This window comes from Campylobacter sp. CFSAN093246 (assembly GCF_012889415.1).
Taxonomy (GTDB): Bacteria; Campylobacterota; Campylobacteria; order Campylobacterales; family Campylobacteraceae; genus Campylobacter_D; species Campylobacter_D jejuni.
On record NZ_CP040613.1, the window covers coordinates 1 to 57,671 of the forward strand.

General features: G+C 31.9%; 36 protein-coding genes, 2 tRNA genes, 3 rRNA genes and 2 pseudogenes (1 of these 43 running past the window's edge). 25 read left to right on the plus strand and 18 right to left on the minus strand.

Annotated features, from left to right (window positions below):
* The 3 genes from dnaA (at nucleotide 1) to gyrB (ending at nucleotide 4,888) form a co-directional block, all read left to right on the plus strand.
* Complete coding sequence (gene dnaA / locus FBE87_RS00005; RefSeq protein ID WP_002858822.1) at nucleotides 1-1,323, plus strand: chromosomal replication initiator protein DnaA; 1,323 nt, start codon at nucleotides 1-3, stop codon at nucleotides 1,321-1,323.
* Nucleotides 1,324-1,482: 159 nt separating this feature from the next.
* Entirely contained in the window at nucleotides 1,483-2,550 is a 1,068-nt protein-coding gene (gene dnaN, locus FBE87_RS00010; protein ID WP_002855594.1) for a DNA polymerase III subunit beta, read from the plus strand.
* 28 nt (nucleotides 2,551-2,578) lie between these two features.
* Entirely contained in the window at nucleotides 2,579-4,888 is a 2,310-nt protein-coding gene (gene gyrB, locus FBE87_RS00015) for a DNA topoisomerase (ATP-hydrolyzing) subunit B (RefSeq protein WP_002868257.1), read from the plus strand.
* A gap of 25 nt (nucleotides 4,889-4,913) precedes the next feature.
* Here gyrB and FBE87_RS00020 read toward each other — a convergent pair whose 3' ends face one another.
* Both FBE87_RS00020 and FBE87_RS00025 read right to left on the minus strand, forming a co-directional pair.
* Nucleotides 4,914-5,255 (minus strand): monoheme cytochrome C, encoded by a 342-nt coding sequence (locus FBE87_RS00020; RefSeq protein WP_002868256.1) that lies wholly within the window; start codon nucleotides 5,253-5,255, stop codon nucleotides 4,914-4,916.
* A 2-nt stretch (nucleotides 5,256-5,257) separates the two neighbouring features.
* Nucleotides 5,258-6,496 (minus strand): sulfite oxidase, encoded by a 1,239-nt coding sequence (locus FBE87_RS00025; RefSeq protein ID WP_002868255.1) that lies wholly within the window; start codon nucleotides 6,494-6,496, stop codon nucleotides 5,258-5,260.
* 204 nt (nucleotides 6,497-6,700) lie between these two features.
* On the opposite strand from FBE87_RS00025, the gene FBE87_RS00030 reads away from it, so the two are divergent.
* From FBE87_RS00030 to FBE87_RS00045, 4 genes are all read left to right on the plus strand, one after another.
* Nucleotides 6,701-8,008 (plus strand): Na+/H+ antiporter family protein, encoded by a 1,308-nt coding sequence (locus FBE87_RS00030; protein WP_079254422.1) that lies wholly within the window; start codon nucleotides 6,701-6,703, stop codon nucleotides 8,006-8,008.
* 133 nt (nucleotides 8,009-8,141) lie between these two features.
* Entirely contained in the window at nucleotides 8,142-12,632 is a 4,491-nt protein-coding gene (gene gltB, locus FBE87_RS00035) for a glutamate synthase large subunit (protein ID WP_002868313.1), read from the plus strand.
* Nucleotides 12,633-12,641: 9 nt separating this feature from the next.
* Nucleotides 12,642-14,393 (plus strand): DUF262 domain-containing protein, encoded by a 1,752-nt coding sequence (locus FBE87_RS00040; RefSeq protein ID WP_002853121.1) that lies wholly within the window; start codon nucleotides 12,642-12,644, stop codon nucleotides 14,391-14,393.
* Between the two features lie 2 nt (nucleotides 14,394-14,395).
* Nucleotides 14,396-15,841, plus strand: coding sequence for a glutamate synthase subunit beta (locus FBE87_RS00045; RefSeq protein ID WP_002868314.1), 1,446 nt, complete (start codon nucleotides 14,396-14,398; stop codon nucleotides 15,839-15,841).
* Here the strand turns inward: FBE87_RS00045 and FBE87_RS00050 are convergent, their stop codons facing one another.
* The 3 genes from FBE87_RS00050 to FBE87_RS00060 all read right to left on the minus strand — a co-directional run bounded on the left by FBE87_RS00050 (nucleotide 15,842) and on the right by FBE87_RS00060 (nucleotide 17,401).
* Nucleotides 15,842-16,417, minus strand: a complete 576-nt coding sequence (locus FBE87_RS00050) for a ribonuclease HII (protein ID WP_002853153.1) — start codon at nucleotides 16,415-16,417, stop codon at nucleotides 15,842-15,844.
* Between the two features lie 32 nt (nucleotides 16,418-16,449).
* On the minus strand, nucleotides 16,450-16,689 hold the full coding sequence (locus FBE87_RS00055) for a ComEA family DNA-binding protein (protein ID WP_002853093.1): 240 nt from the start codon (nucleotides 16,687-16,689) through the stop codon (nucleotides 16,450-16,452).
* 64 nt (nucleotides 16,690-16,753) lie between these two features.
* A complete protein-coding gene (locus tag FBE87_RS00060; RefSeq protein WP_002853081.1) occupies nucleotides 16,754-17,401 on the minus strand; it encodes a ferritin family protein in 648 nt (215 codons plus the stop codon).
* Nucleotides 17,402-17,560: 159 nt separating this feature from the next.
* Here FBE87_RS00060 and ilvD point away from each other — a divergent pair, with 159 nt between their 5' ends.
* Nucleotides 17,561-19,237 (plus strand): dihydroxy-acid dehydratase, encoded by a 1,677-nt coding sequence (ilvD, locus tag FBE87_RS00065; protein ID WP_168977201.1) that lies wholly within the window; start codon nucleotides 17,561-17,563, stop codon nucleotides 19,235-19,237.
* A gap of 11 nt (nucleotides 19,238-19,248) precedes the next feature.
* Here ilvD and FBE87_RS00070 read toward each other — a convergent pair whose 3' ends face one another.
* Together FBE87_RS00070 and FBE87_RS00075 are read right to left on the minus strand one after the other, a co-directional pair.
* Nucleotides 19,249-19,773: a YagU family protein gene (locus FBE87_RS00070; RefSeq protein ID WP_002853079.1), complete on the minus strand. Its 525-nt coding sequence runs from the start codon at nucleotides 19,771-19,773 to the stop codon at nucleotides 19,249-19,251.
* Between the two features lie 91 nt (nucleotides 19,774-19,864).
* The gene (locus FBE87_RS00075) at nucleotides 19,865-21,091 is read right to left on the minus strand and encodes an HD domain-containing protein (RefSeq protein WP_002853125.1); all 1,227 of its coding nucleotides are present in this window, start codon (nucleotides 21,089-21,091) and stop codon (nucleotides 19,865-19,867) included.
* 76 nt (nucleotides 21,092-21,167) lie between these two features.
* Between FBE87_RS00075 and queC the strand changes: the two genes are divergently transcribed.
* Nucleotides 21,168-21,842: a 7-cyano-7-deazaguanine synthase QueC gene (queC, locus tag FBE87_RS00080; RefSeq protein ID WP_002779268.1), complete on the plus strand. Its 675-nt coding sequence runs from the start codon at nucleotides 21,168-21,170 to the stop codon at nucleotides 21,840-21,842.
* 20 nt (nucleotides 21,843-21,862) lie between these two features.
* Here the strand turns inward: queC and dsbI are convergent, their stop codons facing one another.
* The 6 genes from dsbI to FBE87_RS00110 all read right to left on the minus strand — a co-directional run bounded on the left by dsbI (nucleotide 21,863) and on the right by FBE87_RS00110 (nucleotide 28,313).
* Nucleotides 21,863-23,389 carry a disulfide bond formation protein DsbI gene (gene dsbI, locus FBE87_RS00085; RefSeq protein ID WP_168977202.1) on the minus strand — a complete coding sequence of 509 codons (1,527 nt, stop codon included), beginning with the start codon at nucleotides 23,387-23,389 and terminating at the stop codon, nucleotides 21,863-21,865.
* A gap of 11 nt (nucleotides 23,390-23,400) precedes the next feature.
* Nucleotides 23,401-23,568 (minus strand): disulfide bond formation protein Dba, encoded by a 168-nt coding sequence (gene dba / locus FBE87_RS00090; RefSeq protein WP_002779270.1) that lies wholly within the window; start codon nucleotides 23,566-23,568, stop codon nucleotides 23,401-23,403.
* Between the two features lie 105 nt (nucleotides 23,569-23,673).
* Complete coding sequence (locus FBE87_RS00095) at nucleotides 23,674-25,452, minus strand: methyl-accepting chemotaxis protein (RefSeq protein WP_002865311.1); 1,779 nt, start codon at nucleotides 25,450-25,452, stop codon at nucleotides 23,674-23,676.
* Nucleotides 25,442-26,356 (minus strand): cytochrome-c peroxidase, encoded by a 915-nt coding sequence (locus FBE87_RS00100; protein ID WP_002868317.1) that lies wholly within the window; start codon nucleotides 26,354-26,356, stop codon nucleotides 25,442-25,444. Before FBE87_RS00100 ends, FBE87_RS00095 begins: the two co-directional genes overlap by 11 nt.
* 63 nt (nucleotides 26,357-26,419) lie before the next feature.
* Nucleotides 26,420-27,298 carry a fumarylacetoacetate hydrolase family protein gene (locus tag FBE87_RS00105; RefSeq protein ID WP_002857697.1) on the minus strand — a complete coding sequence of 293 codons (879 nt, stop codon included), beginning with the start codon at nucleotides 27,296-27,298 and terminating at the stop codon, nucleotides 26,420-26,422.
* Nucleotides 27,299-27,410: 112 nt separating this feature from the next.
* Nucleotides 27,411-28,313: an RluA family pseudouridine synthase gene (locus FBE87_RS00110; RefSeq protein WP_002867497.1), complete on the minus strand. Its 903-nt coding sequence runs from the start codon at nucleotides 28,311-28,313 to the stop codon at nucleotides 27,411-27,413.
* Between the two features lie 77 nt (nucleotides 28,314-28,390).
* Here FBE87_RS00110 and purB point away from each other — a divergent pair, with 77 nt between their 5' ends.
* Both purB and FBE87_RS00120 read left to right on the plus strand, forming a co-directional pair.
* A complete protein-coding gene (gene purB, locus FBE87_RS00115) occupies nucleotides 28,391-29,719 on the plus strand; it encodes an adenylosuccinate lyase (protein WP_002858787.1) in 1,329 nt (442 codons plus the stop codon).
* Nucleotides 29,720-29,734: 15 nt separating this feature from the next.
* The gene (locus tag FBE87_RS00120; RefSeq protein WP_002867496.1) at nucleotides 29,735-32,104 is read left to right on the plus strand and encodes a ribonucleoside-diphosphate reductase subunit alpha; all 2,370 of its coding nucleotides are present in this window, start codon (nucleotides 29,735-29,737) and stop codon (nucleotides 32,102-32,104) included.
* A gap of 38 nt (nucleotides 32,105-32,142) precedes the next feature.
* Here FBE87_RS00120 and FBE87_RS00125 read toward each other — a convergent pair whose 3' ends face one another.
* Together FBE87_RS00125 and thyX are read right to left on the minus strand one after the other, a co-directional pair.
* Nucleotides 32,143-33,528, minus strand: coding sequence for a cation:dicarboxylase symporter family transporter (locus FBE87_RS00125; protein WP_002874640.1), 1,386 nt, complete (start codon nucleotides 33,526-33,528; stop codon nucleotides 32,143-32,145).
* A gap of 119 nt (nucleotides 33,529-33,647) precedes the next feature.
* Nucleotides 33,648-34,271: an FAD-dependent thymidylate synthase gene (gene thyX / locus FBE87_RS00130; RefSeq protein WP_002853111.1), complete on the minus strand. Its 624-nt coding sequence runs from the start codon at nucleotides 34,269-34,271 to the stop codon at nucleotides 33,648-33,650.
* A gap of 119 nt (nucleotides 34,272-34,390) precedes the next feature.
* Here thyX and FBE87_RS00135 point away from each other — a divergent pair, with 119 nt between their 5' ends.
* From FBE87_RS00135 to FBE87_RS00190, 13 genes and pseudogenes are all read left to right on the plus strand, one after another.
* On the plus strand, nucleotides 34,391-36,022 hold the full coding sequence (locus FBE87_RS00135) for a CTP synthase (RefSeq protein WP_002855601.1): 1,632 nt from the start codon (nucleotides 34,391-34,393) through the stop codon (nucleotides 36,020-36,022).
* Nucleotides 36,009-37,580 carry a single-stranded-DNA-specific exonuclease RecJ gene (gene recJ, locus FBE87_RS00140; RefSeq protein WP_002855578.1) on the plus strand — a complete coding sequence of 524 codons (1,572 nt, stop codon included), beginning with the start codon at nucleotides 36,009-36,011 and terminating at the stop codon, nucleotides 37,578-37,580. Before FBE87_RS00135 ends, recJ begins: the two co-directional genes overlap by 14 nt.
* A gap of 83 nt (nucleotides 37,581-37,663) precedes the next feature.
* Nucleotides 37,664-38,671, plus strand: a complete 1,008-nt coding sequence (locus tag FBE87_RS00145) for a type II asparaginase (RefSeq protein ID WP_255005614.1) — start codon at nucleotides 37,664-37,666, stop codon at nucleotides 38,669-38,671.
* A gap of 588 nt (nucleotides 38,672-39,259) precedes the next feature.
* Nucleotides 39,260-40,772: ribosomal RNA gene (locus FBE87_RS00150) — 16S ribosomal RNA — on the plus strand.
* A gap of 102 nt (nucleotides 40,773-40,874) precedes the next feature.
* Nucleotides 40,875-40,950: transfer RNA gene (locus tag FBE87_RS00155), tRNA-Ala, on the plus strand.
* An 8-nt stretch (nucleotides 40,951-40,958) separates the two neighbouring features.
* A tRNA-Ile gene (locus FBE87_RS00160) sits at nucleotides 40,959-41,035 on the plus strand.
* A 536-nt stretch (nucleotides 41,036-41,571) separates the two neighbouring features.
* A 23S ribosomal RNA gene (locus FBE87_RS00165) occupies nucleotides 41,572-44,627 on the plus strand.
* Between the two features lie 254 nt (nucleotides 44,628-44,881).
* Nucleotides 44,882-44,998, plus strand: a 5S ribosomal RNA gene (rrf, locus tag FBE87_RS00170).
* Together the 16S, 23S and 5S rRNA genes with 2 tRNA genes alongside form the textbook arrangement of a ribosomal RNA operon.
* A gap of 105 nt (nucleotides 44,999-45,103) precedes the next feature.
* Nucleotides 45,104-46,499, plus strand: a pseudogene (locus FBE87_RS00175) (PD-(D/E)XK nuclease family protein).
* A gap of 60 nt (nucleotides 46,500-46,559) precedes the next feature.
* A pseudogene (locus tag FBE87_RS00180) lies at nucleotides 46,560-50,310 on the plus strand (TaqI-like C-terminal specificity domain-containing protein).
* A gap of 2 nt (nucleotides 50,311-50,312) precedes the next feature.
* A complete protein-coding gene (locus FBE87_RS00185; RefSeq protein WP_070316001.1) occupies nucleotides 50,313-52,067 on the plus strand; it encodes an ATP-binding protein in 1,755 nt (584 codons plus the stop codon).
* A gap of 67 nt (nucleotides 52,068-52,134) precedes the next feature.
* Complete coding sequence (locus FBE87_RS09140; RefSeq protein ID WP_237912820.1) at nucleotides 52,135-52,320, plus strand: hypothetical protein; 186 nt, start codon at nucleotides 52,135-52,137, stop codon at nucleotides 52,318-52,320.
* A 254-nt stretch (nucleotides 52,321-52,574) separates the two neighbouring features.
* Nucleotides 52,575-54,254 (plus strand): pentapeptide repeat-containing protein, encoded by a 1,680-nt coding sequence (locus tag FBE87_RS00190; protein ID WP_336370499.1) that lies wholly within the window; start codon nucleotides 52,575-52,577, stop codon nucleotides 54,252-54,254.
* A 29-nt stretch (nucleotides 54,255-54,283) separates the two neighbouring features.
* Here the strand turns inward: FBE87_RS00190 and FBE87_RS00195 are convergent, their stop codons facing one another.
* Together FBE87_RS00195 and FBE87_RS00200 are read right to left on the minus strand one after the other, a co-directional pair.
* Complete coding sequence (locus FBE87_RS00195) at nucleotides 54,284-54,985, minus strand: SIMPL domain-containing protein (protein WP_070316003.1); 702 nt, start codon at nucleotides 54,983-54,985, stop codon at nucleotides 54,284-54,286.
* Nucleotides 54,982-56,184 (minus strand): multidrug effflux MFS transporter, encoded by a 1,203-nt coding sequence (locus FBE87_RS00200; RefSeq protein WP_100626306.1) that lies wholly within the window; start codon nucleotides 56,182-56,184, stop codon nucleotides 54,982-54,984. The genes FBE87_RS00195 and FBE87_RS00200 overlap by 4 nt, the downstream gene beginning before the upstream one ends.
* 102 nt (nucleotides 56,185-56,286) lie before the next feature.
* On the opposite strand from FBE87_RS00200, the gene FBE87_RS00205 reads away from it, so the two are divergent.
* Nucleotides 56,287-57,636: a DUF2130 domain-containing protein gene (locus FBE87_RS00205; protein ID WP_002864688.1), complete on the plus strand. Its 1,350-nt coding sequence runs from the start codon at nucleotides 56,287-56,289 to the stop codon at nucleotides 57,634-57,636.
* Nucleotides 57,637-57,659: 23 nt separating this feature from the next.
* On the opposite strand, the gene FBE87_RS00210 is transcribed toward FBE87_RS00205, so the two are convergent.
* A protein-coding gene (locus FBE87_RS00210) for a c-type cytochrome (protein WP_002859743.1) crosses the window boundary here: on the minus strand, nucleotides 57,660-57,671 show its end. The gene runs 1,032 nt beyond the window's last position; the window shows 12 of its 1,044 coding nt (coding positions 1,033-1,044); the start codon falls outside the window, past its right edge; its stop codon occupies nucleotides 57,660-57,662.

Below are 57,671 nucleotides of genomic sequence, written 5' to 3' on the forward strand. Positions count from 1 at the left end.
ATGAATCCAAGCCAAATACTTGAAAATTTAAAAAAAGAATTAAGTGAAAACGAATACGAAAACTATTTATCAAATTTAAAATTCAACGAAAAACAAAGCAAAGCAGATCTTTTAGTTTTTAATGCTCCAAATGAACTCATGGCTAAATTCATACAAACAAAATACGGCAAAAAAATCGCGCATTTTTATGAAGTGCAAAGCGGAAATAAAGCCATCATAAATATACAAGCACAAAGTGCTAAACAAAGCAACAAAAGCACAAAAATCGACATAGCTCATATAAAAGCACAAAGCACGATTTTAAATCCTTCTTTTACTTTTGAAAGTTTTGTTGTAGGGGATTCTAACAAATACGCTTATGGAGCATGTAAAGCCATAGCACATAAAGACAAACTTGGAAAACTTTATAATCCAATCTTTGTTTATGGACCTACAGGACTTGGAAAAACACATTTACTTCAAGCAGTTGGAAATGCAAGCTTAGAAATGGGAAAAAAAGTTATTTACGCTACCAGTGAAAATTTCATCAACGATTTTACTTCAAATTTAAAAAATGGTTCTTTAGATAAATTTCATGAAAAGTATAGAAACTGCGATGTTTTACTTATAGATGATGTACAGTTTTTAGGAAAAACCGATAAAATTCAAGAAGAATTTTTCTTTATATTTAATGAAATCAAAAATAACGATGGACAAATCATCATGACTTCAGACAATCCACCCAACATGCTAAAAGGTATAACCGAACGCTTAAAAAGTCGTTTTGCACATGGGATCATAGCTGATATAACTCCACCTCAACTAGATACAAAAATAGCCATCATAAGAAAAAAATGTGAATTTAACGATATCAATCTTTCTAATGATATTATAAACTATATCGCTACTTCTTTAGGGGATAATATAAGAGAAATCGAAGGTATCATCATAAGTTTAAATGCTTATGCAACCATACTAGGACAAGAAATCACACTCGAACTTGCCAAAAGTGTGATGAAAGATCATATCAAAGAAAAGAAAGAAAATATCACTATAGATGACATTTTATCTTTGGTATGTAAAGAATTTAACATCAAACCAAGCGATGTGAAATCCAATAAAAAAACTCAAAATATAGTCACAGCAAGACGCATTGTGATTTACCTAGCTAGGGCACTTACGGCTTTGACTATGCCACAACTTGCGAATTATTTTGAAATGAAAGATCATACAGCTATTTCACATAATGTTAAAAAAATCACAGAAATGATAGAAAATGATGCTTCTTTAAAAGCAAAAATCGAAGAACTTAAAAACAAAATTCTTGTTAAAAGTCAAAGTTAAGTGAAAGGATGTGAAAAATAAATTCTAGAGTGTGAAAAAAAGAAATTAAGCAAAGTATGATAAAATACAAATTTGATTATTTTGCTTTGAAAAATTTCACAATTTCAACAAGCTTATTATTACAACGAATTTAAAATTAAAATAAACCAAGGAGAAAAAATGAAGTTAAGTATCAATAAAAATACTTTAGAATCTGCAGTGATTTTATGTAATGCTTATGTAGAAAAAAAAGACTCAAGCACCATTACTTCTCATCTTTTTTTTCATGCTGATGAAGATAAACTTCTTATTAGAGCTAGTGATTATGAAATAGGTATCAACTATAAGATAAAAAAAATCCGCGTAGAATCAAGTGGTTTTGCTACTGCAAATGCAAAAAGTATTGCAGATGTTATTAAAAGCTTAAACAATGAAGAAGTTGTTTTAGAAACCATTGATAATTTTTTATTTATAAGACAAAAAAGCACAAAATACAAACTTCCTATGTTTAATCATGAAGATTTTCCAAATTTTCCAAATACAGAAGGAAAAAACCAATTTGACATTGATTCAAGTGACTTAAGTCGTTCTCTTAAAAAGATATTACCAAGTATTGATACAAACAACCCAAAATACTCCTTAAATGGTGCATTTTTAGATATAAAAACAGATAAAATTAACTTCGTAGGAACTGATACAAAACGCCTTGCAATCTATACTTTAGAAAAAGCAAATAATCAAGAATTTAGTTTTAGTATCCCTAAAAAAGCTATTATGGAAATGCAAAAACTTTTCTATGAAAAAATAGAAATTTTTTATGATCAAAATATGCTTATCGCTAAAAATGAAAATTTTGAATTCTTTACAAAACTTATCAATGATAAATTTCCAGATTATGAAAAAGTTATACCAAAAACTTTCAAACAAGAACTCAGTTTTTCAACTGAAGATTTTATAGATAGTCTTAAAAAAATCAGCGTTGTAACTGAAAAAATGAAACTTCATTTTAACAAAGATAAAATCATCTTTGAAGGTATAAGTTTAGACAATATGGAAGCAAAAACAGAACTTGAAATTCAAACAGGAGTAAGTGAAGAATTTAATCTTACTATAAAAATCAAATATTTACTTGATTTTTTAACTTCTATAGAAGAAGAAAAATTCACTTTAAGTGTAAATGAACCTAATTCAGCATTTATAGTCAAATCCCAAGGACTATCAATGATTATCATGCCTATGATTTTGTAATAAAACAAGTAAAAGATAAAGGAAAAATATGCAAGAAAATTACGGTGCGAGTAATATTAAAGTCCTAAAAGGCCTAGAAGCTGTTAGAAAACGCCCAGGTATGTATATAGGAGATACAAACATAGGCGGACTTCATCATATGATTTATGAAGTTGTGGATAATTCTATCGATGAAGCTATGGCAGGACATTGTGATACTATAGATGTAGAAATCACTACTGAAGGAAGCTGTATAGTTAGTGATAATGGTCGTGGTATTCCTGTTGATATGCACCCAACTGAAAATATGCCAACTTTAACTGTTGTTTTAACTGTCCTACATGCAGGGGGAAAATTCGATAAAGATACTTATAAAGTTTCAGGCGGTTTGCATGGTGTTGGGGTTTCGGTTGTAAATGCACTTTCTAAAAAACTTGTAGCTACAGTTGAAAGAAATGGAGAAATTTATCGTCAAGAATTTTCAGAAGGTCAAGTTATCAGTGAATTTGGTGTGATAGGAAAAAGTAAAAAAACAGGAACAACTATAGAATTTTGGCCTGATGATCAAATTTTTGAAGTGACTGAATTTGATTATGAAATTTTGGCTAAAAGATTTCGTGAACTTGCATACTTAAATCCAAAAATCACTATAAATTTTAAAGATAACCGCGTAGGCAAACATGAAAGTTTTCACTTTGAAGGTGGAATTTCTCAGTTTGTTACAGACTTAAATAAAAAAGAAGCTTTAACTAAAGCAATTTTCTTTAGCGTAGATGAAGAAGATGTGAATGTTGAAGTAGCTTTGCTTTACAATGATACTTATAGTGAAAATTTACTCTCTTTTGTAAATAATATCAAAACTCCAGATGGTGGAACACACGAAGCTGGTTTTAGAATGGGTTTAACTCGTGTGATAAGTAACTATATAGAAGCAAATGCAAGTGCTAGAGAAAAGGATAATAAAATCACGGGTGATGATGTGCGTGAAGGTTTGATCGCTATTGTGAGTGTAAAGGTGCCTGAACCACAATTTGAAGGACAAACCAAAGGAAAACTTGGTTCAACTTATGTGCGTCCTATAGTTTCAAAAGCAAGTTTTGAGTATTTGACTAAATATTTTGAAGAAAATCCTATCGAAGCTAAAGCTATAATGAATAAAGCTTTAATGGCAGCTAGAGGAAGAGAAGCAGCGAAAAAAGCTAGAGAATTAACGCGCAAAAAAGAAAGTTTAAGCGTAGGAACTTTACCAGGGAAATTGGCTGATTGTCAAAGTAAAGATCCAAGTGAAAGTGAAATTTATCTTGTGGAAGGGGATTCTGCAGGAGGTTCTGCAAAACAAGGTAGAGAAAGATCTTTCCAAGCTATACTGCCTTTGCGTGGTAAAATTTTAAATGTTGAAAAAGCAAGATTAGATAAAATTTTAAAATCTGAGCAAATTCAAAATATGATTACCGCTTTTGGCTGTGGTATAGGTGAAGATTTTGATCTTTCAAAACTTAGATATCATAAAATCATCATCATGACAGATGCGGATGTTGATGGATCACATATACAAACCTTGCTTTTAACTTTCTTCTTCCGTTTTATGAATGAACTTGTGACAAATGGACATATTTATTTAGCACAACCACCTTTATATCTTTATAAAAAAGCTAAAAAGCAAATTTATTTAAAAGATGAAAAAGCTTTGAGCGAATACCTGATAGAAACAGGAATAGAAGGTTTAAACTATGAAGGTATAGGAATGAATGATTTAAAAGATTATTTAAAAATCGTCGCAGCTTATCGTGCGATTTTAAAAGATCTTGAAAAGCGTTTTAATGTGATTTCTGTGATACGCTATATGATAGAAAATTCAAATTTAGTTAAAGCAAATAATGAAGAATTATTTAGTGTAATCAAACAATTTTTAGAAACACAAGGACACAATATCTTAAATCATTATATCAATGAAAATGAAATTCGAGCTTTCGTTCAAACTCAAAATGGCTTAGAAGAACTTGTGATCAATGAAGAACTTTTCACTCATCCACTATATGAAGAAGCAAGTTATATTTTTGATAAGATTAAAGATAGAGGCTTGGAATTTGATAAAGATATTTTAGAAGTTCTTGAAGATGTTGAAACCAATGCTAAAAAAGGTGCTACTATACAACGCTATAAAGGTTTAGGGGAAATGAATCCTGAGCAACTTTGGGAAACCACAATGGATCCAAGCGTAAGAAGACTTTTAAAAATCACTATTGAAGATGCACAAAGTGCAAATGATACCTTTAATCTCTTTATGGGTGATGAGGTTGAACCAAGACGCGATTATATCCAAGCACACGCTAAAGATGTAAAGCATTTGGATGTGTAAATTTATCATTGAAGAAATGATTTCTTCAATGAGTTTTGTTTTGTAAGAGTATAGCTAGAGGAATTCTTCTTCTTGTATCGTATTTTTCTCCATAATATTTTTCAAGATAATTTAAAATTTTTTCTTCATCTTCAGGTTCTATTTCCCAAAGTCCTTCACTATCTTGCATCCATCTTATAGCTGCTAACCAAGCTTTTCTACTTGCATGCATATTGGTAATGAGATTGGATCCATGACAAGCTAAACAATTTGCTTCCACTAAAGGTGAATCAGGATCGATAATCAATCCTGTATCAGGGTTAATTTCAAGATTTTGAGCCCAACTTGCACTTAAAAACAATGCTAAGATCAATATAGTTTTTTTCATACTTAAACTCCATAAACATTAACTCTATGGCATGCATTATTGATATATCCTCCTGGATTCCACTGTGCTAAAACCATAGGTTGACTGTTACCTTGACTATCGATAGCTCTTGCCCAAATTTCATAATATCCTTTTGTTGGTATTGATATTTGAGCACTCCATTTTTGCCATGCTAATCTATTTAATGGTTTTTCTACCTTTGCTTTAGCCCATGTTACCCCATAATCATTGCTTACATAAACTTCACTAACTTCAAGTTCTCCAGCCCAAGCTTTACCTCTAACTTCAAATTTTTTATTTGCTTTTATTTCAGAACCATTTTTGATATTAGTAATTACAGATCTTATAGGCATTGATTCTATGATTTTCATCTCGCCTTTATAGTTAAAATCTCCTGGTTTTACCGGATTTACAGGAACTTTATAAGAACCTTCCATTTTTTCACCATCATGAATTTTATTTCTTACTGAAATTTTATAAAGCCATTTACCGCTTGTACTTGCAGGGTAACCACCACAAACAAGTCTAAGTGGATAGCCATTGACTAAAGGAATATCTTTGCCTTCATAAGCCCAAGCTATTAGAGTTTCATCTTGTAAAGCTTTAGAAATAGGAACTCCTCTACTAATAGGTGAAGTTTCTTCACCATTTAATTTTGTATCTATGCCATAATATCCGATATAAACCGCATCATTTTTGATACCACAATCTTTTAAAATATCTTTTAAACGCACTCCTGTCCATCTACCGCAAGCTACTGCACCATAACCCCATTGAGTTCCTTTTGTGCTAGGTATAACTTCGGATCTACCATTTCCACCGCATTCAACTGTTAAGGCATAAGTATAGGTTTTAAATTTCTTTTTTAAATCTTCTATGGTGTAAGATTTTTTATTGATAATGCTTTCTCCATCGATTTCTAAAGTCCAACCTTTATGAAGTCTTTCTTTTATCGTTTCTAGGCTTGGTGGTAAGCCATTATTTCTAACAAAGAAATTTTCAGGTTTAGTAAAATCAGAATCAAGAGCATAAATTTCAGTTTCTGCTGTTAATGGTTTTTCACCATGATAGATAAGATCTTTTTTACCTTCTATTTTAAAATCAGGCAATTCTTTTGCCAAAGCCTTACTTCCTAAAAAATTCTCAAAAGAAAAATTTGACAATACACTAATGCCAAATAAACCAAATCCTATATTTTTTAGAAAGTCTCTACGATTTTCTTTTTGATCGTTCTGTTTCATTGAAATATCCTTAAATATTTATATAATCTTTTATTTTATTATAAATTTTAAAAATTTAAATAATTAATATAATTAATTATTTAAATTAAAAAAATTAATTATTTTTATAATTTTACATATTAAAATAAAATCATCATATGTTCGAGTTTTATTACATTTTAACTAAGTTTTTTCTACAATTAAATTTTTAAAATTATTTAAGGAATGATTTTGACTTTACTTACTAATCCTATCATTATCAGTGTTGTTTTGATGACTTTACTTTGTTTGTTTCGTTTTAATGTGCTTTTGAGTCTTTTGATCTCAGCTCTTATTGCAGGTGTATTTTCTCATCTTGAACTCGTAGATACTATGAATATACTTATAAGCGGAATGAAAGAAAATTTAAAAACAGCTCTTAGCTATATACTTTTAGGGGCCATTGCCGCAGCGATTTCAAAGACAAATTTAACTGCATATTTGATTAAGATAGTAAGTCATTTTATATCTCATAAAAAATATTTATTGCTTTTGTCTATAGCTTTGATTTCTTGTTTTTCTCAAAATTTAATTCCTATTCATGTAGCTTTTATACCTTTGTTGATTCCACCTCTTTTAAGTCTTTTTAATAAACTTAAAATCGATCGTAGAGCGGTTGCTTGTGCTTTAACTTTTGGACTTACTACGCCTTATATGGTTTTGCCAGTAGGCTTTGGACTTACTTTTCAAGATCTTTTAAAAGATAATTTAAATGCAAATAATGTAAGTGCATCTTTAAATGATGTTACAAATACTATGTATTTCGCTGCTATTTGTATGATAGCAGGACTTTTTCTAGCGCTTTTTGTGTTTTATCGTAAGTCAAGAGAGTATCAAGAAGTAGAAATTGCTAAAGTGGATTTAGAAAATCTTGAAATGACGCGTAAAGAATGGGGTGTTTTAGCTGGGCTTGTTTTAACTTTAATTTTGCAAATTTTGACTATGAATTTACCTTTATCAGGGCTTTTGGGTTTTGTTTTAATGGTTATTTTGGGTGGAGTTGAATTTTCAAAAGTCAATGAAGTTTTTGATGATGGGCTTAAAATGATGGGTTTTATAGCTTTTGTTATCCTTGTTGCTGCAGGATATGGAGAAGTTTTAAAAGAAAGTGGATCAGTAGTAGATCTTGTAAATTCAGTCGTTCCTTGGATGGAGCAAAGTAAATTTTTAGCAGTATTTTTCATGCTTTTAATAGGACTTATCATCACTATGGGTATAGGTACTTCTTTTGGAACTATACCTATCATAGCTACGCTTTTTTGTCCTATTTGTTTGGAACTTGGTTTTAGTACAGCACTTATTATATTTATCTTAGGAGTAGCAGGAGCTTTAGGAGATGCAGGAAGTCCAGCCAGTGAAACAACCATGGGAACTACTGTAGGATTAAATGCTGATAAACAACACGATCACATTAAAGATACTTGCATACCAACTTTTATTTTTTATAATGGTCCATTATTGATTTTGGGTAGTATTATCGCCATGTTTTTATAATTTTTGCAAATCTATCAAAATATTTTTTAATTTATTTATTTTTAAGATAAAAATTATATCGATTTTAAAAAAATGTATGCTATAATCCTTATAAAGCTAACAAAATTTAAATCAGTCTTATAAGGAGAGCAAAATGGATTTAGAAAATATCCTAGAAAATAATCAAAGCATAGGTTTATATCACCCAAAGAACGAACACGATGCCTGTGGTATCGCTGCAGTTGCTAATATACGCGGTATTGCTTCTTATAAGGTTATTTGTGATGCTTTAGAAATTTTGATGAATCTTGAACACCGAGGTGGTGCAGGAGCTGAAGAAAATTCAGGTGATGGGGCGGGGATTTTAATCCAAATTCCACATGATTTTTTTAAAACTCAAGAATTGGGTTTTGAACTTCCTAAAAAGGGTGATTATGCTGTAGCACAGATGTTTTTATCACCCAATACTGATGCAAAAGAAGAAGCAAAAGAAATATTTTTACAAGGTTTAAAGGATAAAAAACTTGAATTTTTAGGTTTTAGAAAAGTGCCTTTTAATCCTAGCGATATAGGTGCAAGTGCTTTAAAAGCTATGCCTTATTTTTTACAAGCCTTTGTGAAAAAACCAAGTAAAATAAGTGCAGGACTTGAGTTTGAAAGAGTGCTTTATAGTACGCGTCGACTTATAGAAAAAAGAGCTATTAATGTGCCAAAATTTTATTTTTCAAGTTTTTCTTCACGCACCATAGTTTATAAAGGAATGCTTCTTTCAACTCAATTGAGCGATTTTTATCTTGATTTTAAAGATGTCAATATGAAATCAGCCATCGCTTTGGTGCATTCTCGCTTTTCGACTAATACCTTCCCAAGTTGGGAAAGAGCCCATCCAAACCGTTATATGGTGCATAATGGAGAGATTAATACCATACGCGGAAATGTTGATAGCATAAGAGCTAGAGAAGGCTTGATGCAAAGTGAGTATTTTGAAAATTTAGATGAAATTTTTCCTATCATAGCTAAGCCTAGCAGTGATTCTGCAATGTTTGATAATACTTTAGAATTTTTAGCTCTAAATGGTCGTACTTTAGAAGAAGCTTTTATGATGATGGTGCCAGAACCTTGGCATAAAAATGAAAATATGGAAAGCAAAAAGCGTGCTTTTTATGAATATCATTCTTTATTGATGGAGCCTTGGGATGGGCCTGCTGCTATAGTTTTTACTGATGGAGTGATTATGGGGGCGAGTTTGGATAGAAATGGTTTTCGTCCTTCAAGGTATTATCTTACAAAAGATGATATGCTCATACTTTCAAGTGAAACAGGGGCTTTAAAACTTGATGAAAAAAATATCAAAGCCAAAAAACGCTTAGAACCTGGAAAACTTTTACTCGTTGATACAGCAAGAGGTAGGGTTATAGCTGATAATGAAATCAAAGAGCATTATGCTAATGCTAAGCCTTATAAAAAATGGCTTAAAAATTTAGTTGAACTTGAAAAACAAAAAAGCGGAGTTTATAAACATCAGTTTTTAAAAGAAGATGAGGTTTTAAAACTCCAAAAAGCTTTTGGTTGGAGTTATGATGAGCTTAAAATGAGTGTGGCTGCTATGGCTCAAAATGGTAAAGAAGCTATAGCAGCTATGGGTGTAGATACTCCTTTGGCTATACTTTCTAAAACTTATCAACCTTTGTATAATTATTTTAAACAACTTTTTGCACAAGTAACTAATCCTCCTCTTGATGCCATAAGAGAAGAGATCGTTACTTCTACAAGGATTTATCTAGGAAGCGAAGGCAATTTATTAAAACCCGATGAAAACAATGCAAAACGCGTAAAAATAGCTTTGCCTGTGATAAGCAATGAAGAACTTTTTGAAGTTAAGGCTTTAAATAAATTTCAAGTTAAAGAATTTTCTATACTTTATGATTATTCTAAAAAAACTTTAGAAAAGGCTTTAGATGAACTTTGCGTTAAGATAGAAGATGAGGTTAAAAAAGGTGTTTCTATTATCATTTTAAGCGATAAAGGAGTGGATGAAAAAAACGCTTATATCCCTGCTTTGCTTGCTGTTTCTGGAGTGCATAATCATCTAGTAAGAAAAAATTTAAGAACACATACAAGTCTTATCATCGAAAGTGGTGAACCTAGAGAAATTCATCATTTTGCATGTCTTTTAGGTTATGGTGCGACTGTTATTAATCCTTATTTGGTTTATGAGAGTATACAAAAACTCATTGCCAATAAAGATTTAAATTTAAGTTATGAAAAGGCGGTAGAAAATTTCATCAAGGCAAGTTCAAGTGGTATAGTCAAAATTGCTTCTAAAATGGGGGTTTCTACCTTGCAAAGTTATAATGGCTCTGCACTTTTTGAATGTCTGGGCTTAAGCTCTAAGGTGATTGATAAATACTTCACTTCTACAACTTCACGCATTGAAGGTATGGATTTAGAAGATTTTGAAAAAGAACTCATTGCTTTACACAAACATGCTTTTAACGATACACATAAGGCTTTAGATTCTAAAGGAATTCATGGTTTTAGAAGTGCTAAAGAAGAACATTTAATCGATCCGCTTGTGATTTTTAATCTTCAGCAAGCCTGTCGCAACAAAGACTATAAAAGCTTTAAAAAATACTCGGCTTTAGTAGATGAAAAACAAGTTAATTTGCGTTCTTTGATGGAATTTGATTTTAGTGAAGCTATCAGTATAGATAAGGTTGAAAGTGTAGAAAGTATAGTTAAACGCTTTAGAACAGGGGCGATGAGTTATGGTTCTATTTCTAAAGAAGCACACGAGTGTTTAGCACAGGCTATGAATAAAATAGGTGCTAAATCAAATTCAGGTGAAGGTGGTGAGGATGAAGAACGCTATGAAATCAAAGAGGGTGTGGATAAAAACTCAGCCATTAAGCAAGTAGCAAGTGGGCGTTTTGGCGTGGATTTAAACTACTTAAGTCATGCAAAAGAAATTCAAATCAAAGTCGCTCAAGGTGCAAAACCAGGTGAGGGCGGACAATTAATGGGCTTTAAAGTCTATCCTTGGATAGCTAAGGCTAGACATTCTACTGCAGGTGTGACGCTTATTTCCCCACCTCCTCATCATGATATTTATTCTATTGAGGATTTGGCTCAACTCATTTATGATTTAAAACATGCGAACAAAGACGCTAAAATTTCAGTAAAACTTGTAAGCGAAAATGGCATAGGAACGGTTGCTGCAGGTGTGGCTAAGGCAGGCGCGAATTTAATCCTTGTTTCAGGTTATGATGGAGGTACGGGTGCAAGTCCTAGAACTTCTATACCGCATGCTGGAATTCCTTGGGAGTTAGGCTTAGCTGAAACGCATCAAACTTTGATCTTAAATAAGCTTAGAGATAGGGTAAGATTAGAAACTGATGGAAAGCTTATGAATGGGCGTGATTTAGCCATAGCAGCACTTTTAGGAGCTGAAGAATTTGGTTTTGCAACCGCTCCTTTGATTGTTTTAGGTTGTACAATGATGAGAGTTTGTCATCTAAATACCTGTCCTTTTGGTATAGCCACTCAAGATACAGAACTTAGAGATCGTTTCAAAGGCAAAGTAGATGATGTGATTAATTTCATGTATTTTATAGCTGAGGAGCTTAGAGAATATATGGCAAGGCTTGGTTTTGAACGCCTAGATGATATGATAGGTCGCGTGGATAAACTCCGCCAAAAAAGTGTGCAAGGTAAAGCAGGAAAGCTAAATTTAGATAAAATTTTAAAATCCTTGCCTACTTATAATAGAACCGCTGTGCATTTTAAAGATTATAAAGACAATAAACTTGAAAAAACGATTGATTATAGAATTTTACTACCACTTTGTAAAAATGCTGTGGAGAAAAAAGAGCCTATCAAACTTTCTTTAGAAGTAGGAAATCAAAGTCGTACTTTTGCAACTATGCTTTCAAGTGAAATTTTAAAAACTTATGGAAAAGATGCTTTAGATGAAGATAGTATCCATATCAAAGCTATAGGCAATGCAGGCAATAGCTTTGGAGCGTTTTTGTTAAAGGGTATTAAACTTGAGATTATAGGCGATAGCAATGATTATTTAGGCAAGGGTTTAAGTGGTGGTAAAATCATAGCAAAAATTTCAAATGAAGCCACTTTTTCACCTGAAGAAAATATCATCGCAGGAAATGCTTGTTTATACGGAGCTACAAAAGGTGAAGTGTATTTAGATGGTATAGCAGGGGAAAGATTTTGTGTAAGAAATTCAGGGGCTTTGGCTGTGGTTTTAGGAACAGGCGTGCATGGTTGTGAATATATGACAGGTGGACAAGTTGTAGTTCTTGGAGATGTGGGTGCGAATTTCGCTGCTGGTATGAGTGGGGGCGTTGTTTATATCTTTGGAAGACACAATGAAGCTCATGTAAATACCGAGCTTGTGGATATTAAAGATCTTAATGCTAAGGATGAAAAAGAATTAAAAGCTGTGATAGAAAAACATATCACTTATACAGATTCTAAAAAGGCTAAAGATATTTTAGAAAAATTCGATAAAAAAGACTTTTTTAAAGTCATGCCAAGAGATTATGAAAAGATGTTAAAAATGCTTGATCTTTGTAAAAATGAAAAAGATCCAAATTTAGCAGCATTTTTGAAAATCACACAAAAATAAGGAGTAAAAATGGCAGGATTTCAATCACCAATAACAATTAATGAAGCAATGCAAAGAATAAAAAACAATGAATATTTACTTCCAGCATTTCAAAGAGAGTATGTTTGGGAGCCTTGGCAGATAGAAGAATTATTTGATTCACTAATACGAGGATATCCTATAAGTTCTATGCTTTTTTGGAAAGTAAAAGATGAAAGCAAGACAGCTTGGAAATTTTATAGATTTTTAGAATATTATCGTGAATCGTATCATACGCATAATGATTATTTTAACACCTCAAACCATAAAGATTTTTATGCGATTTTAGATGGACAACAAAGATTAACTTCGCTTTATTTTGCTTTGTTTGGAAATTATGATATTCACAGATCATATAATAAATGGGAGAACAATGATAGATATTTTAAAATTTGTCATTTTTATTTTAATCTCACTCAAAGCAAGAAACCAGAAAATGAAAATATTGAATATGAATTTTTATGGCTTGATAAATTAGAAACAAAAGAACAAAATATTTATATTGATAAATATCAGCAAAAATGGTTTAAGTGTCAGTATTTATATCAATATGATTCAGGAAGAGTAAGAAAAATAGCAAAAGAATTTAATTTAAACGAAAATGAAGAAGATAGATTAGATCTATTGCATCAAAAGATATTTGATAAGAATTTAATTAATTTCTATTTAGAAGAAGAACAAGATCCAGATAAAGCGGTTAATATTTTTATTAGAATTAATTCAAATGGTGAGCCTCTTGATTATTCTGATATTTTATTTAGTATTGCTATTGCAAATTGGAATAAAATTGATGCAAGAACAGAAATAAATAATCTTGTAGATAAAATTAATGAAAATTTCGATATCTCTAAAGATTTAATCCTTAAAGGATTTTTATATTTATTCCATAACAATATTAAATTTCAAATCAATAGTTTTGATAAAAATTTTATAGAATCCATAGAAGCTAAATGGGAAGGCATAAAAAATGCTTTTATTGAAACATTTAGATTGCTTAGAAGTTTTGGATTTGAAGCAAAAACACTTTCATCAAATAATGCTATTTTACCCATTTTATATTTTATTTATCATAAAAATTTGACAAATAATATAGTAGATTCTGTCAAGTGTAATGAAAATAGAGCTATAATAAAAAAATGGTTGTTAAGGGCAATTATTTTAAAGCCTTTTGGTGGAAGTAGTGATACGGTATTGTCTAACATGCGTAAAGCTTTTATTAAAGATTTTAAGCAAAATAGTGGCTTTTTTGATAGAGAAATAGAATTATTTCCATTGGAAGAAATTGAAAAAGAGGCAAAATATATACAAACAATAGATGAAGAATATTTAGAAAATAATGTCATAGAATGCCGTAAAAATAGTCCTGAAGCGTTTGCTGTGTTATCTTTACTTTATCCAAATTTAGATTATAAAAATAATAATTTTCATAAAGATCATTTGCATCCAGAGTCCGCATATAAAGAATATGAAAAACTTTATAAAGCTACAGATAATTGTATTTCTTTTAATATTTATGATTCTTTACCAAATTTACAAATGCTTGATGCAAATGAAAATGAATCTAAAAATAACAAACCTTTAAAGCAATGGGTAAATGAAAAATGTAATGGAAATAGAAAGGAATTTTTAGGAAAACACTTAATTCCTGATGTTGATTTATCTTTGGAAAATTTTAATAATTTTATAGAAGAAAGAAAAAAAATTATTATAGACAAGCTAAAAAGTATATTAAATAAGGAGTAAAAATGGGAAATGCAAGAGGTTTTTTAGACTTTAAAAGAATGGATTTTAAAAAAATTGCTCCTAAGGAAAGGGTTTTAAATTTCAAAGAATTTACTATACCTTTGGATAAAAAAGAACAAGAAGTTCAAGGTGGACGATGTATGGATTGTGGGGTAGCTTTTTGTCATACGGGTGTGATGAGCGAAGGAAAAGATGTGGGCTGTCCTTTAAACAATCTCATTCCTGAATGGAACGATCTTGTTTATCGTTCTTTATGGAAAGAAGCTTATGAAAGACTTGATCTTACCAATCCTTTTCCTGAATTTACCGGTCGTGTTTGCCCTGCTCCTTGTGAGGATTCTTGTGTGTGTGCGATAAATGGTGTTAGTGTGAGCATAAAAAATAATGAATTATCCATTATAGAAAATGCTTTTAAGGAAAATTTAGTAAGAGTAAATAAACCTAAGCAATACAATGGCAAAAAAATCGCTGTCATAGGAAGTGGGCCTGCTGGGCTTGCTTGTGCCAATACTTTAAATTCACTAGGTTATAAAGTAAGTGTTTTTGAAAGAAGCGATAAAATAGGCGGACTTTTGATGTATGGCATCCCTGATATGAAGCTTGATAAAAGTATAGTTCAAAGACGGGTGGATTTGCTTAAAAAAAGTGGGATTGAATTTAAAGTGAATGAAAATATAGACAGCAAAGATAAGGTTTCAAAACTTCTAAAAGAATTTGATGCTTTGGTGCTTTGTACAGGAGCAAGTAAGCCTATAGATCTTGATATAGAAGGTAGAAAGCTAAAAGGGGTTGAATTTGCCCTTGATTTTTTAACGCAAAATACCAAAACTTTGTTAAAAACAGGCAAGGGTGCAGATATGGCCAAAGGTAAAAATGTCTTGGTTATAGGAAGCGGGGATACAAGTGTGGATTGTATCGCTGTAGCGACAAGACAAGGGGCTAAATCTATAGTGCGTTTTGAAAGAAGTCCAAAAAGACCTTTGCAAAGAAGCCAAAACAATCCTTGGCCTTTAAAAGCTGACATTTTTACTACTGATTATGGTTTAGAAGAAGCCATTGCTGTATATGGCAAAGATCCTAGGGAATATCAAAAAATGACAAAGAAATTTTTAGGAAAAACTCATGTAGAAGGTGTTGAAGCAAATGATTTAAAACGCGAGTTTAAAGAAGGCAAAGCTATAAATGTCGAAATTTCAAATTCTAAAAAAACTTATAAAGCGGATTTAGTGCTTTTAGCTATGGGTTTTAGCGGGTGCGAAGAAGCTATCTCTAAAAATTTTGGAGTGAAATTAGATGAGAAAAACAACATAAGCACAGAAAATTTCCAAACCACTCATAAAAAAATCTTTGCTTGTGGAGATGCTAGAAAAGGACAATCTTTAGTTGTTTGGGCTATAAAAGATGGTATAGAATGTGCTTTGAGTTTGCATCAAAATTTAGCAAAATAATCATAAAAGTTTAAAACTTTTTCGGTGGAGTTTGCAAATTCCAAATTTAGCTATAAATTCTTTATGAGCTTTTGTGCCATAGGCTTTGTTTTTTTCAAATTCATAACAAGGAAAGTCTTTAGCTAAGAAATTCATCACTCTATCTTTACTAACTTTTGCGAGTATGCTAGCTGCACTTACTTGCAAAATGCTAGTGTCGGCTTTGATTTGTGTTTTTATCCCGTTTATACCTAGGTTGGTGTTTCCATCATATAAGAAGTTATTTTCTGTTTTAAAATGCTTTTTTATAAGTTTTAAGCCTTTTTTTAAACAAGTGCTTAAGCCTAGTGCGTCGATTTGTTCTGAAGAAAAAGCAAGTATGAGATAGTTTGAATTTTTGATGATGATTTCATAAAGTTCTTCGCGTTTTTTTTCGCTTAGTTTTTTAGAATCACACAACCCATCAAGTTGTTTGTTCAGTTTGCAAGCTGCCATCATCATAGGACCTGCTAAAGCACCGCGTCCTGCTTCATCAATACCGATTAAATTTATATCAAATTCGTTTAAAAGTTCTTTTGTGTCAAATAAAGTTTTCAAATTTTTCTAAAAAGAAGGGCAAAAATGCCCTTTTATTCTATTGTGATATCATTTTTGATTTTTTCAAAAAGCTTATCACCTATGCCTTTAACTTTTTTAAGATCATCAATACTTGTAAAATTTGCTTCTTTGCGGTATTCTAAAATCGCTTTAGCTTTAGCTTCGCCAATACCATTTAAACTTTTTAATTCTTTTAGTGTTGCAGTGTTGATATTTACAGCACCAAAGAGAAAAGCCGTTAAAGCAAAAAATAAAAATAGTAATTTTTTCATTTTCTTATCCTTTTATTAAAAAATAATTATAATATTATCCTAAAAAGGATAAGAATTTCTTAACTTAACCCAAAAATTCGCGTTTAAAATACTCTTTTGGTGCTTTACATAAAGGACAGGCTGCTGGAGCTTTTTTGCCACGATGTATATGTCCGCATACTTCACAAACCCATAATTCTTCTACTTCACTATTAAAAAATTCTTCTTCTTCGAGCATTTTTTTAAGCGCTAGATATTCTCTTTCGTGTTCGATTTCTACTTTACCAATAGCTGTAAATAATCTCGCTATAGCCTTTTTGCCTTCATCTTCAGCGATTTTTGCAAAATTTGGATACATAGTTGTGTGCTCATAGTTTTCACCTTCTGCAGCAGTTACTAGGTTTTTTGTAGTTACTTCTAAAGGTTTGCCATCAACGATTTCATGATAAGCTTTAAATTCTGCTCTTGCATGCCATTTTTCATTTTCAGCCGCTTCTCTAAAATGTCTAGCAACCGCATGCCAACCTTCTTCTTCAGCTACATCAGCAAATAAATCGTATTTGTTTCTTGCCATAGATTCGCCTGCAAAAGCTTTCATTAAATTTACTGCAGTTAAATCTGTAGTGATACATTTCATTTCTTCACCACAACAACTAAGCTTACCGCCACCTACATTTTGAACTTCTACTTCATTGCCACATTTTTGGCATTTATAGGTTTCATATTGTCTCATTTTGACTCCTTTTTTGATTATCAAAAAGTATTGTATTATAAAAAAATATTTTTGTCAATTAATAATTTTTATCATTTATGAAAATGTATATCAAAATAAATTTCACAAAAATTAAGCTTTGCTAAATATAATTTTAAAAAATTATTATCAGGAGTTACAATGAGAAGCGATGCGATAAAAAAAGGACATTTAAGAGCACCTAATCGTTCTTTACTTCGTGCTTGTGGTTTGAAAGATGAAGATTTTGACAAACCTTTTATAGGTGTAGCAAATAGCTATATAGATATAATCCCAGGGCATTATTTTTTAAATGATTATGCTAAAATCATTAAAGATGAGATACGCAAAAATGGTTGCGTACCTTTTGAGTTTAATACCATAGGCGTAGATGATGGTATAGCTATGGGACATGAAGGTATGCTTTATTCTTTACCAAGTCGTGAACTTATCGCAAATTCTATTGAAACGGTGATGAATGCTCATCAACTTGATGCTTTAATCTGTATTCCAAACTGCGATAAAATTACTCCTGGTATGTTAATGGGAGCTTTAAGGGTCAATGTTCCAACCATTTTTGTAAGTGGTGGGCCTATGGCTTCAGGAGTAACCAAAAAAGGAGAAAAGATCAGCCTTAGCTCTGTTTTTGAAGCTGTAGGGGCTTATGAATCCAAAAAAATTAGTGAAGAAGAATTTAAAGATATAGAATGTTCAGCCTGTCCAAGTGGTGGATCTTGTTCGGGAATGTTTACAGCAAATTCTATGAATACCTTATGCGAAGCTATGGGTATAGCACTAGAAGGCAATGGAACCATTTTAGCTTTAAGTAAAGAAAGAGAAGAGCTTTTAAGAAAAGCAGCGCGTCGTATTTGTGAAATCGCCCTAGATGAACGTTTTAAAATTCGTAATATCATCACTCAAAAAGCTGTGCGTAATGCTATGGTAGTAGATATGGCAATGGGTGGAAGTAGCAATACAGTTTTACACATGCTTGCCATTTCGCGTGAAGCAGGGGTAGCACTAGATATTAAAGATTTAAATTTCATCTCAAGCAAAGTTGCACACATAGCAAAAATAGCCCCATCGCTAAATAGTGTTTATATGGATGATATCCACAAAGCAGGCGGTGTGAGTGCAGTTATGGCTGAAATTTCAAACAGACAAGGACATATTTTAGAACTTGATGCACTGACCATTACAGGAGAAAGTCTCAAAGAACGCTTAAAAAATGCCAAAATCAAAGATGAAAATATCATTCGTAAAGTAGATAATGCTTACTCAAAAGTAGGTGGGCTTGCCATTTTGTTTGGAAATTTAGCCAAGCAAGGTTGCGTTATAAAAACCGCAGGAATAATCGGAGAAAGAAAATTTAAAGGCAAAGCTGTTTGTTTTAACTCTCAAGATGAAGCTATAAAAGGCATTATTAAAGGCAAGGTGCAAAAAGGAAATGTTTGTGTAATACGCTATGAAGGTCCAAAAGGGGGTCCTGGTATGCAAGAAATGTTAAGTCCTACTTCACTTTTAATGGGTATGGGTTTAGGTGCTGATGTAGCTTTAATCACCGATGGTCGTTTTAGTGGGGCTACAAGGGGTTTAAGCGTCGGTCATATTTCCCCTGAAGCAGCTGAAGGTGGTCTTATAGGACTTTTAAAAGATGGAGATGAAATAGAAATTGATGTAGATGCTTATACTATCCATGCAAATGTAAGTGAAGAAGAAATTGCTAAACGTAAAAAAGAATTTGCATTGCCTCAAAAAGAGGTGTCTTCAAGATGGCTTAGAATGTATCAAAAACTTGTTAGCAATGCTAGTAAAGGTGCGGTTTTAGATATGGAATGAAAGGCTTCCTTTCATTCTTCTATTTCTTTGGTTATACGATTTCTTATATCTCTACGAACTATTTCCATGCCCCACAGCCAAACAATATGGCCAAAAATTTCAGACAGGTGTTCATCAAAAGGAATTTCAGAAAGTGGTGGAACTTCTGCAATTAAAGGCATTATAATAACATGGGCAAAAAGATAAACAAAAAATCCAAAAACTGCACCTTGCCACATAGTAATACGGTGCCATTTTTCCGCTATCATACAATAAGCCACTCCAAAAATAATAGAAAAACCGACATGTACTATAAAAATTGACAAAGGCATTTGCATACCTGAAAACATATAAGTCCAATCAGTAGGTAAGCCTAGTTGTTCTAGAAAAATTTTAGGTGGAGTAACACGTTCTAAAGCATCTGCTGGCCAAAAAACATTGGGATTTCTTGGAGGAAAAGGTACTTCCCAACCCCATTTAACAATAGCTCCGAAAATACCCGCTAATATACCTATAAAAAAGGCTAAAGTATAGCGCTTTTGAAAGTATTTTTTCATAATAACTCCTTTATGTTTTATACAAAATAAAATTTGAATTTATAATATTTTTATTTAAAACATATTGAAAATAGGAGTATAAAAATCTTATTTAAATTTTAAAATATTCTCTTAAACTTTCGCAAATTTCAAAAAAATTCACCCCATCTATAGTAGGATTTTCTTTAAAAAACTCATGCATTCCTAAAAAACCACTTTCAAGTTCTTTAGACTTTACACCATAACTTATACTAAGTCCTGCTTCTATATAAGCAGCAATTTTATCGCAGTATTTAAGCGCCTTACCATCTATAGCACCAAATTCATTTTCATTAAAAGAGCTTAAACTTCCGCTGCAAAGCTCGATTTTAGCATTTTTATAAGTGCGATTTTCAAACTCATTTTTTACAAAATTTGACTCACCGTTTCTACCTTCTCTAATGCCTAAAATATAAGAAAACTCAGCCCTTAAACCCTCAGGTACAAAGGGTAAAATTCTTTCATTAATAAGTTTCATTTCATAATCATTTATGATATCATGAAGTCCATCAATGCCGTATTTTACAGGGCTGATAATATCACGTGTTAAAGACTCTGGCAAATCATGAAACAAAGCACAATAAAAATTATTCTCAAGTCTTTTATCGCAAGCCTTGATTTTTAGTGAGTAAAAATATCCTAAAATCGCCACCACAAGCATATGTCCTAAAACCGCGGTTTCTGGTATGCGTGGAGTTTGAGCCCAACGTTTTTGAAAGCGAAGTCTTCCGCTAAGATCAATAATTTTGGCTATTTTTTGATTTAAAGCGATTTTTCTAGCTCCTATAAGCTCATAGTAATCTTCTAATTCTTCTTCAACTTTGTTTTTAATCTCATCAATATCATTTAAAAAAGCTGAGGTTTGATAAACTATGTTAAATTCCCATCTTGTAGCAAAATATGAAGCTGCTTTTAAGATAAGTCTTTCTTTAGCATAAGCATTACCATTTAAATACGCTTCAAAACGCTTTAGAAATTCCCCATCTTCTATATCTTCTATCATAGGTTCGATTTTGCTTAAAACCCAAGCATTAACTTCAGCTTTTTTTTGACGCACGATTTCATGATACACATCAGGGCGTATATCAGTTACCACAACACGACTTAAAAACTCAAAAATTCCCCCTTCTATAATCACTCTCATATCCACATCTTTTTCCATTTTAGCGATAAAATATGCGATGATGAATTTATGAGCTTGTTTGTCAAGTTCAACCAAATTTGCCATTCTTGGATAATCATTCCAACGACTGATAGAAGCGGCTTTAAAAATGTGTTCTATGAGTTTTATGTTTATCATGCTTTTGCCTTTTTTGCAATTTAAATTTAAAAATTTTCGTTAAAATTGTGAAATTATAGCAAATTTAAGGATAAAAATGAGTAAAAAAGCACTTTGTATCATAAGTGGTGGTATGGATAGTACTTTGTGTGCTTATCTGGCCAAAAAAGAAGGTTATGAAATCATCGCTTTGCATTTTGACTATGAACAACGCACTCAAGAAAAAGAAAAAGAATGTTTTAAGCAAATTTGCAAGGCTTTAAAAGTAGAAAAATCTTATATTTTAGATGTGAGTTTTATCAAGGATATAGGGGGCAATGCCTTAACCGATAAAAGTATAGACATCCCTAAAAATGAGCTTTGTACAAGCGATACTCCACCTATCACTTATGTGCCTTTTCGCAATGGAATTTTCTTAAGTATAGCAGGATCTTTGGCTGAAAAGGAAAATTGTGAGAGTATTTTTATAGGGGTGGTAGAAGAAGATGGCAGTGGTTATCCTGACTGTACTGATGAGTTTATACAAAAGGCACAAGAATTTATCAATGAAGGTACGAGTAAGAATTTCAAAGTTTGTATAAAAACTCCGCTTGTTAGATTAAACAAAGCTAAAATTGTAGAACTAGCCTTAAAAGAAAATGTACCTTTAGAACTTACTTGGTCTTGTTATGAGAGTGAAGATGAAGCTTGTGGGGAGTGCGATAGTTGTTTGCTTCGTTTAAGAGGTTTTGAAAAAGCAGGATTTAAAGATAAGATTAAATATAAGTCCTAGTTTTCACTAGGACTTAAAGCTTAGTTTAAAGTATAAAGCTTGTTTGCTCCATCTTGATAAGAAAGAATATTGATTTTTCCATCTTTAAAGAAAATGCTTCTAGCATTAGTGATAGAGCTTGGGAAAGCGATGGTTTTTACTACTTCTTCTTTGACTGGATCAATTACGGCAATCACATTGTGATTTTTGCTAAGTGCATAAATTTCCCCATCTTTAAAAGTCATAGAAGTTACATAAAGATCGCCTAAAGTTTTACCTTCTTTAAGATTTGCTTTTGGAGTAAATTCTCCTGAAAGAACACGATCTTTTAAAGAAACTTTAGAGATTACAAAAGTTTTAGCGTCTTTGTTGTTTGGAACAGTTGCAAGATAAAGATAATTTCCATCTGTAGTCATACTTGCTACATGGTTAAATTTTGCTCTTACGGTATCAAGTCTTCCGCGACCTAAACTTTCGCCTTGACCTTTAAATTTATCATTACCTTTTACAAAGTCAGCGTATTGTTTGGCGATATCTTCTTCACTTGCATTAGGATTTTTTGCAAATCTTAAGAAAGATTTGTTTGAGCCCATAAGAATGAATTTATCGTTCATATAAGGTATGATACCGATGATTGGATCGATAGAAGCTGAAAAATAAGGATCAAGTTCAAAACCTTCTTTAACGCTAAAATTATTATCTAAGAAAGCTACATCCCATTTAGAACTTGCTACAAATTCGTTATTGATATAATCAAGAGTATTGATGGCTTTGTCAAAATTTATGGTTTGTTTATTTGTGATTTTAAGCTCATCATTGATTTTTGCAAATGGAGCATTGTTGATATCATTATCAAATTTTATGCCAAGTTTTTCACTTGCAGGTGCAAAAGCATAATCAGGAGCTTTAACATCGCGTTTTCCTAAGAAAGAAATATTTTGCCATAAACCATTCCAACCTTCTTTACTCCAAATGATGTATTTTGGATTTAAACTAAATCTTACAGGATCGCCTTGTCCTACATAAGGAGGAATACCTGTGCTAACAAAGGCTTGGAAAACATTTGATGCTACGATGATAGCACTGATTAAAACTGCTGCAAAGCTAAATTTAGTATATTTTCTAAACTTTTCTCCATTTAGTTCAGCTTCAAAAGCATTAAATTTAGGAGCAAAAGCAAAAATCACACCTAAGAGCAATACAACAGCCCAAAATACTACTTCAGCCCAAAAATAAGTATGGATACCAAAAACTGCTAAACCAAAACCTTGATCTAAATCTCTATGAGCGTGATTACCATAGTGAGCAAAAGATTGATAAAGCCCTACTGCTGTCATGATTAAAAGAGCAGCAAGGTATTTACCTTTCATACCATAACGAACAATGAAAAGCGCCATTACACCGATAAAGATCATTGCTTCTCTTTGTCCCCAGCAAAGCGTGCAAGGACTATCGCCCAACATATAACCAAATATCAAATTTGCAATACCTACAGGCAAGAGTATAATCAAAAAGCCTGCTAAACACATTAGTGTGTAGAAATTTTTTGTTTTATTGATTTCGTTCATTTAGCCCTTCCTTACAGATTCATTATTGTTAATAGTGCGCCTGTTTTGTGGCCAACATAGAAAAAAACCATTAAAAGCCAAGCTACCATTACCAAACCAAAAGCCAAATTTTCTTTTTCTGGTTTTTTGATAATCAGTATCAAGGCGATTAAAACTAATAAAAGTTCAAGAAACTCCATAGTATCTCCTTTGAAATAAAAACTGCTAATTTTACTTGAAAAACATAAATTAAAAATAAAATTTTTATTGAAATTTCACGTTAAGTTAAATTAACGTGAAAAAAGTTACTGAAAGCTACTTAATTTTTCGGAGAGTTTAGAGGCACCATTTAGAACATTTTGAGAGATATTATTGATTTCACATGATAAATCTTTAACAGAATTTGCAAGTTCGTTAACTTTATCTATATTTGTTCCTAAGATAAGCATTTTATCTTTTACTTCCATGCTTTTATCTTTCATGGTTTGGGTTGATTCTATAGAGCTTTCCAATTTATGCATAGAATTTACAAGTTCTTGTTGTAAATCATTGGTTTTTGAAGAGGTTTCTTTCATAGAATCATGGATAAGATCCATTAAGGCTTTGTTGTCATTGATTTGTTGGACTATAGTATTAACAGTAGCATTGATGTTTAAAAGAGATTTACTTGTTTTATCAGCAAGCTGTCCAACTTCATCGGCTACAACAGCAAATCCACGCCCATGTTCGCCTGCTCTTGCAGCTTCGATAGCTGCATTTAGGGCAAGTAAATTAGTTTGATCAGCTATGTCTTTAATGGAGTTTGTGATTTCTATAATATTATCCGCACTTTGGGTTAGATTGTCCATATTGGCTACTATATTTTGTTCTTTTTCATTGTTTTCATTTATTAAATTTACAAGTTCAGATAGAGTAAGTTCTACTTTATCCATTAGTATGTGCATATCTTGCATATTTTCTATACTTTCTTGTGCTAAATTTCCCGCAAGATTGATATGATCATCTAAAACATGAGTGATTTCTTTAACTCCTTGAATTTGTTCATGTTGCGAATTAGAGCTGTTTTCAAGCATCATAGAGTTGTTTTTGAGTTTTTGTGAATTTTGATGACTTGATTTAGCATTTTCTATGGCTTCTATGATTGAGTTTTGAACGGTGGAAATAAATGAATTAATATATTGAGCACTTTGTCCAAGCTCACTTTTTGGATCTATATTTAAACGAGAGTGTAGATTGGCTTCTTTGCTAGCTAAATTAGCGCTTAGTTTTTCTAAAGTATGAATTGGCATGATGACTTTTTTTAGTGTTAATAAAATAAAAAATACAAATAATACAAGAGTAATTCCAAATACTGCTAAAGCGATATAAAATTTAAATAAATTAGATTGTTCTATAGTATTTTGGGTAAAAGTGTTAAGTTGTTTTAACTCTTTCATGAGAGAATTATTCTCATAAATAGAAGAATTATCTTGCATAATAGAAATTTGCTTTACAATCATGTTATAGTGTTTTAAAAAAAGTTGTAAATTTTCACTTTTTGTATCATTTTTGATTTCTTTCATAAGATTGTTGAGTTGATTTAGTGTTGTTTTTTGTAAAATATTTTCAGTTGAAAGAACGCTTAACATAGAACTCATTGTTTTATAGTTGTTTTTATTTGTTTCATGGTTTTGTTCCAATTCTTCAAAATAATTTTTAGCTAGTTCAAATAAATAAAGTTTTGAATTTACTGCTATGGAATTTGCGGATTTAAAATAATTAAGCTGGATTAGTTTGGCATTAAAAATTTCTTCTGCTTTGTTTATGTCAATCCCAAAAGTTTTAAGTTTTGTAAAGTTTTCTTGCATTTTTTTTATCGCTTGAACACTTGGATCGTAGTTGATAAAATTAAAACTATTTTGAAAAACAGAATTGATTTTTTCATCTGAAATTTCTAGTTGTTGAACTATGTTTATCAATTCTTTATTATCTTTAGATGAAGAATAGTTATTAAAAATAATACCTAATAAAACAAGAATGAAAGCTAAAACTAGTGTAGATAAAATAATAAATTTTATCAAAAATGAACTTTTTTTATTTGTCATGATATTCTCCTGTTAAGCTTTCTAAGAATGCAACTATATTGTCAACTGTTTCTTGATCTAAAAATTTTCCTAGTTGATAGTAAGCCATAAACTGAACACAAGCATCTAAAGTAGGTATAGATCCATCATGAAAATAAGGTGCGGTTTTGGCTATATTTCTAAGACTAGGAACTTTAAATATCATTTTATCAGCTTCTCTTTTTGTGATTTCATAGCGCCCTAAATCTTCTTGGTTTGGGTATTCTTCAAAAATACCGATTTTTTGAAACATATTCCCACCTATATTTTGACCTTGATGACAAGAGATGCAGCCATTAGCTTTAAAATCTTCGTAACCTTTTTTAGCTTGAGTTGAAATAGCATTTTGATCCCCGCTAAGATAGCGATCAAAAGGAGAATTTGGGGTGATTAAGGTTTTTTCAAATTCAGCAACTGCAAGAGCTATGTTTTCTACTGTAACTTCTCCATAAAGTTTTTTAAAAGTTTTTACATAATTTTCATTTGAATTAACTTTTTGTAAAAGAAGTTCAGGACTTAGCCCCATTTCTTTTGGATTGAAAAAAGGTCCCATAGCTTGTTCTGTTAAATCTTTAGCTCTGCCATTCCAAAATTGCACAAAATTAAACACAGAATTAAAGGTTGTAGGAGTGTTAAAGGGTTTATCGAGTTGATTATCAACTCCTATTGAAAATTCAAGCCCATCAACACCGTGTTGATCAAGCCTATGGCAAGTATTGCACGAAACTTTTCCATCTTTAGATAAACTTTTATCCATATAAAGACTTTTTCCAAGTTCAGCTTTTTCTTTATCATAAGAGATGGAATTTGGAATAGGGGTTATCATATCTACTGCAAAGACTATATTTGCATAAGATAAACATAAAATCATTATTATTTTTTTCATGATAAATTTTTGCCTTAATTTAAGTTTTTAAAATGCCATTATAGTATAATTTTAGTAAATTATTTAATAATTGATATTTTTTATTTTATTACAAAGTTCTCCTAAATTTTCTATAACGCAACGTACTTTATCTCCTGATTTTAAAAAAGTAGGTGGATTTAACCCCATACCTACTCCACTAGGAGTTCCCATAGATATAATACTTCCAGCTTTTAAAAGCATGCCTGCACTAAGTTCTTCTAAGACATAAGCAATATCAAAAATAAACAATTGAGTGTTAGAGTTTTGGCGTAGTTCATCATTGACATAGCTTTGAAGTTGGAGTTTAGGAGGATAAGAAATTTCATCTACGCTTGTGATATAAGGTCCCATTATAGTGCTACCTTCAAGACTTTTTGCTCGGTAGAATTGTTTGTGGCGTTTTTGAAGTTCGCGAGCTGAAATTTCATTGATAATAGTATAGCCAAAGATATAATCTTTTGCATCTTTAGCTTTGATTTTATAAGCATCTTTACTTAAAATAAATGCAAGCTCACATTCATAATCAAGCTGAGAAGTTACATCTGCATGTAAAGGTATATCGCCAAAAGGTGGCGTAGCTTGATTGCAACGTTTTCCAAAATATACAGGATATTCTCTTTCTTCAAATTTTTCACCCTTAAATTTGGCAGATTCTTTGGCATGATCTAAAAAATTAATCCCAAGACATATAATATCTTGACGAGGTTCTATAATAGGGGCTAGATAATTTTCTTGTGGAATTTCATAGGCTATTTTAGAATCCAAGTCTGTAAGTTTGTGTTTAAATTTATCAAAATGGATAATAAATTCATTCATATCGTTAGTTTCAATGCCAAGATCATCAAAACTTACAATTTTTCCACTAGAATTTAGTACTCCTAGATTGGGTTTTTGACCCTGTATAAAATTAACAAATTTCATTTGGAAAATCTCGCTTTTTTATTTAATTATACTTAAAGTTTTAGCAAGAATTATTTTTTTGTTTTAAAATTTGGTAAAAAAGTGATTGATTGTAGCGTAGTGAAACATCATTTTATTTTATAGAATTGTTGAAAATTTCTTTTATGTTTATTTTTGAGTTGATATTAAAATTTTGATTTTTATATTGAAATTTCAAACGATAAGAATGCAAACACAAACGCAAGGCACCTGTAAGTTTTAAGCGTTCTTTGGGGGTTAATTTTTCATCTAAAATACTTTCGATTTGTTCTTTGCTAAGCCCATAAAGTGGATCGCCTAAAATGGTATGGTTTTTATAGTGTAAATGCACTCTTATTTGGTGTTGTCTGCCTGTTAAGGGTTTGCAGAGTAAAAGAGTAGCGTTGATTTTAGGAAAGTATTCTAAAATTTCAAACTCAGTGATAGCTTGTTTTCCTTCCTTACAAATTTGCATCCTTGTTTTTACATCATCGTAGTTTTTGGCTAAATTTATGGCTTTATCAATTATAAAATTTTCTTCTATTTTTCCGTTAGCTAGAGCAAGGTATTCTTTTTGAACCAGTTTTTTTTCAAACAAAGTTTTAAGATCAATTTGAGCTTTTTTATTTTTGGCTACAAGTATAAGTCCGCTCGTTTCTTTATCAAGTCTGTGTGCTACGCAAGCTTCTTTTCCCCAAAGATGCCAAATTTCATCACTAAGACTGTATTTACAATGTCTACCATTTGGATGACTTAAGATCCCACTTTCTTTTTCAAGTATGGCAAAGTCTTCATTTTCAAAGACAATTTCTACTCCTTTGGGATTGTTTTCATAGACTATAAGCTCTACTAAACCATTTAAAATTTCATTCTTTTCTTCTACTAAAATTCCATCACAAAAAAGTCTTTTTTTGTCTATGAGTTTTTGTGCTTCATTTATGCTAATTTTTAAATTTTCCATAAGGACTTGAAATGCCTTTTTTCCATTATTTGAGAGTTTTATTTTTATGTAAGCCATTTAATAACTTTCTTAGGATAATTTGATATAATTTCTGTTTTTTAAAATATAAAATTATAGCTAAAAAGGTTTCAAAGATGGTTGAAAGATATAGCAGAGAAATCATGGCTAAAAAATGGGACATGCAAGCAAAATACGATGCGTGGTTAAAAGTAGAATTAGCCGCTGTAAAAGCTTGGAATAAACTCGGTCTCATTAATGACACAGACTGCGAAAAAATTCTTAAAAATGCAAAATTTGATATTGCAAGAATAGACGAAATAGAAAAAACCACAAAACACGATGTTATCGCTTTTCTTACAAGTGTAAGTGAAAGTTTGGGAGAAGAGAGTCGTTTTGTGCATTATGCAATGACAAGTTCTGATTGTATAGATACGGCTGTTGCTTTACAGATAAAAGAGAGTTTGGAGCTTATTTTAGAAGATGTTTCTTTGCTTTTAGAAGTGATCAAAAAGCGTGCTTTGGAGCATAAAAATACCTTAATGGTAGGAAGAAGTCATGGAATTCATGGAGAGCCTATCACTTTTGGTTTAGTGTTAGCTATTTGGTATGATGAAATTTTGCATGCAAAAGAGCTTTTAGAACATGCAAAAGAAGTGATAAGCTATGGAAAAATCAGTGGTGCAATGGGAAATTTTGCTCATGCTCCTTTAGAATTTGAAGAAGAGGTTTGTAAAAATTTAGGTCTTAAAGCTGCCCCTGTTTCAAATCAAGTGATCCAAAGAGATCGTTATGCTCAAGTTATTTCTGCTATTGCAATTTTAGCTTCAAGTTGTGAGCAAATCGCTGTAGCGATAAGACATTTTCAAAGAACTGAAGTTTATGAGGCTGAAGAGTATTTTAGTGTAGGACAAAAAGGAAGTTCAGCTATGCCACATAAAAGAAATCCTGTTTTAAGTGAAAATATCACAGGGCTTTGTCGTGTGCTTAGATCTTTTGTAACTCCAGCTTTAGAAAATGTTGCACTTTGGCATGAAAGAGATATATCTCATTCTAGTGTTGAAAGATTTATTTTGCCTGATGCTTTTATCACGGCTGATTTTATGCTTATGCGTCTTACAAATTTGATTGATAAGCTTTTAGTTTATCCTGAAAATATGATGAAAAATTTAAATCTTACAGGCGGGCTTGTATTTTCAGGGAGGGTGCTTTTAGAGCTTCCATTTAAAGGCATTAGTCGTGAAGAAGCTTATAAAATAGTTCAAAGAAACGCTATGAAAGTTTGGGCAGATTTGCAAAATGGCAAGGCTGCTATCAATGAAAAAAATGAAAGTTTGTTTTTGTTAGCGCTTTTAAGCGATGAAGATTTAAGAAAAAGTTTGAGCGAAGAGGATGTAAGAAAATGTTTCGATTATAACTACTATACAAAAAATGTTGATGCAATTTTTAAAAGAACATTTAAATAAAAAGCAAGGAAGGCAATGAAAGTTATTAAAAGAAATGGTCGTACAGAAGAATTGGATGTTTCCAAGATCAAAAAATGCACCTCTGATGCTGTAAAAGATTTAGAGGGTGTGAATTTAAGCGAACTTGAACTCGATGCAAAGATTCAATTTCGCGATGGAATTTCAACTGAAGAAATTCAAAAAACTTTAATTAAAACTGCAGTAGATAAGATAGATATTGATTGTCCAAATTGGACCTTTGTTGCAGCTAGACTTTTTTTATTTGATTTATATAAAAAAGTTAATGGTATGAATCGCTATAATCATTTGTGTGAGTATTTTGAAAAAGGTGAAAAAGAAGGAAGAATTTTACTTGGTCTTAAAGAAAAATATGATTTAGATGATTTAAATGCTTATATTAAACCTGAACGCGATATGCAATTTACTTATCTTGGTATTAAAACTTTATATGATAGATACTTGATTAAAGATAGTAAAGGTATGCCTATAGAACTTCCTCAGCAAATGTTTATGGCCATTGCGATGTTTTTAGCGCAGAATGAATTTAATCCTCAAGAATGGGCGAAGAAATTTTACGATCTTATTTCTAAATTTGAACTCATGCTTGCAACTCCGACTTTATCTAATGCAAGAACAACACGCCATCAGCTTAGCTCTTGTTATATAGGATCAACCCCTGATAATATTGAAGGTATTTTTGATTCTTATCAAGAAATGGCTTTACTTTCTAAATTTGGTGGTGGTATAGGTTGGGATTGGTCTAAAGTGCGTGCTATGGGTGGAAGCATAGATGGGCATAAAAATGCCGCAGGAGGGATTATACCTTTCTTGAAAATTACTAATGATATTGCCGTGGCAGTAGATCAACTAGGAACCAGAAAAGGGGCTATAGCCGTTTATATAGAACCTTGGCACATGGATATAAGTGATTTTATCGATTTGCGTAAAAATTCAGGCGAAGAAAGACGCCGTGCTCATGAACTTTTCCCTGCTTTATGGATCAATGATCTTTTTATGAAAAGAGTAAGAGCTAATGATAAATGGACTCTTTTTGATCCTGCAGATACAGCGGATTTGTGTGATTTATATGGCGAGGCTTTTGAAAAACGCTATGAAGAATATGAAAAAGATGAAAGCATTACCAAAGAAATCGTAGAAGCTAAAGAGCTTTGGAAGAAAATTTTGCTAAATTATTTTGAAACAGGCTTGCCATTTTTATGCTTTAAAGATAGTGCCAACAGAGCAAATCCAAATGCTCATGTAGGAATTATTAGAAGTTCAAATTTATGTACTGAAATTTTTCAAAATACCGAGCCAAATTATTATCAAATCAAAGTAGTTTTTGAAAATGGAGATGAGCTTCATTTTGATGAAGAACAAAAAGTTGTGATCGATGGGGGATATGAAAAACCAGCCAAAAAAATCTCAACTTTAGATAGTATTGATGGTAATAAAGTTTATATAGTGGAAAAATATAAAAATGATGGAAAAACAGCCGTTTGTAATTTAGCAAGTATAAATCTTAGCAAAGTGTATACTAAAGAAGATATAGAGCGTGTTGTGCCAACGGCTATTCGTATGCTTGATAATGTGATAGATTTAAATTTTTATCCTCATAGAAAAGTAAAAGATACAAATTTAAAATCTCGCGCCATAGGTCTTGGAGTCATGGGTGAGGCACAAATGCTTGCTGAGGCTAAGATTTATTGGGGAAGCGATGAGCATTTAAATAAAATCGATGAGATTATGGAACAAATTAGCTTTGAGGCTATTAATGCGAGTTCAAATTTAGCTCTTGAAAAAGGTTCTTATGAAGATTTTGAAGGATCAAATTGGAGCAAGGGGATTTTTCCTATTGATGTAGCAAGTCCTAAGGCTAAAGCTTTAACTTTAAGAGAGGGCTTATTTGATCAAAGTGAATGCGACTGGGTTAAACTTAGAGAAAAAGTTAAAAAAGATGGTATGAGAAATGGTTATTTGATGGCCATTGCACCTACTTCTTCTATTTCTATTTTAGTGGGTACTACGCAGACTATAGAACCTGTTTACAAAAGAAAGTGGTTTGAACAAAATTTAAGTGGTATGATACCTGTTGTTGTGCCAAATTTAAGCCTTGATACTTGGCAATACTATACTCCAGCCTACGAACTTGATCAAAAAATTCTTGTAAAGGCTGCTGCTGTGCGTGGTAAATGGATCGATCAAGGGCAGAGTTTAAATATCTTTTTATCGCTTGATAAAGCAAGTGGGGGATATTTAAATGAAATTTATCAACTCGCTTGGGAGCTCGGAGTAAAATCTACTTATTATCTAAGAAGCGAAAGCCCTGATAGTGAAAAAGTCAATGTTGCAGATCGTAGCATAGAATGTGAAGGTTGCCAATAAATACTAAAACCCAATGAAAAATATTGGGTTTTAAGAGATTAAGAATTGTAAATTTCTTTATCTAGGGCTTTTAGATTTTTTGCAGTACAAAGTGCCGAAGTCATAGCTCCTGAGACATTACTTGCTGTTCTTGCCATATCTATAATAGGATCTATAGCTAAAATCAAACTTAGCATGACAAAATTATTACCAAATCCAATCCCTGCTAGCATGATAGAAGCTGCCATAGTTGCACTTCCAGGTACTCCAGCTATACCCAAGGATCCAATAACAGCTACCAAAACTATCATTAAAGCAAATGTAAAATCAATATGTGTATGTGTAGCAAAAGCTACAAAAACTGCCGCTAAAGCTGGAAAATATCCCGCACAACCATTAAGTCCTGTTGTTGTACCTATAGATGCTACAAAATTAGCTATAGCTGAATTAACTCCAAATTTATTTTGCAAAGTTGAAGTAGTCATAGGCAAAGTGCCCAAAGAAGATCTTGAGCTAAATGCAAATAACCATACAGGAAATGCTTTTTTTGCATATTTTATAGGGTTTAGCCCTTGTGAAGCAAGAAGTAAAAAATGCACCCCGAACATTATTAACATAGCTATATAAATAAGCATTATAAAAAGTCCAGCTGTTTTGATAGCTTCAAAACCATTGCTTAAAAGCACATTAGCCATCATACAAACTACAGCATAAGGCATAAATCTAATAACTGTAGCAGTCATGTTCATCATAATATTATAAAAGGTTAGGATAAAATTATGAAAACTTTTAAAGGCTTGTTCATACTCTTCTTTTTTAGAAATTTTTTTAGCACTAATTCCTATAAAAAAAGAAAAAATGACAATAGCTATAATATTTTCTTTATTAATAGCTGCAATGATGTTGCTAGGTATTAGCCCTAGTATAATATTTGAAAAAGTTTGAATTTCGCGAATTTGTTTATTTCCTTCATATATAGCAAAATTACTTCCTAAATCAAAACTATAACCTAAAAATATACCCAAGGTTGCAGCTATGGCTGTGCTAAAGAGTATCCAAAAAAGACTTATTCCAAGCAAGGAGGATATTTTGATATTTTTATCAATTTCTATAATTGCTTTTATAATGCAAATACTTACAAGAGGAACAACTAGCATTTTTATAAAAGCTACAAAAACAGAACTTACAAATGCAAACCAATGTTTTGTTTCACTATACCAAAGAATATTGCTTGCTTCTTCAGCATCTGGAAAATTTGCCAAATATTGCAAAGCAAAACCAAACCCCAAACCCATTAAAAGCGCAAATAGCATGCGAAGAGAAAAATTGATTTTTATATCCCGCATTTTTTTTAATGCGTAAAAAACAACACAAAGTATAGCAAGAGTAGCTATAGTATGAGCTTGTGAAAGCATTAAAAAATCTTGAAAAAATTGTTTATTCATAAAAAGTCCTTATAAGAAACTATAATCAAGCACAAGGTATATGAAAATATACTTGCATAAAGCTTGATTTTATAAATAGTAGCACAAAAATATTTTAAATAAGATAAAATTAGTATGATTTATTCTATATCTTTATGTAAGCAATGTTCAAATATAAATTTGTGTTCTTGTGGCAAGGCTTCAAATAAAGCATTTGCTAAATTTCTAATCTCCCAAAGAGCTGATTTTGAACTACGCAAAGAAATGAAATTCTGCAAACTTCTTGCATTAATCGTTAGTGTAAGTTCAGTTTTATAGCTTTCTGGTAAGCAGTATTTGGCTATATCTAGACTAATGCTTTTTTGTAAAATAGTGCGTAAATTTTCTAAGGCTTTAATGCTTGCGTTATCAACCTCTTCATTACCACAAAGCACAAGATAACGGCTTGCATTTTCAAAATCTCCTATTTTAAATTCAGCTTCATTGCGAAGTTCTTTTAAGGTATAACGCGTGCTTTTTACACTAGGACTAGTGTGACGGTGTCTTGCAACTTCTTGTAAGCAAGCTCTTGAAATTCCTTGTATATAAAAAGTATAGTTTAGATGTTCTAAGGTTGAAGCGTGTTTGAATTTGTTGCCCACGCGATCGATAAGTTCTTTATCTTTTTCGCCACCGCAATCGCCTTTTTCAAAGCTTTGCCAACAAGTTCTTGTTGCATGAGAACAAACAGATAATGGAGTGTGAAAAAGTAAAGTGATTTGCATGCTTATTCCTTTTTTGATAAAAATATTTTTTGTAATTCTTGCATTTTTTACTTAAAATTCTAATGAAATAAAAAGTTTTATCAAGCTATAATTAGATAAAAAAATAAGGCTTATTATCAATGAAACAAACAAAATATATTTTTGTAACAGGTGGAGTTTTAAGTTCTTTGGGTAAAGGGATAGCCGCTGCTTCTATCGCAACACTTTTAAAAAATTCAGGGCTTAAAGTGAGTATTTTAAAAGCTGATCCTTATATCAATGTTGATCCAGGCACTATGAGTCCTTTTGAGCATGGAGAGGTTTTTGTAACTGATGATGGAGCAGAAACGGATCTTGATTTGGGGCATTATGAGCGTTTTTTGGATGAGAGTTTATCTCAAGATAATAACTTTACTACAGGACGGGTTTATCAAAGTGTGATTGAAAAAGAAAGGCGTGGAGAATATCTTGGCAAAACCATTCAAGTTATCCCTCATATAGTAGGAGAAATCAAAGATCGCATTAAAAAAGCAGGAGAAGGCAAAGATATACTTATCGTTGAAATAGGCGGAACTGTTGGGGATATAGAAGGCTTGCCTTTTTTAGAAGCTATTCGTGCTTTGCGTTTGGAAGTGGGTAAAAATAATGCTATGAATATTCATCTTACTCTAGTACCTTTTATTAAGGCTGCAGGGGAATTAAAAACAAAGCCAACTCAACATAGTGTAGGCGAGTTAAGGCGCATAGGCATTAGTCCTGATATGATTATTTGTCGTAGTGAAAAAGCTCTTGATAGAGATTTAAAAGATAAAATTGCTATTTCTTGCGGGGTGGAAAAAAATTGCGTGATAGAAAGTGTTGATGCGGCTAGTATTTATCAAATTCCACTTAATTTTTTAAAGCAAGATATTTTAAGCCCTATTGCTGAAATTTTGGATTTGAAAAATTTAAAACCTAATATGGAAAATTGGGACTCTTTGGTAAAAAGAGTTATAGCTCCAAGCAATGAAGTTAAAATCGCTTTTGTAGGCAAATATGTGGATTTAAAAGAAAGTTATAAAAGCCTTACTGAAGCTATTATACACGCAGGTGCAGCCCTAGATACTAAAGTGGAGTTAAAATGGGTAGATAGTGAAAAACTTGAAAATATGGAAAGTTCTGAAGTATTTAAAGATGTGAGTGGAATTTTGGTTGCTGGGGGATTTGGATATCGTGGTGTAGAAGGTAAGATAAAAGCCATTCAATACGCAAGAGAAAATAAAATTCCTTTTTTAGGAATTTGTTTAGGTATGCAGCTTGCTTTAGTGGAATTTGCTAGAAATGTATTAAAACTTAAAGATGCAAATTCAAGTGAATTTAATGAAAAATGCCAAAATCCTGTGGTTTATTTGATTGATGAATTTATGGATACAAATGGAGAAAAACAAATTCGTACTGCAAAAACTCCTTTAGGTGGAACTATGCGTTTAGGGGCTTATAAATGTGATATCAAGGAAAAATCCCTTTTGGCTAAGGTTTATAATGAAGTAAAGAGTGTAAAAGAACGCCATCGTCATCGCTATGAAGCAAATCCAAAATATAGAGCAGATTTTGAAAAACACGGTTTGATTGTAAGTGGTGAAAGCAAAGGATTGATTGAAGCAGTTGAGCTTAACTGTCATCCTTTTTTCTTGGCTGTGCAGTTTCATCCAGAATTTACATCAAGACTTGAGCATGTTAATCCTGTGATTTGCAGTTTTATCAAGGCAGCTATAAACTATGAAGATAATTAATAAAAATGAAATTAAAAAAATTTTGGCTTCACGCTTTGAAAAAGATTTGCATACCAAACTTTGTGATCTGCCTTTGCCATGCTGTTTAAAGGATGCATATAAAGCAGCTAATCGCATCAAAGAAGCTGTAGAAAAAAATGAGAAAGTCGCCATAGTAGGAGATTATGATGTTGATGGAATCATTTCTTGTGTTATTATGGCAGAATTTTTCGATGATATAGGTTTTGATTATATTATAAGAATTCCAAATCGTTTTAAAGATGGATATGGATTAAATGCTGAGATCATCAACGAACTTGATGTAAATTTAATAATAACAGTAGATAATGGAATAGCTGCTCTTGAAGCAGCCAAACTCTGTAAAGAAAAAAATATAGATTTGATTATCACTGATCATCATATGCCTCAAGATGTTTTACCTGATGCTTTTGCCATTATCAATCCAAAGCAAAAAGATTGTGATTTTCCAGAAATTGAAATTTGTGGAGCTCAAGTCGCATGGTATTTGATAGCGGCTTTAAAAGAGGTGTGCAAGCTTAAATATGACATGTGTAAATTTTTAGAACTTTTGGCGATTGCAATTGTTGCAGATATGATGGAACTTAGAGATTTAAATCGTGCTTTAGTAAGGCGTGGCATAGATCATATTAACAAATCTAAAAGGGCTGCTTTTAGGGCTATTAAGCATTATTATCAAAAGGATAAATTTGCTCTTGATAATATAGGATTTTTAATTGCTCCGCTTATAAATAGTGCTGGAAGAATGGATGATGCAAGTATTTCTTATGAATTTTTACACACTAAAGATTTTAATAAAGCTTTAGAATATCTAGAGCAAATTGTTAGTTTTAATGAAAGTCGTAAAGATGAAGAAAAACAGCTTTTTGAAGATAGTTTAAATCAAATCGATGAAAACGATTCTTGTATTGTGGTATCGGGTTTAAATTGGCATGAAGGTGTTTTAGGGATTGTGGCAAGTCGTTTAGCTAAACATTTTAATAAACCTGCTTTTGTATTTTCTCAAAATGAAGAACACTTAAAAGGCAGTGCAAGAAGTGTTGGCAAGATTGATATTTTAGCTTTAATTTCTAAGACAAATTCTATATTAAGCAATTATGGTGGTCATAAAGGTGCTGCTGGAATCAGTTTAAACTCTGAAAATTTTGAACAATTTAAAAATAAAATCAAAAAAGAATGTTCGCAAATTTCTGAAAGTGAATTTTTGGATACAGATGAAATTTTAGGAATCTTAGAACCTAGCGAAATTGATTTTGAAATGCTTGAAATTTTAGAATCTTTTGAACCTTTTGGACATAAAAATCCACGACCTTTTTTTGTTTTAGAAAATCTTTGTGTAAAAAATAAAAAACTTCTAGGTAAAGATGAAAAACACTTAAAGCTTGTTTTAACTAAGGAAAATAAAACCATAGAAGCTTTATTTTTTAATTTTGATAAAGAGCCAGAATTGAATCAAAATATTTCTTTGCTTGGAAGTATTTCTAAGAATGAATTTAGGGGAATGGTAACTCCACAGTTTGTTGTTAAAGAGATTTTATAAAAATTTTTACTTATAATTTGCATTAATAACATTAAAAAATTAATATACAAGAGATTAAAAAATTATTTATATGTTGTCTTTTTATAGGAGTATGTATGAAAAAAGCTAAATCAAGGATTGCTATTTTAGGAACAGGCGGAACGATAGCAGGCTTCATTGATAGCACTATTGCTACAACAGGATATACGGCCGGAGCCATTGATATAGATGTATTAATTAAAGCAGTTCCGCAAATTAGAGATTTAGCAGATATTAGTTGGGAGCAAATAGCAAATATTGATAGTTCAAATATGTGTGATGAAATTTGGTTAAGGCTTGCTAAAAAAATTGCTAAGCTTTTTGCTGAGGGGATAGACGGTGTGGTGATAACTCATGGTACTGATACTATGGAAGAAACTGCTTATTTTTTAAATTTAACCATTAAAAGTGATAAGCCCGTAGTTCTAGTTGGCGCTATGCGTCCATCAACTGCTATAAGTGCGGATGGTCCGAAAAATCTTTATAATGCAGTGGCATTAGTTGCCAATAAAGAAGCTAAGAATAAGGGTGTTATGGTAGCTATAAATGATAAAATTTTAAGCGCTAGAGGCGTAGTAAAAACTCATAGTTTAAATGTTGATGCTTTCTCTTCTCCTGATTTTGGGGATTTGGGTTATATAGTAGATGGTAAAGTCTTTTTCTATAATAATGTTACTAAAGCTCACACAAAAAACGCTCCTTTTGATGTAAGCAAACTCACAAGTTTGCCAAAAGTAGATATTCTTTATAGCTATTCAAATGATGGTAGTGGTGTCGCTGCAAAAGCTTTATTTGAACATGGAACTAAGGGCATAGTTGTTGCAGGAAGTGGAGCAGGAAGTATACACAAAAATCAAAAAGATGTTTTAAAAGAGCTTTTAAAAAAAGGGCTTAAGGTTGTTGTAAGTTCAAGGGTTGTAGCAGGTTGTGTTGCTGTGAGTGATTCAGATGAAAAATTAGGTTTTATTAGTGCTGAAGATTTAAATCCTCAAAAAGCAAGAGTTTTGCTTATATTAGCACTTACAAAAACAAGTGATCCTAAAAAAATTCAAGAGTATTTTTTAAAATATTAAAATTTTTTAAATATTTCTAAACTTAGGGAACTTATCTTCCCTAAGTCAAGCCTTTCAATCCTATTAATAGTATATTATATCTTGTATTTTTTATTATCATTTAACCCCGCCCCCCATTTTTAAACCCACCAAATACTTATATAAATACTTACACAAATATTTATACTATTTAATCCTTTGTTTAATCCCCTTTTAAGTTTAATTGGTTATACTTTCATTTCCTTTTTTGAAAAAAGGACTTAAAATCTTTTAAATTATAAAGTTTCACTAGCTTAGTAGATTTTATAAATTAACTCTTTTGGTTTTTGTCTTATAAACTAAAAGCTTTTTTATAAATCTTGTTTTTTAATTTAAAAACTTTTCTTTTAAAAATGATTTTTTGTTTTGTTCTTTTAAATTAGTATTGTTATTCAAATCTTATTAGTCAATCTTTGAAATCTAAATAAGTGATCGATTGAGCCAGAACAGATTTAGGCATAAGCAATTATGTAAAATCTATTCAATCTAATAATTAAAAAGATTAAAAACTTTTCTTTTAATCTTTCATAACTTTTTCTTTGAAGAAAAAGATTAAACTATCTATAATTTTTTATGGAGAGTTTGATCCTGGCTCAGAGTGAACGCTGGCGGCGTGCCTAATACATGCAAGTCGAACGATGAAGCTTCTAGCTTGCTAGAAGTGGATTAGTGGCGCACGGGTGAGTAAGGTATAGTTAATCTGCCCTACACAAGAGGACAACAGTTGGAAACGACTGCTAATACTCTATACTCCTGCTTAACACAAGTTGAGTAGGGAAAGTTTTTCGGTGTAGGATGAGACTATATAGTATCAGCTAGTTGGTAAGGTAATGGCTTACCAAGGCTATGACGCTTAACTGGTCTGAGAGGATGATCAGTCACACTGGAACTGAGACACGGTCCAGACTCCTACGGGAGGCAGCAGTAGGGAATATTGCGCAATGGGGGAAACCCTGACGCAGCAACGCCGCGTGGAGGATGACACTTTTCGGAGCGTAAACTCCTTTTCTTAGGGAAGAATTCTGACGGTACCTAAGGAATAAGCACCGGCTAACTCCGTGCCAGCAGCCGCGGTAATACGGAGGGTGCAAGCGTTACTCGGAATCACTGGGCGTAAAGGGCGCGTAGGCGGATTATCAAGTCTCTTGTGAAATCTAATGGCTTAACCATTAAACTGCTTGGGAAACTGATAGTCTAGAGTGAGGGAGAGGCAGATGGAATTGGTGGTGTAGGGGTAAAATCCGTAGATATCACCAAGAATACCCATTGCGAAGGCGATCTGCTGGAACTCAACTGACGCTAAGGCGCGAAAGCGTGGGGAGCAAACAGGATTAGATACCCTGGTAGTCCACGCCCTAAACGATGTACACTAGTTGTTGGGGTGCTAGTCATCTCAGTAATGCAGCTAACGCATTAAGTGTACCGCCTGGGGAGTACGGTCGCAAGATTAAAACTCAAAGGAATAGACGGGGACCCGCACAAGCGGTGGAGCATGTGGTTTAATTCGAAGATACGCGAAGAACCTTACCTGGGCTTGATATCCTAAGAACCTTTTAGAGATAAGAGGGTGCTAGCTTGCTAGAACTTAGAGACAGGTGCTGCACGGCTGTCGTCAGCTCGTGTCGTGAGATGTTGGGTTAAGTCCCGCAACGAGCGCAACCCACGTATTTAGTTGCTAACGGTTCGGCCGAGCACTCTAAATAGACTGCCTTCGTAAGGAGGAGGAAGGTGTGGACGACGTCAAGTCATCATGGCCCTTATGCCCAGGGCGACACACGTGCTACAATGGCATATACAATGAGACGCAATACCGCGAGGTGGAGCAAATCTATAAAATATGTCCCAGTTCGGATTGTTCTCTGCAACTCGAGAGCATGAAGCCGGAATCGCTAGTAATCGTAGATCAGCCATGCTACGGTGAATACGTTCCCGGGTCTTGTACTCACCGCCCGTCACACCATGGGAGTTGATTTCACTCGAAGCCGGAATACTAAACTAGTTACCGTCCACAGTGGAATCAGCGACTGGGGTGAAGTCGTAACAAGGTAACCGTAGGAGAACCTGCGGTTGGATCACCTCCTTTCTAGAGTACAAAGTAATAAGTCTCACAACTATTACTTCAATATATAAACTCAATTGATTCTTGTTTAGATTTCAAAGATTGATGATAAAGCTAATTGTTTATGGGGAATTAGCTCAGCTGGGAGAGCGCCTGCTTTGCACGCAGGAGGTCAGCGGTTCGATCCCGCTATTCTCCACCATTTATTAAGGGCCTATAGCTCAGCTGGTTAGAGTGCACCCCTGATAAGGGTGAGGTCACAAGTTCAAGTCTTGTTAGGCCCACCATAAAAAAGATTTGAATAAAGAAGCTTTAAAATCTAAAGCAAGTATATAAAATAGATTAAATATAAAATATAAACTCTATACTTAGATTTATTTTTTATCTTTAACTATAAAAGAATATACTTTAATAGATATAAGTAGCATATACATTATGCATTTATATTTATAATGATTATGTTAATATATATACTTCCTTTAGGTTTTAAACCTAAATGTTCTTTTTAATTATCATTGTTAAGAGTCACAAGCAAGTTTTAATAAAAACAATTTTACAGGACTTGTTAAAGGATAAAACCTATTTATCTTTTCTTTAGTTTAACTTAACTTTTAGCTGTCTTTATTTCTATGAATAAAGAGAATATTGGATTTAAGGATTATAAATTAAAGACAAGTTTCAAACTCACAGCTTAGTTGAGACTAAATCATTTAGTTTTATATTAAGTGTTTGAATGCTTTCCGTCTTAAGATAAAGAAGTCTTATCATAAAAACTTTAACAAGGAAGTGATGCGTTTTAGAATCAATAATAAAAGGTAAAAAAAGGTAAGCTACTAAGAGCGAATGGTGGATGCCTTGACTGGTAAAGGCGATGAAGGACGTACTAGACTGCGATAAGCTACGGGGAGCTGTCAAGAAGCTTTGATCCGTAGATTTCCGAATGGGGCAACCCAATGTATAGAGATATACATTACCTATATAGGAGCGAACGAGGGGAATTGAAACATCTTAGTACCCTCAGGAAAAGAAATCAATAGAGATTGCGTCAGTAGCGGCGAGCGAAAGCGCAAGAGGGCAAACCCAGTGCTTGCACTGGGGGTTGTAGGACTGCAATGTGCAAGAGGTAAGTTTAGCAGAACATTCTGGAAAGTATAACCATAGAGGGTGATAGTCCCGTATGCGAAAAACAAACCTTAGCTAGCAGTATCCTGAGTAGGGCGGGACACGAGGAATCCTGTCTGAATCCGGGTCGACCACGATCCAACCCTAAATACTAATACCAGATCGATAGTGCACAAGTACCGTGAGGGAAAGGTGAAAAGAACTGAGGTGATCAGAGTGAAATAGAACCTGAAACCATTTGCTTACAATCATTCAGAGCCCTATGTAGCAATACAGGGTGATGGACTGCCTTTTGCATAATGAGCCTGCGAGTTGTGGTGTCTGGCAAGGTTAAGCAAACGCGAAGCCGTAGCGAAAGCGAGTCTGAATAGGGCGCTTAGTCAGATGCTGCAGACCCGAAACGAAGTGATCTATCCATGAGCAAGTTGAAGCTAGTGTAAGAACTAGTGGAGGACTGAACCCATAGGCGTTGAAAAGCCCCGGGATGACTTGTGGATAGGGGTGAAAGGCCAATCAAACTTCGTGATAGCTGGTTCTCTCCGAAATATATTTAGGTATAGCGTTGTGTCGTAATATAAGGGGGTAGAGCACTGAATGGGCTAGGGCATACACCAATGTACCAAACCCTATCAAACTCCGAATACCTTATATGTAATCACAGCAGTCAGGCGGCGAGTGATAAAATCCGTCGTCAAGAGGGAAACAACCCAGACTACCAGCTAAGGTCCCTAAATCTTACTTAAGTGGAAAACGATGTGAAGTTACTTAAACAACCAGGAGGTTGGCTTAGAAGCAGCCATCCTTTAAAGAAAGCGTAATAGCTCACTGGTCTAGTGATTTTGCGCGGAAAATATAACGGGGCTAAAGTAAGTACCGAAGCTGTAGACTTGCACACAACTTAGATTATTTAAGTTTAGAATATGAGAAACTAAGTTATATGTTTAGTTATATTTTTACTGATTTTTATAGAGTAAAGATAGAAATAAAACTTAGTAAAATCAGTAAAAATATTCTTAGACTAAAGTTAAGTAGTTTAAGTTGTGTGCAAGTGGTAGGAGAGCGTTCTATTTGCGTCGAAGGTATACCGGTAAGGAGTGCTGGAGCGAATAGAAGTGAGCATGCAGGCATGAGTAGCGATAATTAATGTGAGAATCATTAACGCCGTAAACCCAAGGTTTCCTACGCGATGCTCGTCATCGTAGGGTTAGTCGGGTCCTAAGTCGAGTCCGAAAGGGGTAGACGATGGCAAATTGGTTAATATTCCAATACCAACATTAGTGTGCGATGGAAGGACGCTTAGGGCTAAGGGGGCTAGCGGATGGAAGTGCTAGTCTAAGGTCGTAGGAGGTTATACAGGCAAATCCGTATAACAATACTCCGAGAACTGAAAGGCTTTTTGAAGTCTTCGGATGGATAGAAGAACCCCTGATGCCGTCGAGCCAAGAAAAGTTTCTAAGTTTAGCTAATGTTGCCCGTACCGTAAACCGACACAGGTGGGTGGGATGAGTATTCTAAGGCGCGTGGAAGAACTCTCTTTAAGGAACTCTGCAAAATAGCACCGTATCTTCGGTATAAGGTGTGGTTAGCTTTGTATTAGGATTTACTCCGAAAGCAAGGAAACTTACAACAAAGAGTCCCTCCCGACTGTTTACCAAAAACACAGCACTCTGCTAACTCGTAAGAGGATGTATAGGGTGTGACGCCTGCCCGGTGCTCGAAGGTTAATTGATGGGGTTAGCATTAGCGAAGCTCTTGATCGAAGCCCGAGTAAACGGCGGCCGTAACTATAACGGTCCTAAGGTAGCGAAATTCCTTGTCGGTTAAATACCGACCTGCATGAATGGCGTAACGAGATGGGAGCTGTCTCAAAGAGGGATCCAGTGAAATTGTAGTGGAGGTGAAAATTCCTCCTACCCGCGGCAAGACGGAAAGACCCCGTGGACCTTTACTACAGCTTGACACTGCTACTTGGATAAGAATGTGCAGGATAGGTGGGAGGCTTTGAGTATATGACGCCAGTTGTATATGAGCCATTGTTGAGATACCACTCTTTCTTATTTGGGTAGCTAACCAGCTTGAGTTATCCTCAAGTGGGACAATGTCTGGTGGGTAGTTTGACTGGGGCGGTCGCCTCCCAAATAATAACGGAGGCTTACAAAGGTTGGCTCAGAACGGTTGGAAATCGTTCGTAGAGTATAAAGGTATAAGCCAGCTTAACTGCAAGACATACAAGTCAAGCAGAGACGAAAGTCGGTCTTAGTGATCCGGTGGTTCTGTGTGGAAGGGCCATCGCTCAAAGGATAAAAGGTACCCCGGGGATAACAGGCTGATCTCCCCCAAGAGCTCACATCGACGGGGAGGTTTGGCACCTCGATGTCGGCTCATCGCATCCTGGGGCTGGAGCAGGTCCCAAGGGTATGGCTGTTCGCCATTTAAAGCGGTACGCGAGCTGGGTTCAGAACGTCGTGAGACAGTTCGGTCCCTATCTGCCGTGGGCGTAAGAAGATTGAAGAGATTTGACCCTAGTACGAGAGGACCGGGTTGAACAAACCACTGGTGTAGCTGTTGTTCTGCCAAGAGCATCGCAGCGTAGCTAAGTTTGGAAAGGATAAACGCTGAAAGCATCTAAGCGTGAAGCCAACTCTAAGATGAATCTTCTCTAAGCTCTCTAGAAGACTACTAGTTTGATAGGCTGGGTGTGTAATGGATGAAAGTCCTTTAGCTGACCAGTACTAATAGAGCGTTTGGCTTATCTTTAATAAAGCATCACTTCCTTGTTAAGGTTTTTAGAAGACTTTGAATATAGATAATATTTAGAGTTTAATAGAAATCTTTCAAGTAGAGTTTGTATTAGAACTTGCTCTTAACATTGTTTTTTAAGTATTCTATATAAAAACTTATCAAAGATAAAAGATAAGAAAAGAAGAAAGAGAATAAAGAAAAAAGTAAAGGAATAAAAGATTAAGTTTTATTCTTAAATTCAATTTTTCAAAGAATATTTAAATAACAATGTCCGTGATTATACAGATGTGGAAACGCCTTGCTCCATCCCGAACCAAGAAGCTAAGCACATCGTGGGTGATGATACTACGCCTTACTGGCAGGGGGAAAGTAGCTCATTGCGGACTTGTTAATTCTACTTAACTTGCCTATAAAATTAATAATCAGTTTTTTTAGTTTGTAATTAAAAATTTATTTACATGTAAAATTGTATAAAATTTGGAAAGTGATACATGGAAAAATTTATTGAAAGGTTGCTTGAAGAAGATATTAAATTTGAAAAAGATGTGAATAATGGTTTGAGTGATATAAATATATTTGATGCTTTGAATATTGAAACAAAAGAAAATTATCATTCTAAATTTATAGCTTATTTAATTGATATAAATAAGGATCATTATCAAAAAAATTTTGCAAAGGTATTTTTAGAAAAACTTGGTAAGAGTTTAGTAAATACGAAATTTGAAAATTTAAACATAGAAGATATAAAAAGCGTAGAAACAGAAGCCTGCATAAAAGATAATAGAAGGATAGATATTTTAATAACATTAAGTGATAAAAGATATATTATAATAGAAAATAAAATTTATGCAAAAGATCAAAAAAATCAATTGAAAGATTATATTAATTTTGTAAGAAAAAATATCAAAAATATAAAAGATTGTTATAAAAACATATTGACTATATATTTGCATCAAGATGAGTGTGCTAGTCCTAGTGATTATAGTTTGGGAAATTTTACAATAAAGACAAATTTGATTAAAGATAAAAATGAAAATAATGTTAGCTATTATTTGAAGATGGATTATATATGGATTAAGGAATGGATTGATGAGTGTATAAAAATATATGAAGAAAAATCAACCAAAGATCAAAAATTTATTCTTGATATACAAAACATTATTTTTACTCTAAATCAATACAAAAGTATTTTACAATGGTATATGACAGATGAGTATACTCAAAGAGATGATGTACTAGAATTTATTTTTCAAAACAATATAAAAATGCAAAATTTAAAAAATGCGATGATTTTATATAGATATAACAAAAACAAATCAGAGCTTAAAAATTTAAATGAAGAAAACTATAAGAAAGCTAAAGATATTATCCAGCATAAATGGAGCAACATCTGCGAATATATAATAGAAGAATTTTTTGATAGTTTTGAACATAAGGAAATTAAAATAGGTGATATAACTTTTATCGGCAATAAAATAGAAGAAAATCGTGTTAATCATGGTGTGTTTATATTTTATCCTATTGATTATAAGAATGAAAGCATATATCCATGTATATATATTTATTTTTAAAAAAAAATACTATGATATTATTGGTTTGACATTTGAAATTTCAAATGATGAAGAAGATATAGAAAATGAAAAATATAAAGAATGTTTAAAATTATTTAAAGATGTAAAAGAAGAAAATGTTAGAAAATATCAAAATCACTATTATTGTGATAAATTAATAAACAATGAAAAATTAGAAGGAGAATACGCTTTTATTTATTGGTTGATTGAAAATCAAAATTCTAAAAAAGATTTTATTCAAATTTTAAATGATTTTTTTATTAAAAAACCTATACAGGAAGCATATAAAGGTATTAATGATATATTAAATTCTTAAAAAATTTTATATAAAAGTAAAATTTGATAAAATACAAAATATTTTTTATAAAGGTTAAAAATGCATTTCACTTTGCTAAATGAAAAAGATTTTTTCAACCCATACTACCGCAAAAAGCAAATCATGCAAAATGAATTTGATATATTTAACAAGGCTTTAATGCAATATTTAGAAAGACTTGAAAGTTCGCAAAGTGAAAATGAAGATTATCTTGTAGCTAATGCACTTAGTCCATTTTTAACCATGTTAAATTTCAAAACTCACATCAAAACCAAGCAAAAAGGCAAAAGTGAGATTGACTTATCCATCTCTAAAGATGAGTTTAGTAAAGACTTAGAAGTTCTTATTGAGGCTAAAAAGCCAAATTCAAAAGAATTTATCACTCATACAAAGGTAAATTCTAAAGCCTTACACGAGACTATTTTATATTATTTTAGAAATAGAGAGTATAGTTTTAGCTTAAAATTTATTATCATCACAGATTTTTATAAATTTTACATTTTTAAAATTAGTGAGTTTGAAGAGCTTTTTTATAAAAATCCAAGTTTTAAAAAACTTTTTGAAGAATTTTGTAATCCAAATTCACTTTTCAAAGGTAATACTGAAGAATTCTATAAAGAAGTAGCCAAACTCATAGAAAATTCCAAAGAAAACTTAAAAGGCTTTTTGATTGACTTGACATTTTTAAAAGACAAACAAAAATCAAATTTTAAAAACCTAGCAAGTATTTATAAAACTTTTCATAGAGACTTTTTGCTAAATGAGTTTAACCCCAACGATGCAAATTCACTCAACAATGCTTTTTACAAAGAGCTTTTATATATCTTAGGGCTTTGTGAGAGCAAACAAAACTCAAAACTCATCATCGCAAAAAGTGAAGAAAGCAAAGAAGAGCAAGGCACTTTCTACACCGCTATAAATTCTAAGCTTAAAGAAGAAAATTTTGAAACCATCTTAAAACTTTTGATCTTATGGCTTAATCGCATTTTGTTTTTAAAGCTTATAGAGTCAAATTTGGTGCGTTTTAATGATGATAAAAATTTGAAATTTTTAAATTTCAAAAAAATCCCTGATTTTGACAAGCTTAGCGAACTTTTCTTTGAAGTTTTAGCCAAAGAAAAAAGCACGCGAAAGAAAAGCGAATTTGCTTATCTGCCTTATCTAAATTCTTCTTTGTTTGAAAAACAAAGCATAGAAAACACACTTGAAATTTCAAGCTTAAGCAATGACTTAAAGCTTTTTTACTATAAAAACACCGTGCTAAAAGATGATAAATGCAAGGCTAAAAAAGGACAAGTGGGGCTTTTAGAATACTTGTTTGAATTTTTGGATAGTTTTGATTTTGGTAGCGATGATGAGCAAAGCGAAATTTTAAGCCAAAAAGAACTCATAAGTTCAAGTGTTTTAGGAAATGTGTTTGAAAAACTCAATGGCTACAAAGAAGGAAGTTTTTACACGCCAAGCTTTATCACTTCTTATATGTGCAAAGAAAGCATCGCAAAAGTTGTGCTTGATAAATTCAACGCTCAATTTGATCTTGATGCTAAAGATATAAGCGAACTAAGAAAGTCTTTAAGAAAAGAAGACAAAAAAGCACAAAAAGAGCTTTTAAACTCTATAAAAATTTGCGATCCTGCGGTGGGAAGCGGGCATTTTTTGGTTTCTGCTTTAAATGTTATGTTAAGCATTTATGATGAGCTAAATCTTTTTGATGAAGAGTTTTACCTAGAAGTGCAAAACGATGAAATTCTCATCACGGGTAGAAAAGGTGAGTTTATAGAGTATAAACGCCCAAGTACGCCTAAAGATAAAGCCCATCTTATCCAACAAGAACTTTTTCACACTAAAAAAGACATCATAGAAAACAACCTTTTTGGAGTCGATATCAACCCTAACTCATGCGAGATCACCAAGCTAAGGCTTTGGATAGAGCTTTTAAAACATAGTTTTTATCAAAGCTTTGATGATGAGAATTATCACGATCTTAAAACCCTGCCAAACATCGATATAAACATAAAATGCGGAAATTCTTTGGTATCTTACTTTGAAACAGGCAAAAGCCTAAACCACTATCCTAACATCAAAGAACGCATTAACAAATACAAACGCATAGTAAAAGACTATAAAGAAGGCTTTTACACAGATAAAAGCCACATCAACCAAGAGATAAAAAATCTCAAAATTTCTTTTAAAAATTTCTGCTTTGCGGATAAATTTAAAAAAGAAATGAAAGGCTTTAACGATAAATGTGAAAAATACTCTAAAAAATACGGAAATTTCTTAGCCGTAGATGATGAAAATTTGAAATTCTTTGTTAGCGCGAATTTGACTCTTTTTGACTTTGATGAAAAAGAAGCCACAAAAGAATTTGCAAATCTTAAAAAAGAATACGACAATATCTTCAACCTAGAAAGCAATCATCCTTTTGAATGGCGTTTTGAATTCCCTGAAATTTTGGACGATGATGGAAATTTCAAAGGCTTTGATCTCATCATCGGCAATCCACCTTATATAAGACAAGAGGAGCTTAAAGAACTCAAGTCCCATTTAGCTAAAAATTATAAGGTTTATAAAGGCACGAGCGATATTTATACTTATTTTTATGAACTAGGATTTAATGTTTTAAAAGATAGGGGGGGGGGTATTGAGCTATATCACTTCTAACAAATACACGCGTGCAGGATATGGGGAAGCTTTGCGTGAATTTTTGCTTAAAAATGTTAAGTTTTTAGAATACACTGATTTAAACGGCATAAAAGTTTTTGATAGTGCTACAGTGGATACTTCCATACTTTGTTTTGAAAAATCAAAAAGCAAAGATAATAAATTCAAATACCTTGCCCTAAGCAATGAAATTTTAAAAACTTGTGCTTATGACATTGGCTTATATAAGGACTTTGCAGAATTTTCGCAAAATTCTTTAAGTAAAGAAAGCTTCACTTTTAGCGATGAGAATACTAGTGCCTTAAAGGCCAAGATAGAACGCATAGGAACTCCGCTTAAAGAATGGTATGGGCTTAATATCAACTATGGGATAAAAACAGGCTATAATGAAGCCTTTATCATCACTACTGAAAAAAGAAATGAAATTTTAGCAAATTGCAAAGATGAAGCCGAAAAAGAACACACCGCTAAACTCATACGCAAAATGCTACGCGGACGCGATATAAAAAGATATAGTTACGAGTGGGCGGGACTTTGGGTGATAGGAACTTTTCCAAGTTTAAAAATCGACATAGAACAATATCCTGCTTTAAAGCAATATTTATCTCAATTTTTACCACGCATAGAACAAAGCGGAGAAAAAGGTTGTAGAAAGAAAACTAGCAATAAATGGTTTGAAACTCAAGACAATATCGCTTATTATGAAGAATTTGAAAAAGAAAAGATAGTGTATCCAAATATGAATAAGGAATTTATAGCGTTTTTTGACAATGAATTCTTTGTGTTAAATCAAAAATGTTTTATCTTATCTCATCAATCAAATAATAAAAAAGAATTGTTATATTTAACGGCATTACTAAATTCTAATGTTAATTTTTATTATTTTAAGCAAATTGGAGCGAAATTAGGTGCTAGTGGTTATGAAATGAGTAAAATATTTGTAGAAAAACTTCCTATACCAAAAATAAATTCTAAAAATCAAAAAATAGCCGACGAGCTTATAAATTTAGCCGATGAAATTTTAAAAGCCAAAGAACAAAACAAAAACGCAAACACCCAAGAGTTAGAAAATAAAATCAATTCCATCGTTTATAAACTCTATAACTTAACCGAAGAAGAAATAAAAATCATTGAAAATAAGGAGTGAAAATGAAATTAGTAAAATGTAAGATTGAAAATTTTCGAAGTTATGAAAATATAGAATTTAAATTTTCAGATTTAAGTGTAATTATTGGAAAAAACGATGTGGGAAAATCGACATTATTTGATGCACTAGATATATTTTTTGAAAATAATAAGGCTTTAGAAGATGATGTTAATATTAATTCAAGCGAGAATAAATTTAGTATTACTTGTTTCTTTCAGGTTGAATCAGAAATGCAGATTAATATTGATGCTAGTGAAAGCGAAAGAACACAAACATCTTTAGAGAGTGAGTATTTATTAAATCAAGAGAAATTGCTACAAATCAAAAAAATATGGGAAAAAGGAAAGTTAAGTAAAATTTATCTCGTTTGTAACTATCCAACTAATTGGGAAAAACCACTTATTGTATCAAAAATTCAAGAATTAAAAAAATTGCTTCCTGAAGATGCTAAAGTTAGACTAGATATTAAAAAAGAAATAAGGAAATTTTTATTTTCGCAAGAAAAATTAAATTTTACAGAACAAGAAATAGATATATCCACAAAAGATACTGATATTGTTAGCATATACAACAAATTAAAGGAAAAAATGCCTAAATTCTTATTATTTAAAGCTGATAGAACAAATACAGATAAAGATAATGAAATTACTCAAATAACAAAAGCCATTACACAAAATGCTATCTCTGAAATTGAGCAAAAATTTAATGATATGAAAAAAAATATTTTAGATGATATTAAGAGTTTTGCTAATGCGACACTTGAGCGATTAAAAAGTTTTGATAAAGATATTGTAAAAGACTTAACCCCAGATATTACTTCAAAGGAGTTGAGCTCATTATTTAGTTATGAATTTAAAAGCGATAATGGAATATCATTTAATAAAAGAGGTAGTGGAGTTAAAAGGTTGTTTTTATTAAGTTTCTTTTTAGAAGATGCTGAAAGAAAACGACAATCTAATATGATTTATGCAATTGAAGAACCGGAAACATCACAACATCCAAACTATCAAAAAATAGTTATAGAATCTTTGCAGAAATTAGCACAAAACCAAGGACGTCAAATATTAATTACAACACATACTCCAGAGATTGTAAGAATGGTTAATAAGGAAAATATTATTTTTATACAAAAAGATGATGAAGATAGACGAATAGTTTATCATGGAGATGAGATTTATACAAAGGTTCTTGCTGATACTTTAGGTATTTTGCCGTATTTATTGTATCAAAGAGTTTTATTTGTAGAAGGAGAAACAGATGTAAAGTTTTTAAATAATTTAAATAATAAATTTGAATGTTTAAGAAATATATTTGATTTAAAAACAATAACTTTGATTCCATTACGTGGTGGAGGAAATGTTAAAAATTGGATAAGAGAAGATTATTTAAAACAAAGTAATGTTAAATGTCTTTATTTCTTAGATAGGGATGAGGATAGGAGAGATGTTGATGAGCAAAATCTAATAAGAACAAAAAAGCGAGAAATTGAAAATTATTATCCTGTTGATATACTTGAAGAATATTTTAAAAATAAATTAGGTGCAGATTTTGTTTTTTCTGATAATTTTAAAAATAATTGGGATAATGAAGATATCGCTGAATATATATATAATTGTAAACCAAAAAAATATAAAAAAGAATGTATAAAGTTAATGTTTGCTAATAAAGAAATATGGGACAAAATTAATGAAAATAATATGCAAAATTTTGATGAAATTAAAGAATGGTTTGAAAGAATGAAAGAATTTTTTAAATAAATTATATTCAAAACCGTACGTAAAAATTCTATAGTGCTAAGTTAAAAAAGATAGAAAGGATTAAATGATGAAAGAAACACCTAAGATCTTAGAAAAATGTTGTGAAGAAACACATCAAAATCATAAGAGTGAAAGTGATGGCAAAGAAACTGCTGATATCAAAGAGGAATTGTCCAAAGTTTTATCTATAGATAAACGATATATATTTATTCTAGATGCTAAGGATACAGAACAAGAAGCAATAAAAAAATAATAACAAAAGATGAATTATTTTCTGGTAATGAAAAATGGTATTTAGTTTGTGGCAAAGAAGATAGTAAAATAGATATATTGTTATTATGTGATAAAATAAAGGATATTCCGTGTAATGTTATTTTTAATAATTGCAATATTTGCTTGCATATAAACAAGCCAGAAAACACAGAAAAAGATTATAAGGGAATAATCAAAAACCATTTGTATTTTTGCAATTGTACTTTTGACAAGTTATTTAAAAAGTCATTAAATTTGAAAAATATTATTTTTAAAAAAACATTAACCTTTAATCAGTGTGTATTTTATAGTGACTTAGAAATATATCAAAACCAATTTTTAGATCATTTGGTTTTTATAAATTGCTATGATAAACGAAACGATAAAAAAATCACATCCTTAGATTTGCAAGAAAACGAATTTGAAGGATATCTTTTTATAAAAAACTGTGCTATAGAAAAAATAAATTTGTGGAAAAATAAATTTAAAAATAGATGTTATTTTGTAGATTCTAATTTTGGATATAAGGATAAAGATAATACAACAAAATTAAATTTTTCAAATACTCATTTTAAAGATAATGTTTATTTTAATAATTCTGAATTTTATAGTTATGCTGATTTTCACGAGTGTGAATTTGATGATATAGCTTGTTTTTATGGAGTAAAGTTTCATAAGATTCCGAATTTCAGTGCTTGTTATTTTAAAGAGCAAAAAGCTGTAAATTTAATCAATGTCGATATAGATAAGCTAGATTTTAAATCAGTGGAGAAATATATAGAAGATAATTATCAAGATGAGACGTGTGAAAATAAACAAGAAATAACAGAAGAACAGCGTAATAATAATTGTAAATTAAAATGTGCCAAACATTTAAAAGATTCTTTCAGAGTCATAAAAGATGTTTTAATCACTCAAAATAATACTTTAGAAGCTCAAGAATGGCACAAGCTAGAGCTTTATGCGAAAGAGAAAGAAAATCATATAAATTTAAGCGTCAAAGACAGAGAAAAAAATGCTGATATATTTAAGAATATATTAATATGGTTTAATTGTGTTTTGTTAAATGTGTATAGAAATACTAGCGATCATCATAATGATTTTTTAAAAATTTTAAATTTTACTGTGGGGATGATTGTTTTATATGGGGTGTTTATTTTCTTTTGTCAAGCTTGTATAGAACCTTATAGTAAATTTTTTAACGAATTGAAATCGAGCGTTATCTTTATTATCATCGGTATATTAGTTTTTCTTTGCTGCATCATGTTTTATTTTAATAGAAAAAAAAGCATTTTTGCAAAATCAATATTTTTTATTATTGCTATGGTGTTTATAGTCTTATATCTCGTAACTTATTTTTATAAAACTAATGAATATAAGACAATTTTATATTTAGTAATGTGTTATATATTAAGCATATATATATGTTATTTCTTTTTTAACATTAAAAATATTATTTTTAATATAGTATTTAAATTTATGTTATATTTAGTATTTTTATTCTTTTTGATTAATAGCTCACAACTTATAAACCCTTTTACAGGTGTATTTTCATCAGGCAAACTTTATGAAAGTCAATTTGAAAAAAGTTTAAATGATTTAAATGCCAGTGCCATTATAAATCTTGCAAAAATTTCTTTTAAAGAATTTAACCTAAATCAAGAGTATAAAAACATTTCTTTTACAGAGTTAAATTCAGCTAAAGCATTGATAGTAGCAAACAAAGAAAATCTTTTAAAATTAAACGATGCGAATTTAAATAGAGCCAAGGAAGTTTTAGGAGAAAAATATACAGAACTTTTAAAGACTATAAATCAAGACAAGATTACAGAAAATACCATAAAATCCACTAGTGTTTTATATAGCATTATACTTTTGCTTTGTATATTCTCACTCCAAAAAACCGCGCGAAAAAATTCCATAGTGCCAAGCTAAGCTTTAAAGCTTAGCTTGAAATTTTATCATCAGTCTTTTAAGTAGTATTCTATAGTAGAAACCACTCTTATGGTTTTGATGTAAGGGGTGTTTTTATCTCTATTGTTGATGCTAAATTGTCCTTGAGAAGCCTTTTTTATCTTGCCTAGATGGCTGTTTGAGTCTTGTGCGAATTTTATTGCTGCGTTTCTAGCATTGAGCGTTGCTTCTTCTATCATTTGTGGTTTTATATCATTTAGCTTGGTGTAAAGGTATTCTATATCATAATCATCGATTTTTGTTACTATACCAAATTTTGCAAGACTTGAAATATTTTCTAGTATGCTTTTTCCAAGCTTTACATTTTGAGTATAGATGAGTAAATTCGCAGTGCCTATGTATCGGTATACAGCTTGAGTGTCGTTGCTATAAGGATCACTTAAACGATCTATGATATTTGGCGAGTTGTAGTTGATCTCATCTTCTTTTACGCCTTGTTCTTTTAAAAATTTGATGATATTTTCTTTATCTTGTTCTAGTTCTTCGTATAAATTTGTAAGATTGTTGTTTGATCTTGTGAATTTTATAGGAAGTATCAAAGTATCCGCTTCGACTTCTTTTTGACTTAAACCCTTTACGCTTACACTTCTTTCAAGTGTTTTAAAATCGCTTAAAGCCTTGTTAAATCCAAAAGCTAGAATCAAACTTGCTAAAACTATGGCTAAAGCCATAAAGATATTATTTGTTTTCATTTTTTCTCCTTTATTTTGATTAGAAAATATATCATATTTGCAACCAATACGCAAGCACACATTACAAAAGCAAGGATTATCGGCGTATTTGCGTTAATAGCCCCAACCACAAAAGAAATAAGCCCTGCAAAACCAAATTGCACCGTTCCAAGCACCGCAGAAGCAGTTCCGCTATGTTCTTTAAACCTTGCCATAGCCAAAGTCGTGGTATTGGGTGCGATGAAACCAAGCATAGCGATACTTGTAAAAATACTAAGTTCAAAAAGCAAGAAATTTGGATGAAAAAAGGCATTTGCAAGTAAAATCACAGTCGATATAAACATTATCATCAAAGCTTTTGCCAAAATTTTTTCGCTTTCGTATTTTAAAACCAATCTTGCATTGATATTTGCACAGATGACAAAACCTAAAGCATTTGCCCCAAAAAGCAAAGCAAATTTTTGCTCACTTAAGCTAAAAAACTGCGTAAAAACAAAGCTTGATCCTGTGATATAAGCAAACATCGCCGCCAAAGCAAAAGAAGCACATAGTATATAAACTAAAAAGCGTTTATTGCTTAAAACAAATTTGTAGCTTTTCATCGCTTCATGATGGGAAAATTTTTTGTTTTTAAGATGAGGTGCGGACTCTTTTAAACCAAAAAGTATCATCAAAAAAAGTAAAATTCCTAAAGCAAACAAAGTCGCAAAAATACTATGCCATGAAAAATACTCTAGCAAAATTCCCCCAAAAGTTGGCGAAAGCATAGGAGCAAGAGAACTAAAAACCATCATCAAAGCAAAAATCCCTGCAGCTTCTTTGATCTCAAACAAGTCATTGACAATAGCCCTTGCGATAACCACACCTGCACAACCCCCAAGTGCTTCAAAAAATCTCAAAGCGATAAAAGCATAAATATCATCGATAATCACACAAAACAAACTCGAAACGATGAAGAAAAATATCCCCACCAAAGCTGGAATTTTACGCCCAAAAATATCACTTAAAGGCCCATATATAAGCTGTCCTAAAGCAAAAGCGATAAAAAAACTTGCGATACTAAGTTGGGTTAAAAAAGAATTAGTTTGAAAACTTTGCTCCACATGAGAAAGTGCAGGCAAATACATATCTGTAGAAAGTGGTGCTATGCTTGACATCAAAGCAAGGATAACGATGAGTTTAAATTTAGCAAAGCCGTGAATTTGGGTGTGTTTTTGCATTTGTAATCCTAATTATTCTAAAAGAATGATTTTAACAAGTCAATCTTAGAATAATCTTTGTTTTTCTATGTTAAATTTAGGGAAAAATTCTAAGGAAATTTTATGCAAAATTTAAACCAAAATGAACAAATCAAATGCCCAAGTTGTGGAAGTTTTATCGATATCAGCACTGCTTTATATGCTCAAATTTTAGATAAAGCTAAGCAAGAAATGCTAAAACAAAAAAAAGAATTTGATGATGAGGTAAATGCTAAAAGAGCTGAATATACCAAAGCTTTAAATGATTTAAAAACTCAAAAGATAGAACAAGAAAAACTCATAAGCGAGCAAGTAAGCCAAAAGCTTCTTTTAGAAAAGCAAAAATTTGAACAAGAACTTCTTATACAAAAGCAAAATTTCCAAAAAGAATTCAGCGAGAAATTTAACAAAGAGCATGAAAATGAAATGAAAATCATGCAAGAAGAACTCGAGAAAAAAAGCAAAGAACTTAGCGAGTTTTTAAGCATAAAGGCTGAAAATGAAAGGCTAAAAAGAGAGCAAAAAGAAAATGAAGAAAGATTGAAATTTCAAGCCAAAGAAGAGGCTTTTAAAGAATTTAAAGAACAAGAAAGCAAAAATTTGGAATTTGAAAGAGAAAAAATGCGTCTTGAATTTCAAAAAAGTACTCAAGAGCAAGATCTTAAATACAAAGAACTAGAAACGAATTTTAAAAGTGTAGCTCAAAAGCTAGAAGACGCACAACGCAGGATAGAACAAGGCTCACAGCAACTCCAAGGCGAAGCAGCCGAACTACTCATAGAAGAATACATACAAAGTGAGTATTTAAGCGATGAAGTAAAAGAAGTGCCAAAAGGCGTAAATGGAGCTGATTGTCTGCATATAGTAAAGGATAATTTTGGAAATATTTGTGGAAGTATTTTGTATGAGAGCAAACGCACTAAAGAATTTAATAAAGAATGGCTTGATAAGCTTAAGCTAGACAGCATAGCCGCAAAAAGTGATATAGCGGTTTTGATCACAAAAACTATGCCAAAAGATAAAGAAAAAACGCATTTTAAAGAAGGAATTTTGATTTGTACTTTTAATGAATTCAAAGGTGTTTTAGCAGTGCTTAGAGAAAGCATTATAAACGCTTATAAACTCAAAAATGCTTTACAAAACAAAGATGAAAAAAATCACATTTTATACGAATACTTAAATTCCAAGGAATTTAATACGCAAATCACTTTTATACTTAAAACTTATCAAAATATGAAAGAAGAATTAGAAGCTGAAAAAAGGGCTTTACAAAATATATGGAAAAAAAGAGAAAGAGCTATAGAAAATCTAAGTTTTAATTCCACTGCCATAGTGAGTTCTTTAAATGCGATATTTAGCGACTTACAAGGTGGAAATTTGATAGGCGAAGAAGGGATTAAAAGTCTTGAAAATTTAGCCAAAGATGAGGATTAATTTTGGGCTAAGCCCAAAATTAATCATTCTCCTGG

Excerpts from the sequence above, each read along its gene's own strand:
- FBE87_RS00070 (WP_002853079.1), bottom strand. The coding sequence starts at position 19,773 with ATGAAAAAATACTTTCAAAAGCGCTATACTTTAGCCTTTTTTATAGGT.
- FBE87_RS00075 (WP_002853125.1), bottom strand. The coding sequence starts at position 21,091 with ATGATAAACATAAAACTCATAGAACACATTTTTAAAGCCGCTTCTATC.
- FBE87_RS00060 (WP_002853081.1), bottom strand. The coding sequence starts at position 17,401 with ATGAGACAATATGAAACCTATAAATGCCAAAAATGTGGCAATGAAGTA.
- FBE87_RS00110 (WP_002867497.1), bottom strand. The coding sequence starts at position 28,313 with ATGGCTTACATAAAAATAAAACTCTCAAATAATGGAAAAAAGGCATTT.
- FBE87_RS00030 (WP_079254422.1), top strand. The coding sequence starts at position 6,701 with ATGATTTTGACTTTACTTACTAATCCTATCATTATCAGTGTTGTTTTG.
- thyX (WP_002853111.1), bottom strand. The coding sequence starts at position 34,271 with ATGCAAATCACTTTACTTTTTCACACTCCATTATCTGTTTGTTCTCAT.
- FBE87_RS00045 (WP_002868314.1), top strand. The coding sequence starts at position 14,396 with ATGGGAAATGCAAGAGGTTTTTTAGACTTTAAAAGAATGGATTTTAAA.
- dnaN (WP_002855594.1), top strand. The coding sequence starts at position 1,483 with ATGAAGTTAAGTATCAATAAAAATACTTTAGAATCTGCAGTGATTTTA.
- ilvD (WP_168977201.1), top strand. The coding sequence starts at position 17,561 with ATGAGAAGCGATGCGATAAAAAAAGGACATTTAAGAGCACCTAATCGT.
- FBE87_RS00205 (WP_002864688.1), top strand. The coding sequence starts at position 56,287 with ATGCAAAATTTAAACCAAAATGAACAAATCAAATGCCCAAGTTGTGGA.
- dba (WP_002779270.1), bottom strand. The coding sequence starts at position 23,568 with ATGGAGTTTCTTGAACTTTTATTAGTTTTAATCGCCTTGATACTGATT.
- FBE87_RS00135 (WP_002855601.1), top strand. The coding sequence starts at position 34,391 with ATGAAACAAACAAAATATATTTTTGTAACAGGTGGAGTTTTAAGTTCT.
- dnaA (WP_002858822.1), top strand. The coding sequence starts at position 1 with ATGAATCCAAGCCAAATACTTGAAAATTTAAAAAAAGAATTAAGTGAA.
- FBE87_RS00195 (WP_070316003.1), bottom strand. The coding sequence starts at position 54,985 with ATGAAAACAAATAATATCTTTATGGCTTTAGCCATAGTTTTAGCAAGT.
- gyrB (WP_002868257.1), top strand. The coding sequence starts at position 2,579 with ATGCAAGAAAATTACGGTGCGAGTAATATTAAAGTCCTAAAAGGCCTA.
- FBE87_RS09140 (WP_237912820.1), top strand. The coding sequence starts at position 52,135 with ATGAAAGAAACACCTAAGATCTTAGAAAAATGTTGTGAAGAAACACAT.
- recJ (WP_002855578.1), top strand. The coding sequence starts at position 36,009 with ATGAAGATAATTAATAAAAATGAAATTAAAAAAATTTTGGCTTCACGC.
- FBE87_RS00185 (WP_070316001.1), top strand. The coding sequence starts at position 50,313 with ATGAAATTAGTAAAATGTAAGATTGAAAATTTTCGAAGTTATGAAAAT.
- FBE87_RS00025 (WP_002868255.1), bottom strand. The coding sequence starts at position 6,496 with ATGAAACAGAACGATCAAAAAGAAAATCGTAGAGACTTTCTAAAAAAT.
- FBE87_RS00055 (WP_002853093.1), bottom strand. The coding sequence starts at position 16,689 with ATGAAAAAATTACTATTTTTATTTTTTGCTTTAACGGCTTTTCTCTTT.
- queC (WP_002779268.1), top strand. The coding sequence starts at position 21,168 with ATGAGTAAAAAAGCACTTTGTATCATAAGTGGTGGTATGGATAGTACT.
- FBE87_RS00095 (WP_002865311.1), bottom strand. The coding sequence starts at position 25,452 with ATGACAAATAAAAAAAGTTCATTTTTGATAAAATTTATTATTTTATCT.
- FBE87_RS00100 (WP_002868317.1), bottom strand. The coding sequence starts at position 26,356 with ATGAAAAAAATAATAATGATTTTATGTTTATCTTATGCAAATATAGTC.
- gltB (WP_002868313.1), top strand. The coding sequence starts at position 8,142 with ATGGATTTAGAAAATATCCTAGAAAATAATCAAAGCATAGGTTTATAT.
- FBE87_RS00040 (WP_002853121.1), top strand. The coding sequence starts at position 12,642 with ATGGCAGGATTTCAATCACCAATAACAATTAATGAAGCAATGCAAAGA.
- FBE87_RS00200 (WP_100626306.1), bottom strand. The coding sequence starts at position 56,184 with ATGCAAAAACACACCCAAATTCACGGCTTTGCTAAATTTAAACTCATC.
- dsbI (WP_168977202.1), bottom strand. The coding sequence starts at position 23,389 with ATGAACGAAATCAATAAAACAAAAAATTTCTACACACTAATGTGTTTA.
- purB (WP_002858787.1), top strand. The coding sequence starts at position 28,391 with ATGGTTGAAAGATATAGCAGAGAAATCATGGCTAAAAAATGGGACATG.
- FBE87_RS00020 (WP_002868256.1), bottom strand. The coding sequence starts at position 5,255 with ATGAAAAAAACTATATTGATCTTAGCATTGTTTTTAAGTGCAAGTTGG.
- FBE87_RS00105 (WP_002857697.1), bottom strand. The coding sequence starts at position 27,298 with ATGAAATTTGTTAATTTTATACAGGGTCAAAAACCCAATCTAGGAGTA.
- FBE87_RS00125 (WP_002874640.1), bottom strand. The coding sequence starts at position 33,528 with ATGAATAAACAATTTTTTCAAGATTTTTTAATGCTTTCACAAGCTCAT.
- FBE87_RS00120 (WP_002867496.1), top strand. The coding sequence starts at position 29,735 with ATGAAAGTTATTAAAAGAAATGGTCGTACAGAAGAATTGGATGTTTCC.